At 66.3% G+C, this 57257-nt stretch carries 52 protein-coding genes and 1 tRNA gene (2 of these 53 only partly in view); 32 read left to right on the top strand and 21 right to left on the bottom strand.

From position 1 onward, the window contains the following. Window positions 1-335 carry the 5' end (the start) of a hypothetical protein gene (locus AAFM92_06785; protein ID MEL7300072.1) on the bottom strand. Its footprint begins 1180 nt before the window's first position, so the window shows 335 of its 1515 coding nt (coding positions 1-335); it begins with the start codon at window positions 333-335; the stop codon falls past the left edge of the window. Between the two features lie 71 nt (window positions 336-406). Next, window positions 407-1111, bottom strand: a complete 705-nt coding sequence (locus AAFM92_06780) for a B12-binding domain-containing protein (protein ID MEL7300071.1) — start codon at window positions 1109-1111, stop codon at window positions 407-409. 173 nt (window positions 1112-1284) lie between these two features. Here AAFM92_06780 and AAFM92_06775 point away from each other — a divergent pair, with 173 nt between their 5' ends. Then, window positions 1285-2367 carry a PA0069 family radical SAM protein gene (locus AAFM92_06775; protein ID MEL7300070.1) on the top strand — a complete coding sequence of 361 codons (1083 nt, stop codon included), beginning with the start codon at window positions 1285-1287 and terminating at the stop codon, window positions 2365-2367. 52 nt (window positions 2368-2419) lie between these two features. Here AAFM92_06775 and AAFM92_06770 read toward each other — a convergent pair whose 3' ends face one another. The 7 genes from AAFM92_06770 to purC form a co-directional block, all read right to left on the bottom strand. After that, window positions 2420-5047, bottom strand: coding sequence for an Rne/Rng family ribonuclease (locus AAFM92_06770; GenBank protein MEL7300069.1), 2628 nt, complete (start codon window positions 5045-5047; stop codon window positions 2420-2422). A gap of 436 nt (window positions 5048-5483) precedes the next feature. After that, on the bottom strand, window positions 5484-6152 hold the full coding sequence (locus AAFM92_06765) for an HAD family phosphatase (protein MEL7300068.1): 669 nt from the start codon (window positions 6150-6152) through the stop codon (window positions 5484-5486). Continuing rightward, window positions 6145-7479: a sigma-54 dependent transcriptional regulator gene (locus AAFM92_06760; protein MEL7300067.1), complete on the bottom strand. Its 1335-nt coding sequence runs from the start codon at window positions 7477-7479 to the stop codon at window positions 6145-6147. Before AAFM92_06760 ends, AAFM92_06765 begins: the two co-directional genes overlap by 8 nt. A 1-nt stretch (window position 7480) precedes the next feature. Continuing rightward, window positions 7481-9247: an ATP-binding protein gene (locus AAFM92_06755; protein MEL7300066.1), complete on the bottom strand. Its 1767-nt coding sequence runs from the start codon at window positions 9245-9247 to the stop codon at window positions 7481-7483. Window positions 9248-9256: 9 nt separating this feature from the next. Continuing rightward, window positions 9257-9925: a phosphoribosylformylglycinamidine synthase subunit PurQ gene (gene purQ / locus AAFM92_06750; GenBank protein ID MEL7300065.1), complete on the bottom strand. Its 669-nt coding sequence runs from the start codon at window positions 9923-9925 to the stop codon at window positions 9257-9259. Beyond that, complete coding sequence (purS, locus tag AAFM92_06745) at window positions 9922-10155, bottom strand: phosphoribosylformylglycinamidine synthase subunit PurS (GenBank protein MEL7300064.1); 234 nt, start codon at window positions 10153-10155, stop codon at window positions 9922-9924. The genes purQ and purS overlap by 4 nt, the downstream gene beginning before the upstream one ends. A 70-nt stretch (window positions 10156-10225) precedes the next feature. Beyond that, the gene (gene purC, locus AAFM92_06740) at window positions 10226-10987 is read right to left on the bottom strand and encodes a phosphoribosylaminoimidazolesuccinocarboxamide synthase (protein ID MEL7300063.1); all 762 of its coding nucleotides are present in this window, start codon (window positions 10985-10987) and stop codon (window positions 10226-10228) included. A gap of 151 nt (window positions 10988-11138) precedes the next feature. Between purC and AAFM92_06735 the strand changes: the two genes are divergently transcribed. Together AAFM92_06735 and bmt are read left to right on the top strand one after the other, a co-directional pair. Then, a complete protein-coding gene (locus tag AAFM92_06735) occupies window positions 11139-11453 on the top strand; it encodes a DUF1476 domain-containing protein (protein ID MEL7300062.1) in 315 nt (104 codons plus the stop codon). Window positions 11454-11558: 105 nt separating this feature from the next. Next, a complete protein-coding gene (bmt, locus tag AAFM92_06730) occupies window positions 11559-12590 on the top strand; it encodes a betaine--homocysteine S-methyltransferase (GenBank protein MEL7300061.1) in 1032 nt (343 codons plus the stop codon). Here the strand turns inward: bmt and AAFM92_06725 are convergent. Next, window positions 12577-12804: a sulfurtransferase TusA family protein gene (locus tag AAFM92_06725; protein ID MEL7300060.1), complete on the bottom strand. Its 228-nt coding sequence runs from the start codon at window positions 12802-12804 to the stop codon at window positions 12577-12579. The genes bmt and AAFM92_06725 overlap by 14 nt on opposite strands. Window positions 12805-12908: 104 nt before the next feature. Between AAFM92_06725 and AAFM92_06720 the strand changes: the two genes are divergently transcribed. The 3 genes from AAFM92_06720 (at window position 12909) to AAFM92_06710 (ending at window position 16264) form a co-directional block, all read left to right on the top strand. Continuing rightward, window positions 12909-13661: a cytochrome c biogenesis protein CcdA gene (locus AAFM92_06720; GenBank protein MEL7300059.1), complete on the top strand. Its 753-nt coding sequence runs from the start codon at window positions 12909-12911 to the stop codon at window positions 13659-13661. A gap of 63 nt (window positions 13662-13724) precedes the next feature. Then, window positions 13725-14921 (top strand): hypothetical protein, encoded by a 1197-nt coding sequence (locus tag AAFM92_06715; GenBank protein ID MEL7300058.1) that lies wholly within the window; start codon window positions 13725-13727, stop codon window positions 14919-14921. Beyond that, entirely contained in the window at window positions 14918-16264 is a 1347-nt protein-coding gene (locus tag AAFM92_06710) for a cytochrome P450 (GenBank protein ID MEL7300057.1), read from the top strand. The genes AAFM92_06715 and AAFM92_06710 overlap by 4 nt, the downstream gene beginning before the upstream one ends. Here AAFM92_06710 and AAFM92_06705 read toward each other — a convergent pair. The 3 genes from AAFM92_06705 to fumC form a co-directional block, all read right to left on the bottom strand. Further along, window positions 16256-16480, bottom strand: a complete 225-nt coding sequence (locus AAFM92_06705) for a ribbon-helix-helix domain-containing protein (protein ID MEL7300056.1) — start codon at window positions 16478-16480, stop codon at window positions 16256-16258. The two genes, AAFM92_06710 and AAFM92_06705, sit on opposite strands and share 9 nt — an antisense overlap. 157 nt (window positions 16481-16637) lie before the next feature. After that, window positions 16638-16823, bottom strand: a complete 186-nt coding sequence (locus AAFM92_06700) for a DUF4169 family protein (protein MEL7300055.1) — start codon at window positions 16821-16823, stop codon at window positions 16638-16640. Beyond that, entirely contained in the window at window positions 16820-18208 is a 1389-nt protein-coding gene (gene fumC / locus AAFM92_06695) for a class II fumarate hydratase (GenBank protein ID MEL7300054.1), read from the bottom strand. The genes AAFM92_06700 and fumC overlap by 4 nt, the downstream gene beginning before the upstream one ends. 118 nt (window positions 18209-18326) lie before the next feature. Between fumC and AAFM92_06690 the strand changes: the two genes are divergently transcribed. Next, a complete protein-coding gene (locus AAFM92_06690; GenBank protein ID MEL7300053.1) occupies window positions 18327-19241 on the top strand; it encodes a hypothetical protein in 915 nt (304 codons plus the stop codon). Here AAFM92_06690 and AAFM92_06685 read toward each other — a convergent pair. The 5 genes from AAFM92_06685 to AAFM92_06665 all read right to left on the bottom strand — a co-directional run bounded on the left by AAFM92_06685 (window position 19238) and on the right by AAFM92_06665 (window position 23549). Beyond that, a complete protein-coding gene (locus AAFM92_06685; GenBank protein MEL7300052.1) occupies window positions 19238-19732 on the bottom strand; it encodes a ClpXP protease specificity-enhancing factor SspB in 495 nt (164 codons plus the stop codon). The two genes, AAFM92_06690 and AAFM92_06685, sit on opposite strands and share 4 nt — an antisense overlap. Before the next feature lie 59 nt (window positions 19733-19791). After that, on the bottom strand, window positions 19792-21039 hold the full coding sequence (chrA, locus tag AAFM92_06680; protein MEL7300051.1) for a chromate efflux transporter: 1248 nt from the start codon (window positions 21037-21039) through the stop codon (window positions 19792-19794). A gap of 36 nt (window positions 21040-21075) precedes the next feature. Further along, the gene (locus tag AAFM92_06675) at window positions 21076-21486 is read right to left on the bottom strand and encodes a VOC family protein (GenBank protein MEL7300050.1); all 411 of its coding nucleotides are present in this window, start codon (window positions 21484-21486) and stop codon (window positions 21076-21078) included. A 476-nt stretch (window positions 21487-21962) separates the two neighbouring features. Further along, entirely contained in the window at window positions 21963-22316 is a 354-nt protein-coding gene (locus AAFM92_06670) for a DUF4345 family protein (GenBank protein ID MEL7300049.1), read from the bottom strand. A 186-nt stretch (window positions 22317-22502) separates the two neighbouring features. Next, window positions 22503-23549, bottom strand: coding sequence for an extracellular solute-binding protein (locus AAFM92_06665; protein MEL7300048.1), 1047 nt, complete (start codon window positions 23547-23549; stop codon window positions 22503-22505). A gap of 376 nt (window positions 23550-23925) precedes the next feature. Here AAFM92_06665 and AAFM92_06660 point away from each other — a divergent pair, with 376 nt between their 5' ends. The 11 genes from AAFM92_06660 to AAFM92_06610 all read left to right on the top strand — a co-directional run bounded on the left by AAFM92_06660 (window position 23926) and on the right by AAFM92_06610 (window position 35706). Then, window positions 23926-25026: a dimethylsulfoniopropionate demethylase gene (locus tag AAFM92_06660; protein ID MEL7300047.1), complete on the top strand. Its 1101-nt coding sequence runs from the start codon at window positions 23926-23928 to the stop codon at window positions 25024-25026. Window positions 25027-25045: 19 nt separating this feature from the next. Beyond that, on the top strand, window positions 25046-25303 hold the full coding sequence (locus tag AAFM92_06655; GenBank protein ID MEL7300046.1) for a hypothetical protein: 258 nt from the start codon (window positions 25046-25048) through the stop codon (window positions 25301-25303). 68 nt (window positions 25304-25371) lie between these two features. Next, window positions 25372-26355, top strand: a complete 984-nt coding sequence (gene acuI / locus AAFM92_06650) for an acryloyl-CoA reductase (GenBank protein ID MEL7300045.1) — start codon at window positions 25372-25374, stop codon at window positions 26353-26355. 129 nt (window positions 26356-26484) lie between these two features. Beyond that, on the top strand, window positions 26485-27720 hold the full coding sequence (locus AAFM92_06645) for an aminotransferase class V-fold PLP-dependent enzyme (protein ID MEL7300044.1): 1236 nt from the start codon (window positions 26485-26487) through the stop codon (window positions 27718-27720). Between the two features lie 37 nt (window positions 27721-27757). Next, a complete protein-coding gene (locus AAFM92_06640) occupies window positions 27758-29173 on the top strand; it encodes a deoxyribodipyrimidine photo-lyase (protein MEL7300043.1) in 1416 nt (471 codons plus the stop codon). A gap of 96 nt (window positions 29174-29269) precedes the next feature. Continuing rightward, window positions 29270-30493: a cyclopropane-fatty-acyl-phospholipid synthase family protein gene (locus tag AAFM92_06635; GenBank protein MEL7300042.1), complete on the top strand. Its 1224-nt coding sequence runs from the start codon at window positions 29270-29272 to the stop codon at window positions 30491-30493. Continuing rightward, a complete protein-coding gene (locus AAFM92_06630) occupies window positions 30493-30933 on the top strand; it encodes a TrgA family protein (GenBank protein MEL7300041.1) in 441 nt (146 codons plus the stop codon). Before AAFM92_06635 ends, AAFM92_06630 begins: the two co-directional genes overlap by 1 nt. Beyond that, window positions 30930-32036 (top strand): NUDIX domain-containing protein, encoded by a 1107-nt coding sequence (locus AAFM92_06625; protein ID MEL7300040.1) that lies wholly within the window; start codon window positions 30930-30932, stop codon window positions 32034-32036. Before AAFM92_06630 ends, AAFM92_06625 begins: the two co-directional genes overlap by 4 nt. A gap of 51 nt (window positions 32037-32087) precedes the next feature. Next, window positions 32088-33122, top strand: coding sequence for a cysteine synthase A (locus AAFM92_06620; protein MEL7300039.1), 1035 nt, complete (start codon window positions 32088-32090; stop codon window positions 33120-33122). Beyond that, the gene (locus AAFM92_06615; GenBank protein MEL7300038.1) at window positions 33122-35560 is read left to right on the top strand and encodes a DUF3772 domain-containing protein; all 2439 of its coding nucleotides are present in this window, start codon (window positions 33122-33124) and stop codon (window positions 35558-35560) included. Before AAFM92_06620 ends, AAFM92_06615 begins: the two co-directional genes overlap by 1 nt. Before the next feature lie 56 nt (window positions 35561-35616). Continuing rightward, window positions 35617-35706, top strand: a tRNA-Ser gene (locus tag AAFM92_06610). A gap of 100 nt (window positions 35707-35806) precedes the next feature. Here the strand turns inward: AAFM92_06610 and AAFM92_06605 are convergent. Continuing rightward, window positions 35807-36733, bottom strand: coding sequence for a LysR substrate-binding domain-containing protein (locus AAFM92_06605; GenBank protein MEL7300037.1), 927 nt, complete (start codon window positions 36731-36733; stop codon window positions 35807-35809). Between the two features lie 87 nt (window positions 36734-36820). Here AAFM92_06605 and AAFM92_06600 point away from each other — a divergent pair, with 87 nt between their 5' ends. Beyond that, window positions 36821-37816, top strand: coding sequence for a glutathione S-transferase C-terminal domain-containing protein (locus AAFM92_06600; protein ID MEL7300036.1), 996 nt, complete (start codon window positions 36821-36823; stop codon window positions 37814-37816). Further along, window positions 37809-38741 carry a DMT family transporter gene (locus AAFM92_06595; protein MEL7300035.1) on the top strand — a complete coding sequence of 311 codons (933 nt, stop codon included), beginning with the start codon at window positions 37809-37811 and terminating at the stop codon, window positions 38739-38741. Before AAFM92_06600 ends, AAFM92_06595 begins: the two co-directional genes overlap by 8 nt. A gap of 58 nt (window positions 38742-38799) precedes the next feature. Here AAFM92_06595 and AAFM92_06590 read toward each other — a convergent pair whose 3' ends face one another. After that, window positions 38800-39495, bottom strand: a complete 696-nt coding sequence (locus AAFM92_06590; protein MEL7300034.1) for a YafY family protein — start codon at window positions 39493-39495, stop codon at window positions 38800-38802. Between the two features lie 104 nt (window positions 39496-39599). On the opposite strand from AAFM92_06590, the gene AAFM92_06585 reads away from it, so the two are divergent. The 5 genes from AAFM92_06585 to AAFM92_06565 all read left to right on the top strand — a co-directional run bounded on the left by AAFM92_06585 (window position 39600) and on the right by AAFM92_06565 (window position 47428). Then, entirely contained in the window at window positions 39600-40031 is a 432-nt protein-coding gene (locus tag AAFM92_06585; protein MEL7300033.1) for a hypothetical protein, read from the top strand. 139 nt (window positions 40032-40170) lie between these two features. Next, a complete protein-coding gene (locus AAFM92_06580; GenBank protein MEL7300032.1) occupies window positions 40171-40995 on the top strand; it encodes a sulfurtransferase/chromate resistance protein in 825 nt (274 codons plus the stop codon). Next, window positions 40992-42284 carry a chromate efflux transporter gene (gene chrA, locus AAFM92_06575; protein MEL7300031.1) on the top strand — a complete coding sequence of 431 codons (1293 nt, stop codon included), beginning with the start codon at window positions 40992-40994 and terminating at the stop codon, window positions 42282-42284. Before AAFM92_06580 ends, chrA (AAFM92_06575) begins: the two co-directional genes overlap by 4 nt. A gap of 38 nt (window positions 42285-42322) precedes the next feature. Beyond that, window positions 42323-43273, top strand: a complete 951-nt coding sequence (locus tag AAFM92_06570; GenBank protein ID MEL7300030.1) for a Fe-Mn family superoxide dismutase — start codon at window positions 42323-42325, stop codon at window positions 43271-43273. Window positions 43274-43573: 300 nt separating this feature from the next. Beyond that, window positions 43574-47428 carry an endonuclease/exonuclease/phosphatase family protein gene (locus AAFM92_06565; GenBank protein ID MEL7300029.1) on the top strand — a complete coding sequence of 1285 codons (3855 nt, stop codon included), beginning with the start codon at window positions 43574-43576 and terminating at the stop codon, window positions 47426-47428. A gap of 135 nt (window positions 47429-47563) precedes the next feature. Here the strand turns inward: AAFM92_06565 and AAFM92_06560 are convergent, their stop codons facing one another. After that, window positions 47564-48256 (bottom strand): helix-turn-helix domain-containing protein, encoded by a 693-nt coding sequence (locus tag AAFM92_06560; protein MEL7300028.1) that lies wholly within the window; start codon window positions 48254-48256, stop codon window positions 47564-47566. Window positions 48257-48390: 134 nt separating this feature from the next. Here AAFM92_06560 and AAFM92_06555 point away from each other — a divergent pair, with 134 nt between their 5' ends. The 7 genes from AAFM92_06555 to AAFM92_06525 form a co-directional block, all read left to right on the top strand. Next, window positions 48391-49524, top strand: a complete 1134-nt coding sequence (locus AAFM92_06555) for an acyl-CoA dehydrogenase family protein (protein MEL7300027.1) — start codon at window positions 48391-48393, stop codon at window positions 49522-49524. Between the two features lie 326 nt (window positions 49525-49850). After that, on the top strand, window positions 49851-51581 hold the full coding sequence (locus AAFM92_06550; protein MEL7300026.1) for a NirA family protein: 1731 nt from the start codon (window positions 49851-49853) through the stop codon (window positions 51579-51581). Between the two features lie 11 nt (window positions 51582-51592). After that, entirely contained in the window at window positions 51593-53317 is a 1725-nt protein-coding gene (locus AAFM92_06545; GenBank protein MEL7300025.1) for a flavodoxin domain-containing protein, read from the top strand. A gap of 124 nt (window positions 53318-53441) precedes the next feature. Next, window positions 53442-54026, top strand: coding sequence for an ANTAR domain-containing protein (locus AAFM92_06540; protein ID MEL7300024.1), 585 nt, complete (start codon window positions 53442-53444; stop codon window positions 54024-54026). Further along, window positions 54023-55201 (top strand): CmpA/NrtA family ABC transporter substrate-binding protein, encoded by a 1179-nt coding sequence (locus tag AAFM92_06535; GenBank protein MEL7300023.1) that lies wholly within the window; start codon window positions 54023-54025, stop codon window positions 55199-55201. The genes AAFM92_06540 and AAFM92_06535 overlap by 4 nt, the downstream gene beginning before the upstream one ends. 287 nt (window positions 55202-55488) lie before the next feature. After that, window positions 55489-56862 (top strand): CmpA/NrtA family ABC transporter substrate-binding protein, encoded by a 1374-nt coding sequence (locus AAFM92_06530; GenBank protein MEL7300022.1) that lies wholly within the window; start codon window positions 55489-55491, stop codon window positions 56860-56862. A gap of 109 nt (window positions 56863-56971) precedes the next feature. Beyond that, window positions 56972-57257: the 5' portion of an ABC transporter permease gene (locus AAFM92_06525; GenBank protein MEL7300021.1), read on the top strand. The gene runs 794 nt beyond the window's last position; only the first 286 of its 1080 coding nucleotides appear in the window; the start codon lies at window positions 56972-56974; the stop codon falls past the right edge of the window.

The raw sequence follows: 57257 nt of genomic DNA, 5'->3' as shown, positions 1-57257 counted from the left end.
AGAATGGCATTCGCCGCGATGAGGTCGGTGTCTTTCGTGTCTCCGAGCGCCAGTTGCTGCGCCTCGCTCAGCACCGGCAGCGTGCTATCCGGCGCGAGAAAGCTGGCACCAATCGCTGCGACGAGCGGAAAGAGCGCCACGATGATCAGGACGTTGATGCTTCGGAACATACCGGCGAACGAGTTGCGGTCCGGTCGCGCGATGTTCTTGTGCAGCGTATGGAGCGCGTATTGCGCCCACTCTTTCTTGCTTAGTTCTCGGTCAAAGGCGTCTTGCGGGGACGCAGGCCAGGTCAATTTGAGGTGCTTGTCGTCAGGTTCGGAATTCGATGACATGAAAAAGCCCCCACGCAATGAAATGCGTGAAGGCTAAGACGAGCATCGGGCCTTTGCCAAGTCCGTGGCGCTCAGCTCGCCGCCATCTGGTTGTGCTTGCGCGCGACGAATTCCTTGGCCGTCTCCACCGCCACGGCAGCATCGCGGCAATAGGCGTCCGCCCCGATGGCCTTGCCGAATTCCTCGTTGAGGGGCGCACCACCCACGAGCACGATGTAATCATCGCGCACGCCGGTCTCGACCATCGTGTCGATCACGACCTTCATGTAGGGCATCGTCGTCGTCAGGAGCGCCGACATGCCGAGGATATCGGGCTCTTCTTCCTTCAGCGCGTCCATGTACTTTTCGACCGCGTTGTTGATGCCGAGATCCACCACCTCGAAGCCCGCGCCCTCCATCATCATGGAGACGAGGTTTTTGCCGATGTCGTGGATGTCGCCCTTCACGGTGCCGATCACCATCTTGCCCACGCGGGGCGCGCCGGTCTCCGCGAGAAGCGGCTTCAGGATGGCCATGCCGCCCTTCATGGCATTGGCCGCGAGCAGCACCTCGGGCACGAAGAGGATACCATCGCGGAAGTCATTGCCGACGATCGTCATGCCGCCCACGAGCGCCTCCGTCAGGATCCGGTAGGGCGCCCAGCCGCGTTCGAGGAGGATATTGACGCCCTCCTCGATCTCTTCCTTGAGACCGTCGTAGAGGTCATCGAACATCTGCGCGACAAGCTCTTTATCGTCGAGCTCGGCGAGGATGATATCGTCTTCTTCATCCGACATGGCACGCGCACCTTCCCAATGGCATCACAGCAAGTCTTTGATCCTGTATGATCTCCGGTCATATTGTCTTCTGACACAATAGCGACAAGCACGGGGCGCTGCGCGACGCGCCCAAAAGCGCCATATCAACATGAGCGCTTTTGCATGTTCCTATAATGTTCTATCCTTTCGGGATGCAGACTCGCCGTTCTCAGGATCGTTTGGGCCGCGCCGTGGGCCGCGGGGCAGGGAGCAACCCGGCCGGCCGTTTCCAGTCGCAGGAGGCCCATGCCGCCGATGATGGCTGGGGGTTCGAGGAGGGGCCTGTACTCCGCACGGAGATGCGGCGCGAGGCGGCGCGGAAGATCATCACGCGCAATACCTCGCCCGATGTCCGCTTCGACCGCTCCATCAATCCCTATCGCGGGTGCGAGCACGGCTGCATCTACTGCTTTGCCCGGCCGAGCCATGCCTTCCTCGACCTCTCGCCGGGTCTCGATTTCGAGACGAAGCTGAGCGTGAAACCCGCCGCGCCGGATCTGCTAGCAAAAGAGCTCTCCGCGCCGCGCTACCGGCCCGCGACGATTGCCATCGGCACGAACACCGATCCCTACCAGCCCGCGGAGCTGCGGGAGGGGGTCATGCGCCGCTGTCTCGAGGTGCTGTGGGAGTTTCGCCACCCGGTGATGATCACGACCAAGGGCGCGATCATCGAGCGCGACATCGACCTCCTCGAAAAGCTCGCGGGCGAAGGCCTCGTGAGCGTGGGCGTCTCGGTGACGACGCTTGACGCCAGGCTCGCGCGCCAGATGGAGCCGCGGGTGCCGGGCCCGGCGCGCCGGCTCAAGACAATCGAGCGGCTCTCTGCCGCGGGCGTGCCGGTGCGCGTCTGCGCCTCGCCCATGATCCCGGGGCTCACCGACCACGAGCTCGAGGGCATCCTCGAGGCGGGGCGCGAGGCCGGGGCGCGTGCTGCGAGCTGGGTGATGCTCCGGCTGCCCTACGAGGTGGCGGGGCTCTTTCGCGACTGGCTCGCGCGCGAGGTCCCGAACAAGGCGGCCAAGGTCATGGCGCGCGTGCGCGAGGCCCATGGCGGCAAGGATTACGATGCCCAGTGGCACAAGCGTCTGCGCGGGGAGGGGCTTTATGCCCAGATGCTCGCGCAGAGATACAAGCTCGCGATCAAGCGTCTCGGCCTCGCGGAAGAGATGCCGCCCCTGCGCACGGATCTCTTCCGTGTCCCCGAGCGTCCGGGAGATCAGCTCAGCCTGTTCTGAGGGGCGCGCCACGGCGACATGCGACATGCGTGTCGCCATGGCGCGTTCCGTGTCAGCGGCCGAGCGACCACCAGCCCTTGCGCTTGGGCTTGTCCTCGGAAGGCGCCTCCGCGCTGGCCGTGGCATCGGCCGGCACCGCGGCCTCGGCTGCGACGGTCTCGGCCTTGGCCTCCGGTGCAGCCTCCGTCTCCTCGAGCGCGGGCTCGGGCGCGGGCTTTGGCGCTGCCTTCTTGCGCGTCCGCCTGGGCTTTGCCGCGGGCTTCTTCGCCTCTTCTTCAGGCTGGGCCTCGCTAGCGGCCTCCGACGGCGCCTCGGCTTCGGGGGCTGCGTCCTTTGCGGGCTCGGCCTTGGCTTCGGCATCCGCCTTCTTGGTGGTGCGTGGCTTCCGCGTGCTGGAGCGCCGCGTCCGCTTTTTCGGCGCGTCTTCCGTCGCGGTGGCCTCTGCCGTCGCGTCGGCCTCGGCGTCTGCCTTTGCCTCTGCTGGCGCCTCTGCCGCCACGGGCTCGGCTTCTGCGGGCTCCGCCGGGGCGTCGGGCGCGGGTGCATCCTCCGCTTGCTGCGCTGCCGCGTCCTCGGTCGTTTCGGACTGCTGCTGCTCATCACCGTTCTGGCTGGAGCCGCTGCCGCCGCGACGCCGCCGCCGGCGGCGGCGCTTCTTCTTCGGCGGCTGCTCGCCCTCTTCGGGGGTGGGCGCTTCCACCTCGGCAGTGGCCTCTTCTTCGTCCCAGTCTTCCATCAACGACGCGTCGCCCGTGATGACCGGGGCCTCCGCCACCGCGCGGGTCGCCGTCTTGAACTTCTCCACCGCGTAGTCGGGGCTGACCATGTGCGGGTCGGCCTCGATACGCACTGACATCCCGTGCCGAGCCTCGATCTGGGCCACGTATTCACGCTTCTGGTTGATCAGGAAGTTGGCGATCTTCACAGGCGCCCGCACGAGCACTTCCTTCGTCCGGCGCCGCGTGCCCTCTTCCTCCAGCTGGCGCAGGATAGTGAGACCCATGCTGTCGTCCGAGCGGATGAGGCCCGTGCCGTGGCAATGCGGACAGGGCTGCGTGGAGGCCTCGAGCATCCCCGGGCGCAGGCGCTGGCGGCTCATTTCCATGAGGCCGAAGCCCGAGATGCGGCCCACCTGGATGCGCGCGCGGTCGGTCTTGAGCTTGTCCTTCATGACCTTCTCGACCTTCGCGTTGTTGCGGCGGTCTTCCATGTCGATGAAGTCGATGACGATGAGGCCCGCGAGATCGCGGAGCCGGAGCTGACGCGCGACCTCCTCGGCGGCCTCCATGTTGGTCTTGAGGGCCGTGTCCTCGATGGAGCCTTCCTTGGTGGCCTTGCCGGAGTTCACGTCGATCGCGACGAGCGCCTCCGTGATCCCGATGACGATGTAGCCGCCGGAGCGGAGCTGCACCGTCGGGTTGAACATCCCGTCGAGATAGCTTTCCACTTGGTGGCGCGCGAAGAGCGGCAGCCCGTCATGGTAGTGTTTCACGTTCTTGGCGTGGGACGGCATGATCATCTTCATGAAGTCCTTGGCCGTGCGGTAGCCGGCTTCGCCCTCCACGATGACCTCGTCGATCTCCTTGCCGTAGAGATCCCGGATGGAGCGCTTGATGAGGTCGCCTTCCTCGTAGATCTTGGCCGGTGCCGTCGATTGCAGCGTGAGCTCCCGGATCTGCTCCCAGAGGCGCTGCAGGTACTCGTAGTCCCGCTTGATCTCCGTCTTCGTGCGCTTTGCGCCCGCGGTGCGGACGATGAGGCCCGCGCCATCGGGGACCTCGATGGAAGTGGCGATCTCCTTGAGCTTCTTGCGGTCGGCGGCGTTGGTGATCTTGCGGCTGATGCCGCCGCCACGGGCGGTGTTGGGCATGAGCACGCAGTAGCGGCCAGCGAGCGAGAGGTACGTGGTGAGCGCCGCGCCCTTGTTGCCGCGCTCTTCCTTGACGACCTGCACCAGCAGGATCTGGCGGACCTTCACGACTTCCTGGATCTTGTAGCGGCGCGGGCGGGGCTTGCGCACCGGACGCACCTCTTCGGCATCGTCCTCCTGAGCCACGCTTTCGATGCTGTCGTCTTTTTCGGAGGCGTCCGCGGCCTCCGCATCGTCGCTCTCGTCGGACGTTTCATCCGCGTCGTCAGCGGCGCCACCATCCTCGTCTTCGTCGTCGCTGGCGGGCGTATCGACCGGTGTCTCTCCCACGAGCTCCATGGGCGAGGAGCCTTCTTCATCCTCGACGTCGATCGTCTCCATACCGGAGATATCGCCGCTTTCGGTCTCGGCCGTGGTGACGGCGTCCTCGTCGGCGGCCTCCGAGGCTTTCGGCTTGCGCCGCGAGCGGGTCCGGCGCTTCGGCTCTTCGGCCTCTTCATCCTTCTTGCGCTGCGCCTCGGCATAGGCGCGCTCTTCGGCGAGGAGCGCCTCCCGATCGGCGACCGGGATCTGGTAGTAATCCGGGTGGATTTCCGAGAAGGCGAGGAAGCCGTGGCGGTTGCCGCCGTAATCGACAAAGGCCGCCTGGAGCGAGGGCTCCACGCGGGTCACTTTGGCGAGGTAGATGTTACCGGCTAGCTGGCGCTTGTTCTGGCTTTCGAAGTCGAACTCGTCGACCTTGTTTCCGTCGACCACCACGACGCGGGTCTCTTCCGCGTGGGTGGCATCGATGAGCATTTTCTTTCCCATAGTGCCTTACTGCATCCGCGCGCGCCGGGGGGACCCGAAGCTCTCGTGTCGAGGGGTGGGGCCTGGTGGCCGCGGGAATGTCTGGTGGGAGCGATGGTACATGCCGCTTGGCGCCCCGAGGCCCTCGGGCCGGGGGGTGCTGCAAGCTGGGTCCGCCTGTTGGCGGTGTTTGGTTCGGCGCGAACCATCGCGTTTCGTCTCCGACGCCGCCTTGGGGATGGCGGCGCCCATTCATGACCGGGGCGCGTGGCCCCGGAGGTCTCGACCCCCGCCTGGGGCAGGGTCGTCTTGTGACCGGTGTCGCGTCCGGCCCGTTGGCCGTGACCTGCGTCGCCGGAAAATCCCTAGAGAGGCGCGATGCACGCACCCCTCGGACCAGCATATCGGTACCGGTCGTCCAATGGCAATCTTATTTCCGGCCCGCGCGCGCCGCGGCCTAGGCCGCGCGGACCGGCAGCAGGCCGAGAAGGGCCGCACCCTCTGCGAGCGTGCGCGCCGTGCGCTGCCCGAGGGCGGGCAGGGGGCGGTCGGGCGGACGAAGGTCTGGGATCTGCACGGCCTGGCAACCCGCGCCCATGGCCGCGGTGATGCCCACGTCACTGTCCTCGAACGCGCCGCAGTCCCGTGGATCCAGCCCGAGGCGCGCGGCGCCCGTCCGGTAGGGCTCCGGGTCGGGCTTCATCGCGGTGACGTCTTCGGCCGTCACGACACTCTGGAAGAACTGGCCGAGCCCCGTGGCCGCAAGGTTGTGCTCCGCGTGCCGGCGAATGGAGGAGGTCACAACGACGAGGGGGAAGCGCGCGTGAAGCGCGCTCACCGTGTCCCAGGCCGTGGGCCTGAGGGGCACGCCCTTGGCCACACGCGCCTCGAACGCGTCGACCCAGTCGCGGCGCACGACCTGCGGGTCGGCCTCCGGCAATTCGCGGGCCAGCGCGGCGTGGTTGGCTTCCGCATTGCCGCCGATCATGAAAAGAAACGCGTGCCGCGCCTTGGCCTCGGGGATGCCCATGGGCGCGGTCGCGTCCACGAAGGCGTCCTGCCCGAGGCGCTCTGTGTCGAGGAGGAGGCCGTCCATGTCGAACAGCACGCCTTTGATGTCAGCCAAGATAATCCGATCTCTGAAGGCCGTACTTGGCCATCTTCTCGTTCAGTGTCCGTCTCGGCAGACATAGCTCGTCCATCACCGAGGCAATGGAGCCCTTGTGGCGGCGCATGGTGTTGTCGATGAGCATGCGCTCGAAGGCTTCGACATATTCCTTGAGCGGCTTGCCCTCGGTCGTCATCACCGGGCGCTCCTGCTCGGCATCCGTCATCAGGAGCGACGCGATGGTGCCGGAGCCGCGGCGGTTTTGCAGGACGGCGCGCTCGGCCACGTTGATGAGCTGGCGCACATTGCCGGGCCATGGCGCCTGCAGGAGCTGCGCGGCCTCCTGCGCGGTGACCTCTGGCGCGTCGCATCCGTATTCCTCCGCGAAATCGTCGGAGAGGCGGGTGAAGAGCATGAGGATATCTTCGCCCCGCTGGCGCAGGGGGGGCACGGTGATCCGCAGCGCGGCGAGACGGTAAAAGAGATCCGCGCGCAGCACGTCCTCGCAGCTCTTACCCTGCTCCTGCAGGTTCGAGATGGCGATGATGCGGGTCTCCGCGGGCGTCCCTTGCGCGTCGATCGCGGCGAGGAGGCGGGTCTGCAGCGCGGGGCTCAGCGCCTCGATATCCTCCAGCACGAGTGTCCCGCCCCGGGCCGCCTCCATGAGCGGCTGCGCGCCCGCGTCGTCAGCCGGGCCAAAGAGCATCTTGGCCACTGTCTCCTCGTCCTGCGCGGCGCAGGATACGAGGATGAACTTCTTGGAGGCCCGGCTGCCCACGGCGTGAAGCGCATGGGCCACAAGCGTCTTGCCGGTGCCGGTCTCGCCGTCGATGAGGACATGCCCGTCGGCCTGGCCGAGATCGAGGATGTCCTCCTTGAGCCGCTCCATGACCGGGCTCGCGCCGATGAGCTTCTTCATGAGCGCGCCGCCATCTGAAAGCTCCTTGCGGAGCGCGCGGCTGTCGAGCGTCATGCGGCGCCTCTGGGTGGCGCGCTTGGCGAGTTCGGTCATCCGGTCGGGGTTGAATGGCTTCTCGAGGAAATCGAACGCCCCCACGCGCATGGCTTCCACCGCCATGGGCACATCCCCGTGGCCAGTGATCATGATCACCGGCAGCGCGCTGTCCACGCCCATGAGGCGCTTGAGGAACTGCATGCCGTCCATGCCCGGCATGCGGATATCGCTGACCACGACGCCGGGGTAGTCGGGGCCGAGCTTGCGGAGCGCATCCTCCGCCGTGGCGTAGGTCTCGGTGTCAAATCCGCTGAGCGCCAGCCACTGGCTGATCGACTGTCGCATGTCTTGTTCGTCGTCGACGATGGCGATCTTCATCGCTTGAGCCATCCTATTCCGCGGCCTCCGTGCTCTGCCTCGCGCTCACGGCGTCCTCGCGAAGGAGGGGGAGCGTGAGCATGAAGACGGCGCCGCCGGACTCTGCGTTCCGGGCAGTGAGCCGCCCGCCCAAGTCGTTGACGATGGATGACGAGATCGCAAGCCCCAGCCCCACGCCGTCGCCCGCGGCCTTGGTGGTGTAGAAGGGCTCGAAAAGGGCCTCGAGGTCCTCGATGCCCGAGCCGTTGTCGCGCACGGTGAGCACCACGTCCTCCCCTGCGGCGAGCAGGATATCGAGGGCGGGCTCGGAGGTGCCTTTCATGGCGTCGAGGGCGTTGCGGATGAGGTTGATGATGACCTGCTCGAGACGGATGCGATCGCCCAGAAGGTAGACCGCCTCGGTGGGCACGGTTTTCGTCACGCGCACGTTCTGACGGCGCAATTGCGGCTCCATCATCTCGAGCGCGGCGCTCACGGAAGCCTTTATTTCAATGGGCTCAAAGGCTTCGGAGCCCTTCCGCGCGTAGGACTTGAGCTGCCGCGTGATCGCGCCCATGCGCGTAATGAGATCGTCGATCCGCTGGAACGAACTCAGCGCCTCCTCGGGGCGCTTTCGCTGGAGGAGGAGCTTGGCTCCGGCGAGGTAGGTCTTCATGGCCGCGAGCGGCTGGTTCAGTTCGTGGCTGACGCTCGCCGACATCTCCCCCATGGCCGCGAGTTTTGAGCTCTGGGCGAGGGTTTGTTCGGCCACTTCGAGGCTCTTCTCCGCCTTCTGGCGCTCGGCGATTTCCCGCTGCAGCCGCTGGTTCAACTGGCGGAGTTCTGCCGCATCGCGCTGGAAGAAGCGCAGCCGGACCGTCGTGCGCCGGTTCAAGAAATAGAACGCCGCCGCGAGGAGGATCGCGAATCCCATGATCTCGAGGGCGAGCACCGTGTTCACCCGCTGCCGCACGCTCGCGTAGGTCGTGAAGCTCGTCATGCTCCATCCCTGGAACGGCACCCGGATTTCCTGCCGCATGACCGCGCGGCCGCGGATATAGGCGTCGATCGGGAGCGCGGTCCAATCGGAGGTGGCGCGCAGCGCCCGTTCGATGGAGGTGGGCACGTCGCGCACCTCGAGCGCCTCAGTCTCCGTGAGCCCGCGCCAGCTGTTGTCCGTCGTCAGGATGATCGTGCCTTCGTCGTTGGTGACGAGCACGGCGTCGGCGATGGCGGCCCAGGAGCGCTCGAACTTCCGCAGGTCCATTTCCACCACGATCACGCCGAGCGCCTCGGGACCGATGGAGATGCGCCGAGAATAGGTGAAGTCTATGGGCTCTCCCTCCGGGGCGTTGCCCGTGAAGACCGTGTCCTCGGCTTGCAGGCCCTCGGTGAAGAAGGGATAAGCACTCAAATCCTCGCCGAGGCGCCCGCGGTCGGAGGCGGCCACGACGCGGCCCTCGCTATCCAAAAGGAGGATCCCTCGGAGATTGGTCTCCTCGGCGAAGCTCAGGAGCCGCTGGGAGGTCTGCTGGAAGTCGCCTGAGTTGAGTGCGCCGATGAGCGCGGGGTCGCGCGCCAGGAATTGCGGCACGATCTGCGCGCGCTGGACCTCGCTTGTCAGGTTGCCGGAGTAAAGGGCGAGGCGCAGCTGGGCCCGCTGGCGGGTGCTCTCCGTGAATCGCTCGGTCAGCAGGATGTTGGTGACATAAATGACCGCCGCGGCAAGCAGCACGAGCACGCCGAGCGCGATGCGCATGTTCCAGTCGCGTTGACGCCTATGCGATAGCTCTTCGGCCATGGCGCAAAGCTACGCCGCCACGAGCGCCTCTGCCAGTGATTTAAAGAGCGCGGCACCGTCCGTGAGGCCGACGGCCGGGTCGGCGGCGCGTTCCGGATGGGGCATCATGCCGAGGACCCGCCGGTTCTCGCTGAGAACGCCCGCGATATCGTCGATGGCACCGTTGGGCGTCGCGGCGTAGCGAAACGCCACGCGAGCCTCCGTCTTGAGCGCGGCGAGGCCGGCCTCGTCGATCCGGTAATTGCCCTCGTGGTGCGCCACAGGGATGTCGATCTCCGCGCCCGCGCCATAGGCGGAGGTGAAGGCGCTCTCGGCGGTTTCCACCCGGAGCGTCACCGTCTTGCAGATGAACTTCGTGGTTGCGTTCTGCACGAGGGCGCCGGGCAGGATGCGCGTTTCCGTCAGGACCTGGAACCCGTTGCACACGCCGAGCGCATAGCCGCCCCGATCCACGTGGGCGCGGAGCTCGCGGCAAATGGGAGACTGGGCCGCGATCGCGCCGCAGCGCAGGTAATCGCCAAAGGAAAACCCGCCCGGCACAGCCACGAGATCGAGCCCGCCGGGCAGCGCGCTCTCCTTGTGCCAGACCATGGTGACATCTGCGCCCGCGGCACGCAGGGCCACGGCCATGTCGCGGTCGCAGTTCGATCCGGGGAAAACGAGGACCGCCGCTTTCAAGGCGCGATCTCGACGCGGTAGCTTTCGATGACCGTGTTGGCGAGAAGCTTCTCGCACATCTCGGTGACCTCTGCTTCGGTGGTCCCCTCGGCGAGATCGAGCTCGATCACCTTGCCCTGGCGCACGCCTTCCACCCCGGCGAACCCCATGGAGCCCAGAGCGGACTTGATCGCCTCGCCCTGCGGATCGAGCACCCCGGTCTTCAGTGAAACGGTTACAACGGCGCGCATGGCGTCCCCTTTTTGATCGTCGCGGGCCCCGGAAGGCCCTTGGAAGGCTCCCTGAAGGTCCTCGGAAGGCTCAGTTCACAAGCGTGGGCTTGGTCATCGGCATCGCGTTGGCCGGCAAGACGCCGAGCCGCTTGGCGACCTCGGTATAGGCGTCCGTGAGCGAGCCGAGATCGCGTCGGAAGACGTCCTTGTCGAGCTTTTCGCCGGTTTCCATGTCCCAGAGGCGGCAGCTGTCGGGGCTGATCTCGTCGGCCACGATGAGGCGCTGGAAATCACCTTCCCAGACCCGGCCGATCTCGATCTTGAAGTCCGCGAGGCGGATGCCCACGCCGTACATGACGCCGGACATGAAGTCGTTGACGCGGAGCGCGAGCGCGACCATGTCGTCGAGGTCCTGCTGGGAGGCCCAGCCGAAGGCAATGATGTGCTCCTCGGCCACGAGCGGATCGCCCAGCGCATCGTCCTTGAGGCAGAATTCGATGATCGGGCGGGGCAGGGCGCTGCCTTCCTCGAGCCCGAGCCGCTTGGAGAGACTGCCGGCCGCATAATTGCGGACAATCACTTCGAGCGGGATGATCTCTGCGGCGCGCACCATCTGCTCGCGCATGTTCAGGCGCTTCAGGAAATGCGTGGGCACGCCCACGCTGTTGAGCCCGGTCATGAAATACTCGCTGAGCCGGTTGTTGAGCACGCCCTTGCCCTCGATCACTGCTGATTTCTCGGCATTGAAGGCGGTGGCATCGTCCTTGAAGTACTGGACGATGGTGCCCGGTTCGGGGCCTTCGTAGAGGATCTTGGCCTTGCCTTCGTAGATCTTCTTCCGACGTGCCATGGGCCACTCCAACGGGTAATCAGCGCCCGGTGCGGCGCTTCAGGGGCTCATATGTCATGGGCTGGGTTGCGGCAAGGGCCGTCAAGGTCTTGGCAAAGCGCTCTCGAGCCTTGATATGTGGCAGAAAGGCAATCACGAGGAGGTCCGGCCGATGTCCAGCTTTGACGAGCGCGCCGATGCATTCGAAAACAAGTTCGCCCACGACGCGCAGATGCAATTCAAGGCCGAGGCGCGGCGCAACAAGCTCCTGGGGCTTTGGGCTGCAGAGCTCATGGGGAAATCCGGCGACGAGGCACAGGCCTACGCCATGGAAGTGGTGAAGTCCGACTTCGAGGAGGCCGGGGACGAGGACGTCTATCGCAAGGTCTCCGGTGATCTGGGCGAGAAGGCCGAGGAGACGGTGATCCGCGCCAAGATGGCCGAGCTTCTCGTGGAAGCGAAGGCACAGCTCGTGGCGGAACTGTAGGCCAGCTCATAATTTACATGACGGTTATGAATTTGCTTTGACTGCACGGTCAGGGCAGAGGGGAGGGGCTCGCATCCGCGGGCCCTTTTTTATGTCGGAGGCTCCATGACGCCCGGTTCGCGCAAACTCACCGATCTCATCGCGGCGCAGGGCTGGGTCCTGGCGGACGGCGCCACGGGTACGAACCTCTTCAACATGGGGCTCGAGAGCGGCGACGCGCCCGAGCTCTGGAACGAGACCGAGCCCGCGAAGATCACCGCGCTCTACCAGGGCGCCGTGCATGGCGGCTCCGACCTTTTCCTGACCAACAGCTTCGGCGGCAACGCGTCCCGCCTGAAGCTGCACGGCGCAGCCCACCGCGCCCGGGAGCTCTCGCGCATCTCGGCGGAGATCGCGCGGGAGGTGGCCGACCGGGCCGGGCGGCCTGTGATCGTGGCAGGCTCCGTGGGCCCCACCGGAGAGATCATGGCCCCCATGGGCAGCCTCACGCACGAGCTGGCTGCCGAGATGTTCCACGAACAGGCGGAAGGCCTGAAGGAGGGCGGGGCGGATGTGCTCTGGCTCGAGACGATCTCGGCGGCGGAGGAATTCAAGGCTGCCGCAGAAGGCTTTGCCCGGGCCGGGATGGCGTGGTGCGGCACGATGAGTTTCGACACCGCCGGCCGCACGATGATGGGCCTGACCGCGCCCGAGCTCGCGCGCCTCGTGGAGCGCCTCCCCAACCCGCCCATCGCTTTCGGTGCCAATTGCGGCGTGGGAGCCTCGGACCTGCTGCGCACCGTGCTCGGCTTTCGGAAGGACGCCAAGCGGCCGATCATCGCGAAGGGCAATGCGGGCATCCCGAAATACCACGATGGCCATATCCACTATGACGGAACGCCGGAGCTCATGGCGGATTACGCCGCTCTCGCGCGGGACGCAGGGGCGACGATCATCGGCGGGTGCTGTGGCACGACGCCTGAGCATCTGCGCCTGATGCGCGCAGCGCTTGAGAGCCGCCCCAAGGGCCCGGAGCCCGCGCTGGAGCAGATCACGGCGGCGCTCGGCGGCTTTTCGAGCGCGAGCGACGGCACCGAAGCCGGCAAGCGCCCCGAGCGTGTCCGCCGTGGGCGCCGCCGCAGCGCTACCCTTTCCTGACGTAGAAGGTCAGCACCGCGCCGTCTTCGGACTGCGCCAGAAGCTCGTGCCCCGCCTCCGTGCAAAAGTGAGGCACATCCACGAGCGCCGCCGGATCATCGGCCTGCACGCGCAGCACTTGCCCGGAGGACAGCGGCTCCAGACGCTTCCGCGCCTTCAGCACGGGCAGGGGGCAAATCAGGCCGATCGCGTCGAGGTCTGCATCGAAATCCATGCCGCGGAGGTAGGGGGCGCTGTTACAAAGGTCCACAGACATGTGAGACCCCGTATCGACGCACCCCCGTGACATTGGGGGCCGCGCAACTCTATGTCAGGGGCATGTTCGGCTTCGATCTCCTCGACGCGGCCCTTTTGCCTGCGCTCGCCATCGCGCTTTTCGGCGGGCTGATTTCGTTTGCCAGCCCCTGCGTGCTCCCCATCGTGCCGCCCTACATCGCCTATATGTCCGGCGTTTCCGTGGGCGATATGTCCGAGACGCGGGACGCGCGGCGCAAGGCACTTCTGGCGGCGGCTTTCTTCGTGCTGGGCCTGTCGACGGTCTTCCTGCTCCTCGGCTTCACGGCCTCGGCGCTGGGGCGGTTCTTCCTGCAGGGGCAGGACTGGTTTGTCGTTGGCGCAGGCGTCGTTGTCATGATCTTCGGCGCGCATTTCCTCGGGGTGATCCGCATCGGCTTTCTCGACAAGGAAATGCGCATGGACGCGGGCGACCGGGGCGGCTCCGCCTTCGGAGCCTACATCCTCGGGTTGGCCTTCGCCTTCGGCTGGACCCCGTGCCTCGGTCCGATCCTCGGCGCGATCCTGTCGCTTGCGGCGACCGAAGCCGATGCCACGCGGGGCACGGTCCTCCTCGGCGTCTACGCTCTGGGCCTCGGCGTGCCGTTCATCCTCGTGGCGGCATTCTTTCCGTCGATGACGGGCGTGATGGCGTGGATGAAGCGGCACATGGCGCGTATCGAGCGGACCATGGGGCTCCTCCTCTGGACAGTGGGCCTCATGATGGTCACCGGCCAGTTCACCGATTTCTCCTGGTGGCTTCTCGAGCAATTCCCGGCGCTCGGCGCCATCGGCTAGGGCCGGATCTACTTACTTTTGCCGTTTTCTGACGCTACGCTCCGCGCCGAGGAGGGTCAGGAGATGACGCGTCAGGTTTCACGTCGCCGGGTGTTCTACATCCCGGGCTATGACCCGATCCATCCGCGCCGCTACCGCGAGCTCTATCGCAAGGAAGGGGCCGAGCAGGCGCGGATCAGCGGCTACGAAATCTCGCTTGCGCCCAAGAAAGGCGACGGCGCCTATGGCTGGCACGTGGAGGGCGCCATCGAGGGCGGCCGGACCGCCGCCGATATCGACGTGCTCGTCTGGTCAGACATCGTGCGCGGCTCCATGGAGACGGGGATCGCGGGGACCTACCTGCAGCTCGTGCGGACGGCCTGGGTCTATATCGCCTCGGGCGCGTTGCGCCGGCTCATGTGGCTCCGCAAGGGGCCGGTGATCGCGGCGCTCTATCCCATCGTGATGCTGCTCGTGCAGCTCCTCGCCGCCTGTCTCCTCGCGCTTCTGGCGGGCCGGATCCTCGGCCTCATCCATCCTTGGCTGAGCACCCTGGCCATCGGCGTGATCCCGGCGGTACTCGTCTGGTTTCGCCGGAAGGACAACAAGATCTTCGCCTACTATCTCATGCATGACTACGCCTACTCGGCGCAGCATGGCGGGGCCAATCCGCCGCAGCTCGAGCAGAGGATGTCGGAGTTTGGCGATGTGATCGCCCGCGCGCTGACCGACGATGTCGACGAGGTCTTGGTCGTGGGCCATTCCTCTGGCGCGCATCTCGGCGTGTCGATCCTCGCCGATCTCATTCGGCAGGGCCGGGTGCCCGCGAATGGCCCGGCGCTCGGCTTTCTCACGCTGGGGCAGGTCGTCCCCATGGTCTCCTTCCTGCCCGGTGCGCACCGGCTGCGCGCCGATCTGCAATATCTGAGCGCGCGCGATGAACTGGCCTGGGTGGATGTCACCGCGCCCGGGGATGGCTGTGCCTTCGCGCTCTGCGATCCCGTGGCCGTGAGCGGCGTTGCCCCGGCCGACAAGAAATGGCCCCTCGTCTTCTCGGCGGCCTTCACGCAGACCCTGAGCCCGGAGCGCTGGGCCGCGTTGAAGCGGCGCTATTTCCGGCTGCATTTCCAATATCTCTGTGCCTTCGACCGGCCGAAGGACTACGACTATTTCAAGATCACCGCGGGCCCGCTCACGCTGGGCGCGCGCTATGCAGATCGGAAACCCTCTAAGAGCCGGATCGACGTGCCCGCCTCCAAGTTCACCTCCGTGGCGGCATGATCCCACCGAAGCCCGCCTCGCGCGAAGGGGATGTCTCGCTCCGCCGCTACGTGCGGCTCTTTCGCGAGGATATCCTGAGTGCGCAGCCCGCGCGGCTCTACCGGGCGTGGATGGCGGAATTTCGGACGCCGTTTTTCCGGAGCTTTCTCGTCAACCAGCCGGAGCTCGTGCGCCGAGTGCTGCGCGAGAGCCCGCGTGACTTCCCGAAATCGACCCGGGTGAGCGAGGGGCTCAGGCCGCTTCTCGGGAATTCCGTCTTCCTGACGAACGGCGCGGTATGGGAGCGGCAGCGCCGCATCATCGACCCGGCCTTCGAGGGCGGACGCCTGCGGGAGACCTATCCGGCCATGTGGGCGGCCTCAGAGGCCATGGTCGCCCGTCTCTCCCCGGGCAGGCTTGAGGTGGAGGAGATGGCGAGCTTCGCGGCGGCCGATGTCATCTTCCGCACGCTTTTCTCCCTGCCCATCGAGGATGAGATCGCCGCCCGGGTCTTTCAGGAATTCCGGGCCTACCAACGCACGCAGCCCGTGGTGAATGTCGCGGCCTTCGTGCCGCTGCCGCGCTGGATGCCACGGCTCTTCCGGCGGCGGACGCGGGCCTCGGCCAAGGCAATCCGGGCGCTTATCGGCACGCTCTGCGCGCGCCGCATGGCGGAAATCGAGGCCGGGACGGCGCCGGACGATCTCGCCACGAAGATCATGACGACGGAGGACCCGGAGACGGGGGAGCGCTTCTCCACCGCCGAGATGGTCGATCAGGTCGCGATCTTCTTTCTCGCCGGGCACGAGACCTCCGCCTCGGCCCTCGGATGGGCGCTCTATCTGCTGGCGACGCATCCGGACTGGCAGGAGCGCGTGGCCGTGGAGGCGCGAGAGGCGCTGAAGACCGGCGATTTCGCGGAGGTCTCGGATTTGCGCATCGCGCGCGATGTCTTTCGCGAGGCGCTGCGGCTCTATCCGCCCGTGCCCATGATGGTCCGCGAGGCATCCTGCCCGCACCGGTTCCGCGACCGGGCCGTGCCACGCGGCAGCCAGATCGTGCTGAGTCCCTGGCATCTCCACCGCCATGAGCGGCTCTGGGACAATCCGGACGGCTTCGACCCCGCGCGCTGGACGACCGAGAACGGGAAGACCTGCCAGCGGGACGCGTTCATCCCCTTTTCTGCCGGGCCGCGCGTCTGCACGGGGGCGGGCTTTGCCATGGTCGAGGGACCGCTCCTTCTCGCGCAGGCGGTGCGCGCCTACCGTTTCGAGCCGACCGACGAGGTGCCCGCACCCGTGGCGCATCTCACCGTTCGCGCGAAGGACGGGATCTGGCTCAAGGCGCGGCCGCGCTCAGGCTAGGCGCGCCTTGAGCGTCCGCAGCACGTAAAGCCGGATCGCGCAGGCCAGCCCCATCTCGAGACCGCGTTCCTCGTCGATCTCGGCCGCGAGGACGTTGATGGGCTTTCCTTCATCGGCGGCGATGGCGCGGAACTCGGCCCAGAATTCATCCTCCAGCGATACGCTCGTCCGGTGACCCCGCAGGGTGAGTGACCGTTTCTTGGGGCGTCCGGGCATCTGGCTCAAGCCCTCGCGCGGGGCGCGCGCGGAGAGCCCTGTCGGCTGTTCGGGTCGCCCCGGGTCAATGCTGCGATACTCATCTCGCGGTCCTCGTTACACATACGTACGAGCCGAGGAGTAAATCATCCGCGCGCGACTTCCTAGCTTCGGCTGCTCAACTCTTGGGCGGGTCCTCTCGCTTGACCCCATCGAGGCGGGCGATCTGCCGCGTGTTCTCGGCGCGCTCGGCGTCTATCTGCGCCTTCGTGCGTCCGAACTTCACCGCGTTCTCGTCGGCGGTCTGTCGCTTCCGAGCCTTGGCGCGCGCCTTCTTCGCCTTGTTGAAATTGACGACCGTCACTTGGGCCCGATCATCTTTTCGGGGCGCACGACCTCCTCGAAGCGCTCGGGCGTCACGAAGCCGAGGCCCACGGCCTCTTCCTTGAGCGTCGTGCCGTTCTTGTGCGCGGTCTTGGCGACGGTCGTGGCGTTGTCATAGCCGATCTCGGGGGCGAGCGCGGTCACGAGCATCAGGCTTTCCTGCATGATCTTGGCGATGCGCTGCTCGTTGGCCTTGATCCCCACCACGCAGTTGTCGGTGAAGGCCTGCGCCGCGTCGCCCAGAAGCTGCATGGATTGGAGCACGTTGTAGGCCATCATGGGCTTGTAGACGTTGAGCTCGAAATGGCCCTGGGAGCCTGCGAAGCCCACGGCGGCATCGTTGCCGATGACATGCGCGCAGACCTGCGTGAGCGCCTCGCATTGCGTCGGGTTCACCTTGCCCGGCATGATCGACGATCCCGGCTCGTTCTCCGGCAGCATGAGTTCACCGAGGCCACAGCGGGGGCCGGAGCCCAGAAGACGGATGTCGTTGGCGATCTTGAAGAGCGCGGAGGCCGCGGCCTTCAGCGCGCCGGACATGGCTACCATGGCGTCATGGCCCGCGAGCGCCTCGAACTTGTTCGGCGCCGTCACGAAGGGAAGCCCCGTGATATCTGCCATGTGGGAGGCGACCGTCTCGCCCCAGCCCGCCGGCGTATTGAGCCCCGTGCCCACGGCCGTGCCGCCCTGCGCGAGCTCGTAGATGTCAGGCAGCGCCGCCTCCACCCGCTCGATCGACTTGGCCACCTGGTGCGCGTAGCCGGAGAATTCCTGCGCGAGGGTGAGCGGCGTAGCATCCATCGTATGGGTGCGGCCGATCTTGATGATGCCCTCGAACTCCGCGACCTTCGCCGCGAGCGCGGCGTGGAGCGAGCGCAAGCCGGGCAGCGTCACATCCCGCGCCGTCATCGCCGTGGCGATATGCATGGCGGTGGGGAAGGTGTCGTTCGACGACTGCCCCATGTTGCAGTGATCGTTGGGGTGAACGGGGCTCTTCGAGCCGATCTCGCCGCCGAGGATCTCGATGGCGCGGTTCGAGATGACCTCGTTCGCGTTCATGTTCGACTGCGTGCCCGAGCCCGTCTGCCAGACAACGAGGGGAAAGTGATCGTCGAGCTTGCCGTCCACCACCTCGCGGGCGGCCTGCTGCATCGCCTCGCCGATCCCGTCGAGCTTGCCGGCTTCGGTATTGGCCCGCGCGCAGGCTTCCTTGATGACGCCGAGGGCGCGCACGATGGCCACCGGCTGCTTCTCCCAGCCGATGGGAAAGTTCATCAGCGAGCGCTGCGTCTGCGCGCCCCAGTAGCGCGTGGCATCGACCTCGAGGGGGCCAAAGCTGTCGGTCTCGGTGCGGGTCGTCGTCATGGAATGCGGTCCTTTCGTCTTGCCCCTCGGTTAATGGGGCGCAGGCAAGCGCGCAATACCGTTGGGCCGGAGGCGCAGATGGCGGTAAGCTCCCGTCATAGTTGAGAGGATACGCGCCATGAGCTTTTGGGACGATCTGAACGCCGTCGACGATCAATACATGGACCGCACCAAGTCGGAGAGCGACGACAAGGAGCGGGTCACCGCCTTCATCATCGGCGCTCTGGCGGTGTTCCTGGCCTTTGGCGTGGCCGGGCTCGACCGCTGGCTCGAGCCTGCCTGCCCGCGCTCATCCGTCAGCCATTACTTCCTGGAGCCCTTCGCCGGCACCTTCTTTGTCATGGCGCTCACCTTCGTAGGCGCGTTCATGATCGCCTATCGCGGCGAGAACAGGTGGGACGGGCACGCCGCCACCATCGGCGGGATCGGTGCACTCGTCTTGGCCTTCTCGCCCACGGACGGGCTGGGCTGCGCCACAGGCACGCTCATGGATCTGCGGCCCGCCGTCGTCATCGAGGTGCCCCCGGGCTTTGAGACGGGCGAGCTCGTGGAGGGAGAGCGCTTCCCGGACGCCGTCGCGCCCGCCGCGCTGCGTGCGGAGGACGGCGCGCTCGAGGGCGTGGAACTGCGCATCGGCACGGAGGGCACGCAGCGCTGGCACTTCGCCGGGGCCGGGGTGCTCTTTGTCGTGCTCCTCTATTTCGCGGGCGTGGCCTTCCCAAGGGTCAAGGACGAAGACACGGACGCCCAAGGCAGGAAGCTCCCCAGCAAGCGCATCCGCAACACGCTCTACTACCTCTTTCTCGCGCTCATGGTGGTGGGCTTTCTGATGATCGTCTTCTCGGAGACGATGCTTGCCCGCTCGCTCAGCTTGTGGCTCGCCGGTCTCATCGCCGCGCTGCCCTATGCCGTCCCCGAATTTGGCGATGTCGTCCGCCCCGTCTACCACGGAGAGCTTCTGGCATTCCTGGCGTTTGGCCTCGCCTGGCTTCTCAAGGGGCGCTTCTTGCTGCGCGTCCTGCTCGGGCCCTAGGACTTCCGGAAGCTGTCGAGGCTGACGACGTCGCCGCTCCTCGCGTCGTCACCCTCATCGCTCTCTTCATCGCCCGCAACGCCGGGCGGGATGGCTGCGCCGAGGCGGGGCTCCGGCGTCTGGTCCTCTTCGCCATCGGTGCTCTCGAAGCGCAGGCCGAACTCGACGGAGGGATCGACGAAGGTCTTGATCGCATCGAACGGAATGTAGAGCGGCTCCGGGCTGTCTCCGAAATTCAGCGTCACGGAGAATCCGTCCTCGGTCACCTCGAGGCCCGCATACCAATGCTGCATGACGACCGTCATCTCGCCGGGATAGCGGTCCGAGAGCCAGTCGGCGATTTCCACGTCCGGGTGCATCGTATCGAAGGTGATAAAGAAATGGTGCGCGCCCGGCAGGCTGCCGCGCCGCTCAACATCGGTCAGAACTTCCTGGATCAGGCCCCGCATGGCGCTGTGCATAAGGGCGCCGTATTCAATGCTGTCGGTCATGGCGACCCCGTCCTGAATAATGCCTGGACCATATCGGATTCTTGACCGAGCGAAAGCAGCTATGTTGCGAGCGCCACCGCGCAGGCGAGCCCGGCGACGAGAAGGAGGGTCGTCAGGATGCCCCGCCGCGCGCCGAGGATCAGGAGCGCGGCGAGGGCGGCATAGAGCAGCGCGAGGGGCTGGAAGCTCGCGAGGGCCGGCACCGGAAGCTCTCCCATCGCGAAGGGTAAGCCATTCACGTCGCTGAAGAAAACATGGAGCGCGAACCAGAGCGAGAGATTGGCGATGACGCCCACCACCGCCGCCGTGACCGCGCGGAGGGCGGCGGCGATGCGCGGCGCATGGGTGAGCTGCTCGATGTACGGCGCCCCGGCGAAGATCCAGAGAAAGCAGGGCAGGAACGTGACCCAGAGCGTCAGAAGCCCCGCGGCGATGGCCAGCGGCCAGCCGCCCACGGCATGGCCAGCGAGAATACCCACGAATTGCGTCACGAGGATGAGCGGGCCGGGTGTCGTCTCGGCCAGCCCGAGCGCTGCGATCATGTCCTCGGTCGCGATCCAGCCCTGCTCCTGCACGACAGTCTGCGTCATGTAGGCCAGAACCGCGTAGGCCCCGCCGAAGGTGACGACGGCAAGCTGCGAAAAGAAGAGCGCGATGGTGAAAAGAAACGTGGCACCAAGGCCCCACAGGGCCAGAACAGGCAGCCCCCAGAGCGCTGCGAGCGTCGCAAGGACGGGCCGGTTGGGCCGCTCAGAGACCTCGCTTGCAGGTGTCGTCCCAGCCGAGGCCGTGACATATCCGAAGACCCCCGCGACGAGAATAATGAGCGGGAAGGGAAGCCCCAGCGCAAAGATGGCGACGAAGGCCAACGCGGCCAGCACGATCCCTTGGCGCCCGTTCAGCGCCTTCGCCGCGAGCTTTCTCAGGGCCGCGACGACGATGATGATCACCGTTGCCTGCACGCCAAGAAACGTCTCCTGCACCAGCGGTTGCGCGCCGTAGCTGATGTAGAGCGCCGCCAGTGCGAAGATGACGAGCGCACCGGGCAACACGAAGAGCGACCCCGCCAGAAGGCCGCCCCAAATGCCGCGCAAGCGCCAACCGGCATAGGTGGCGAGCTGCATCGCCTCGGGGCCGGGCAGCAGCATGCAAAAGGACAGCGCGCGCAAGAATGCATCATGGCCAAGCCAGCCGCGGCGCGTGACCAGTTCCTCTTCCATCAGCGCGATCTGCGCGGCGGGGCCGCCGAAACTCAGGCAACCGATGCGGCCGAAGGTGCGGAAAAGGGCGTCGTAGCTGGGGGTCATACCGCGCCCTATCCCGTTCATGTGACAGGGAAAAGACTAGTCAGGCCGGTTCCAGAGCGCGGGCTCCGCGAACTCGATGGAATTGCCTGCCGGGTCCCGGCAGTAGATGGAGCGCGCGCCGGTGGGCCATTCGAAATCCGCTTCGATCTCGATCCCTTCTGACGTGAGGCGCACCACCCAGGTGTCGAGCTCGGCCCGCGGCACGCGAAGGCACAGGTGCCCGGGGCCGTCCGCGCCGTGGGTCGGCACAGGGAGGGGGCCCGTCATCTCCCGCGTGGCCTCGGCGATGAAAAGCAGCAGCATGCCCGGCCCGCAGCCATAGAAGCGGTGGCGGCCGGGGACGTGCAGCACCTCGTCGAGACCGAGCACGCCCGCGTAGAACGCGTGCGCGGTGTCGAGGTCGTCAACGTAGAGTGCTGTCTCGAGGATGGCGTGTGGTTTGAGCATGTACAAAACACTCCCGTGGGGCTCCGGGACTTGTACAAAACGGGACAAAAGCGCGGAAGGCGCGGCAGACGTTACTTTTGGGTTAAAGTGCAGGCTTCTGTTGCCAGGTGCCTGCGAACCCCGCCTAACGCGGCTAGGCGCTAGGGCTTAAGTTCGGTTCTACCCGGACCGCTTACGCGGCCAGAGCAACCGGAGCACGATTGTCGTTTGCAATTGTACTGTTTTCGCCGGTAACGGTGGCAGACAGCCGAGACAAAGCTAACCCCTTTAGACGTCCGTCGATCCTATTTCGGCCCCTAAACCCTCCAAACGAAAGGGATTTTGGTGGAGCCGCCGGGTACCGCCCCCGGGTCCGATCCGCTTATTACGAGCGCGTTTATGTCCATAGTCCTTGCGGACAGTCTCAATATATTCACGCCCGCGCGGGTTGCAACGGAAGTATGGCTTTGCTCGGTCTTTCTAAGACGATCCGGCGCTTAGAAGGCGCTCCAGTTGTTGGCGATGGCGGCGAGCGCGACGGCGGCTTCGATCAGAAAAAACCAGACCTTCTTGGAGGTCACGCCATCCATGGCAAGGCTGATCGCGCGGCCAGTGGCCCCGCCGCCCCAGACGAGGCCCGCCATGAGGTAAGCCTCTGGAGAACCTATCAAAATCGCGGCAAGCCCGGTGATGACGAAGACACCGCCCGAGGCGGCGCGGACTTCGGAGGTGCCCATGGAGGAGCCCCCGTCGGAGAGGTCGACAACCTTCATGGTGTAGCCCGGCGCGAGCCAGCCGAAGGCACCGAAGCCGATGGAGCTCAGGGCGATGAGGATATTGATGAGGTCCATGGGGTGGGCTCCGTCCGCGTCTTTCCCCTTTAACGTGGCGGAGCGTGTGTTGGACCAAAACAAGGGGATCCCGCCGCGGCATGGGCCGTAAAACCCTACGCGGTCAACGGTGCGGGAGCCGGCGGCGTTGGGTCGCTGGGGGGAGGCTCACCAACCGCGCGGCCGGTGAGCCCTGGGGCGCACTTTCTAGAAGCCCGCCTTGATCATCTCGAACTCGGCGATCTGGGCTTCGCGCAGCGCGTTGTCCATGGGCTGCTGCGCCAGGATCGGCACCTCCACGGTGCCAAGGCCTACTTCGACGAGCGTCTCCTCGGAGATGTTCATCATGTTCTCGGCATTGGCGTGGCCGTAGCCCCATTCATTGACGATGTACTCGGTCACCTGCGGCTGAAGCCACGCCTCGACGAAGTCGTGGGCTTTCTGTTCTGAGCCCGGACCGTCGACGAGGTTCACGTAGCCGCAGAACCACGAGGAGGAGCCTTCGGCGGCCTCGCGCTCGAAGCCCACATTCATGCCCTCGCCGGAGAGCTGCACGTAGGTCTCGTTCCAGGACCAGGCGATGAGGACCTCGCCGGTGCTCATGAGCTGCGCGAGCTCGGCGCCGTCGGCCCAGTAGGCGCGGGTATTGGCATGGGCTTCGCGGAGCCAGGCAGAGGCGGCCTCGAAATCGGCCTGGGTGGCTTGCGTCCAGTCGCTCACGCCGGTGGCGAGGTAGGCCAAGGCGTAGACGTCATCGACGTTGTCGGGCAGCGAGACGCGCCCTGCATAGGCGGGGTCCGTGAAGACCTGGAGCGTGGAGACGGCCTCTGCGGAGACCTCGTCGGCATTGTAGAGCGTGGCCGTGCGGCCGCTATCGGCGGGGATGAAGTAGACGCCCGTTTCATCTGCGAAGACCGGGTTCGAGCGGAAGGCCTCGTCGATGAGCTCGTAGGAGGGGATCTGGCTAAGGTCCCAGGGCTCGATGAGGCCCGCGTCGCGCCATTTCTGCACCGAATGGGGGCAGGGGTGGGAGACGTCGGCGCGAAAGCCGGAGCGCAGCTTTTGAAACGCCTCTTCCTCTTCGCCGAAGAAGGAGAAGCTCGGGGCCACGCCGTGCTCTTCGATATAGGCGCCGTAGAAGCCCTCTTCCTCGAATCCCGACCAATCCAGAACGAGAAGTTCCGGGTCTTCGGCGAAGGCGGTGGAAGCAAGGCCCACGAGCGCCGCGGAGCCGAGGTATTTTGCAACTTTCATTGGTGTCTCTCCCGTTGACAATTCGCGTGACGCTATGCGCGCGCCCGCGCTGGTGCAAGCAGATGCCGCGCGCGGGGCGCCCTCGCGGCGCAGAATTCGGCCGGGTGCCTATCGGGGCATCATCGGGGACGCAGGCGCAGGCAGGGGCGAGGGTGGTCGTTGGGTGGCTCTGTTTCTGCGCGCGCCGTGCGGCGTGCTCGAAAGGCGCCCGCCCACCGACCCAAGAACACGGACCCGGGCACATCAATCCCGCGCGGTCCGGTGACGAGATGTCGCTTCCAGACAAACGGTGACGGGTTTGGGTTTGCACCTGCCGGTCGGTGCTGTAGCCCCGCGGAGCGGCGCCGTGGGAGAGGCGGCCAATTGGGAGGTTGGGATGTCCGTGATTTCACCGTCGCGCCGGGTGCGCCGTACGCCTTTTTCCGATGGGGTCGAGGCCGCTGGGGTCAAAGGCTACACCGTCTACAACCGGATGCTGCTGCCCACATATTTCGAGAGCCCGGAGGCCGACTACCACCACCTCAAGCGCCACGTGCAGGTCTGGGACGTGGCCGTGGAGCGGCAGGTGGAGCTGCGCGGGCCCGATGCGGGCCGCCTGATGCAGATGCTCACGCCGCGGGACCTGCGGCCGATGCTGCCGGGCCAGTGCTACTACGTGCCCATGGTGGACGAGACCGGCGGCATGCTCAACGACCCCGTGGCGGTGAAGCTGTCGGAGGATCGCTACTGGGTGTCGATCGCCGACAGTGACCTCCTGCTCTGGATCAAGGGCATTGCCTATGGCTTTCGGCTCGACGTCGTCGTGTGGGAGCCCGATGTCTCGCCGCTGGCGGTTCAGGGGCCCAAGGCGGAAACGCTCATGGCGCGGGTTTTTGGGGAGGGCGTGCGCGATATCCGCTTCTTCCGCTACGGACTCTTCGATTTCGAAGGCGTCGAGATGGTCGTGGCGCGTTCGGGCTACTCCAAGCAGGGGGGCTTCGAGATATACGTGGACGGCACAGAGAACGGCATGCCGCTCTGGAATGCGCTCATGGCGGCGGGCGCGGATCTCGAGGTGCGCGCGGGCTGCCCCAATGCGATCGAGCGCATCGAGGGCGGGCTCCTGAGCTACGGCAATGACATGACCATCGAGAACACGCCCCACGAGGCGGGCCTCGGTCGCTTCTGCTCGACGCAGACGGCCATCGGCTGCGTGGGGCGCGACGCGCTCTTGCGCGTGGCCAAGGAGGGGCCGATCAAGCAGATCCGCCCGATCTCGATTACGGGCGAGCTGCCGCTCTGCGACAGGGCCTGGGCGCTGACGGCGGGCGGGACGAAGGTCGGACAGGTGACGAGCTCGGCCTTCTCGCCCGACCACCAGACCAATGTCGCCATCGGCATGGTGCGCATGACGCATTGGGACCCGGGCACCAAGCTTGAAGTCCAGACGCAGGACGGCACATTCAAGGCTAAGGTGCAGGAGCGCTTCTGGGCCTGAGGCAAGAGGGGAGCGCGGCATGGCAGTGCTCGTGGGCATCGCCATCCTGGCGGTGGTGATCTTCTTCATGAACCGGCGGGGCGGCGCGGGCATGGCGTCGGGCGGCGTCGGCGGCGGCGTGCTGGCGCGGCGCCGGAAGGCCGCGCCCTGCGCGTTCGAGCGGGTGAACCCCGAGGAGACGCGGATGCTCAAGGAATACCGTTGCGCGCGCTGCGGTGACGTGGCCTATGGCCGGGGAGACGCGCCTCCGGCGGAGCGCGGCTGCAAGGCCGGCTGAGGCCAGCCAGAGGACGAGGCCTCCCGCGCGGGGCCCGGCAACAGACGAAGCGCTAAGGGAGGCTCCCCATGTTCAAGGCACTGCTCGTGGAGAAGGATGCGGAGGGCCAAACCTCCGCCTCGGTCACGGAGCTCGAGGAGGACCGGCTGCCGCCGGGCGATGTCACCGTCGCGGTCGAATACTCTACGGTCAACTACAAGGACGGGCTCTGCATCGGGCCGGGCGGCGGGCTCGTGCGCACCTATCCCCACGTGCCCGGGATCGATTTCGCGGGGACCGTGGAACACTCCGAGGATGATCGCTACCAACCCGGCGACAAAGTCGTGCTAACGGGCTGGCGCGTGGGCGAGGTCCATTGGGGCGGCTATTCCGAGAAGGCGCGGGTGAAGGCTGACTGGCTCGTTCCGCTGCCCGAAGGGCTCACGACGCGACAGGCCATGGCCGTGGGCACCGCGGGTTTTACGGCCATGCTCGCCGTGCAGGCGCTCGAAGACCACGGGATCAAGGACGGTCCGGTGCTCGTGACCGGCGCGGCCGGTGGCGTGGGCTCCGTCGCCACGGCGATCCTCGCGGCGCGGGGGCACGCGGTGGCGGGTGTCACGGGGCGGCCTGAGACATCCGATTACCTGACCGCGCTCGGGGCGACTCAGATCGTGCCGCGCGAGGAGCTGGCGGAGACGGTCAAGCGCCCGCTCGAGACAGAGACTTGGGGCGGCTGCGTGGACGCCGTGGGCGGCGCGATGCTGGCCCGCGTGCTCGGCCAGATGCAGTACGGTGCCTCGGTGGCGGCCGTTGGTCTGGCGGGCGGGGCAGGGCTTCCAGCCACGGTCATTCCCTTCCTCCTGCGGGGGGTGAACCTCCTTGGGATCGACAGCGTCATGCAGCCCTTCGCCGCGCGCCAGCGGGCCTGGGCGGCCATCGCCGAGACGCTGCCCATGGAAAAGCTCGAGAGCATGATCGTGCCTGCGACGCTGGCCGATCTCCCGGCGCTCGGTGCCGACATCCTCAAGGGCCAGGTGAAGGGCCGCGTCGTGGTGGACGTCGCAGGCTAAATCATCAGGGTGCGCGGGTGCGGCTCACCGGGCTGTGCGCGCGCACCGAACATGCGGCTTTTTCACGCTTTGCGGGAAAAATGGGCGTGCGCGCTTGTGCGTTTCACGCCGCCGTGACACATCTTTCGCATGCAACTGGATACCGAGTTTGTCCGCGCTCAGTTTCCAGCTTTCGCGGAGCCCGCTTTGCGGGACCAGGCCTTCTTCGAGAATGCCGGCGGAAGCTATACGTGCCGCTATGTCATCTGGCGGCTCAACCGCTTCTATAAAGAGCGGAAGGTGCAGCCCTACGCGCCTTATACCGCTTCCTATCTCGGCGGGCAGGAGATGGACGAGGCGCGCGACCGCCTCGCGCGGGCGCTGGGCGTCCTGTCCGAGGAGCTGAGCTTCGGTCCCTCCACCACCGCCAACACGTATGTGCTCGCGCAGGCCTTCCGGCAATGGATGACGCGCGGCGTTCAGGGCGAGCGGCCCGGGGCGATCATCGTCACCAACCAGGATCACGAGGCCAATAGCGGCCCCTGGCGGCGGCTCGCAGAGGACGGGATCGAGATCCGCGAATGGCGGATGCGGGAGGACGGCGCGCTCCATACCGAGGACCTGCTGCCGCTACTCGAGGGCGCGCGGCTCCTGTGCTTTCCCCATGTCTCGAACGTCGTGGGCGAGATCAACGATGCGGCGCGGATCTGCCGTCTCGCGCGGGGGGCGGGGGTCTTCACCTGCGTGGACGGGGTGAGCTACGCGCCCCATGGCTTGCCCAACGTGCGCAAGCTCGGCGCCGATATCTATTTCTTCTCGGCCTACAAGACCTACGGACCGCATCAGGGGATCATGGTGCTGCGTCGCGCGCTCGGCATGGCGCTGCCCAACCAAGGGCACGAGTTCAACGGCCATGACCTGACGAAGCGCTTTACCCCCGCGGGCCCCGACCATGCGCAGGTGGCCGCCTCCGCGGGGATCGCGGACTACATCGACACACTCTACAAGCACCACATGCGCGCGGGCCGTGATGGCACCGGACGCACGGAGGTGGTGCACGATCTGATGCGCGACCACGAGGTGGCGCTCATGGAGCCGCTCCTCGATTTCCTCTCCACGAAGCAGCGCATCAGGCTCCTCGGGCCCAAGGAGGCCGCGGCGCGCGCGCCGACCCTCGCGCTCGATCTCGGACAGCCCGCGGCGCCCTTTGCCGCCCGGCTCGCGCGGCACGGCATCCTGTGCGGGGCGGGGGATTTCTATGCGGGCCGTGCGCTTTCCGCGTTGGGCGTGGCGCCCGAGCACGGCGTGCTGCGCGTCTCGTTCACGCACTACACCACCGAGGACGAGGTTGACCGGCTTATCACGGCCCTAGATCACAGCCTCTAGCCGGGCGCAAAGCCCGCGACCATACGGGCTCAAGACCATGGCACATCCCACCATCATGTGGTTTCGCCGCGACCTGCGGCTTTCCGACAATCGCGCGCTGAAGGCGGCCGTGGGCGGGGATGGCCCGGTGATTCCCGTCTTCATCTATGACGAGGTGGTGGAGACGCTGGGCACCGCGCCCGCCTGGCGGCTGGGCCTCGGCATCGAAAAGCTTGCCGAGACGCTGGAGGAGAAGGGGAGCCGCCTCATCCTCCGCAAGGGGACGGCGCGCGAGGTGCTCGAAAAGCTCGTGGAGGAGACGGGGGCCAAGGCGATCCACTGGAGCCGGGCCTACGACCCCACCAGCCAGGCGCGGGACAAGGCCGTGAAGGCCTGGGCCAAGGAGGCCGGGCTCGACGCTCAGAGCCACAAAGGCCACCTCCTCTTCGAGCCCTGGACAGTGCAGACGAAGACGGGCGGCTTCTACAAGGTGTACACGCCCATGTGGAAGGCGGTGCGCGGCAGCGACCTGCCGGAGCCCGAACGTGCGCCCGCCAAGATACCGGCACCCGACAGCTGGCCAGACAGCGATGATCTGGGCGAATGGGGCCTCGGCGCGGGCATGCGGCGCGGCGCGGAGATCGTGCGCCCCCATGTGCGGCTGGGCGAGGACGCGGCGCGCAACAGGCTGCACTACTTCACCGAAAACCTCGTGCAGCGCTACGACACGGCGCGCGACGAGGTCTGGAACGATGGCACCTCGAACCTCTCGGAAAACCTTTCGCTCGGCGAGATCAGCCCGCTGACCTGCTGGCACGCGGGGCTTCATGCCATGGAGGAGGGCAAGGGCGGTGCGGAGACCTTTCTCAAGGAGCTCGTCTGGCGCGAATTCGCCTACCACCTCCTGCACCACACGCCGCGCATCGAAACCGCGAACTGGCGCGAGGACTGGGACGCCTTCCCCTGGAACGAGGATGAGCGTGTCTCGGAGGTCATCGCGTGGAAACGGGGCCGCACGGGCATCCGCTTCGTCGATGCCTCCATGCGCGAGATGTACGTCACCGGGCGGATGCACAATCGGGGGCGCATGATCGTCGCCTCCTACCTCTGCAAGCATCTCCTGAGCCATTGGAAGATTGGCAAGGACTGGTTCGACAATCACCTCATCGACTGGGACCCGGCCTCCAACGCCATGGGCTGGCAATGGTCCGCGGGCTCCGGGCCCGACGCCACGCCCTACTTCCGCGTCTTCAACCCGGTCACCCAGCTCGACAAGTTCGACAAGGATCGGAAATACGCCTCGCGCTGGATCGCGGAGGGCTATTCCAATCCCCACGATGACGCGTTGAGCTACTTCGCGGCCATCCCGGAAAGCTGGGCCATGGCCGCGGACGACGATTACCCGTCTCCCATCGTTGCCGCCGAAGAGGGACGCAAGCGCGCGCTGAGCGCCTACGAGAACCGGGATTTCTAGGAAACGCTTGTGGGGACAAGCGCTTGGTGGCTAAAACTTTCGTGGAATGGGATGCGTGTCTGAGACGACAGACGCGTATCACGGGAGAGATGGGACATGATCCACACGAGCACGCGCGGGCAGCAGAACCTGCCGCGATACTTCAAGCAGGTCTTCGAGCTCGCGAAGGTGGCGCAGAACGGGCGGCTTGATGTGCGGCTTCCCGACGATCGCGTCTTTCGACACGACACGCGCCGCCCGGGGCCGGTGGCGGAGGTCATCATCCATGATCCGGATGTCTTCGCGCGCATGGTGCGCGAGGGGCAGCTCGGCTTCTGCGATGCATATCTCGAGGGGCAATGGTCCACCCCGGACCTGCAGGCCTTCATGGATTTCATCCACGCCGATAACGACGACATGTTCGACGGCTTCGCCGGGCAGCGCCTCGTGCAGCTCTACGAGAATTTCCGCTTCTGGCTGCAGCGCAACAACCGGAAGAACGCGCGCAAGAACATCGCCGCGCATTACGATCTGGGGAACGATTTCTACCGGCTTTGGCTCGATGACACGATGACCTATTCGAGCGCCATCTTCGAGACAGGGCAGGAGAGCCTCGAGGCGGCGCAGACGGCCAAGTACAAATCCATGGTCGACCAGATGGGCGCGCAGCCCGGCGACCACGTGCTCGAGATCGGCTGCGGCTGGGGCGGCTTTGCAGAATATGCCGCCAAGGAGCGCGGGCTGAAGCTCACCTGCCTCACGATCAGTCAGGAGCAGTTCAACTACGCCGTGGACCGCATTGAAAAGGCAGGGCTTTCCGACCAGGTCGAGTTCAAGCTGCAGGATTACCGCGACGAGCGCGGCAGCTATGACGGCATCGCTTCCATCGAGATGTTCGAAGCCGTAGGCGAAAAGTACTGGCCCGCCTACTTCAACGTCGTCCGCGAGCGGCTCAAGCCCGGAAAGCAGGCCACGCTGCAGGTCATCACCGTGCAGGAAAGCCGCTTTGAGATCTACCGGCAGTCCGTTGACTTCATTCAGAAATACATCTTCCCCGGTGGGATGCTTCCCTCGCCGGGCGTGCTGCGCAAGCAGGTCGAGCAGGCGGGCCTGAACGTCGTGCGCTCCATCGAGTTCGGGGAGAGCTATTCGCAGACCTGCCGCCGCTGGCACGAGACCTTCAACGAGACCTGGGAGCAGACCGTGAGCATGGGGTTCGACGACCGCTTCCGCCGGATGTGGAATTTCTACCTGACCTCCTGCGCCTCCACCTTCCATTTCGGGAATTGCGACGTGACCCAGATCACCATCGCGCGGCCGGCGCTGGCGGGGCCGGCCTGATGCCCACCTTCGCGCGCCTCGTGGCTGCGGCCCTTTTCGGCGCGCTGGCCTACTACGTGTCGACCTTCATCCCGCCGATCTTCGAGGATGAACGGCCGCTGCCCTCGCTGCCCTACTGGAACGCTTTCTTCGGCGTACTTCTCGGCTGGCGTCAGGCGGGGCGCGTGGCCGGGCGCGGCTTCGGCGCCTCGGTGAGCTCCGGCCTGACGACGAGCGTATCGCTCTTCGTCGTGTGCCTTTTCGCGCATTCCTTCGCTGAGATGATCGATCGCTCCATGCGCGGGCAGTATGGGGGCCCCGCGGAGGCTGTCGTGGCTGTCTTCAACCTGATGTACGAGTTCGGCGGGCGGATCTTCACCACCGAGGTCATCGTCACCACGATCGTGGGCGGCATCGTCGCGGCCATGGTCACGGAAATCTTCGCCAGGCGCTACGATTGAAGCCGATCTTTCTCTACGGCACGCTCCGGCACCTCCCGCTGCTCGAGATCGTGGCGGGGCGCGCGGATGCGGGGACGCCGGCAGAACTCGCCGACCATGCCGTCTTCCATGCGGGCGAGGCGCCTTTTCCGCGGCTCGAGCCCGCGCCAGGGCAGACGGCGCGGGGCCTCCTCGTGGAGGCCGGTGAGGCGCTGGAGCGGCTCGATTTCTACGAGGGCGGCTACGGCTACGGGCTCGTGCCCGTCACGGTGGAGACGGCCGCCGGCCCGAGGGAGGCGCGGGTCTACCGCGCCGGGGCCGGGGTCGCGGCACCCGGTGCGCCATGGTCGCTCGAGGCATGGATCGACCGCTTCGGGCCCATGACCTGCCATCTCGCACGGGAGGCGATGGGGTATCTCGGCCAGATTACCGCGGAGGAGCTCGCGGCGCGGATGCCGGCCATGGCCGTCCGCGCCCAGGCACGGCATCTCGCGGAGACCGGCGCGCGCCCCGCACCGCTCGCGCCGCTGCCGCCGGACGCGGTGGAGATGGTGGAGACGCGGCTGCCCTATAGCGGCTTTTTCTCGGTGGCCGAGGCCGACCTGCGCCACAGGCAATTCGACGGCTCCATGGGCCCCTTGGTGCGGCGGGCCTCGTTTCTTTCCGGGGACGCGGTCGTCGTGCTGCCCTATGATCCGGTCCGCGACAGGGTCCACCTCATCGAGCAGTACCGCATGGGGCCGCTTTTTCGCGGGGATCCTCACCGCTTTCTCATCGAGGCCATCGCGGGGCGCGTGGACCCGGGCGAGAGCCCGGAGGAGGCCGCCCATCGCGAGGCGATGGAGGAGGCGGCGCTGACGCTGGGCGCGCTCCATGAGGTCTCGCGCTCCTATCCCTCGCCCGGGGCAATGTCGGAATTCCTGCACATCTTCGTGGGGATCGCTGACCTGCCGGACGCGGCGCAAGGCCTCGGAGGCGCCGCGGCCGAAGATGAGGACATCCGCTCCACGCTCCTCGATTACGCCGATTTCGAGGCGCGCCTCGACGGGGGCGGGCTCAATGTGGGGCCGCTCATCATCGCGGGCCATTGGCTCGCCCGGAACCGGGAACGCCTGCGCAGCTGAGGCTTGTGGCCTCGCGCGGGTCCACGTACCTGTGGCTCAAAGGAGCCACGCATGCGCATCTACGACGACCTGCCCGACGCCATCGGCAACACGCCCCTCATCAAGCTCAGGCGCGCCAGCGAGGAGACGGGCTGCACCATCCTAGGCAAGGCGGAGTTCCTCAATCCGGGTCAAAGCGTCAAGGATCGCGCGGCCTTCTACATCATCAAGGACGCCATCGCGCGCGGCGCGCTGAAGCCGGGCGGCACGATCGTGGAGGGGACGGCGGGCAATACCGGCATCGGTCTCGCGCTCGTAGGCGCGGCCATGGGCTTCAAATGCGTTATCGTCATCCCCGAGACCCAGAGCCAAGAAAAGAAGGACATGCTGCGCCTGGCGGGCGCGGAGCTCGTGGAGGTCCCCGCCGCGCCCTACCGCAACCCAAACAACTACGTCCGCTATTCCGAGCGCCTGGCAAAGGCACTGGATGAGACGCTGCCGGGCGGCGCGATCTGGGCCAACCAATTCGACAATGTCGCCAACCGGCGCGCCCATGTGGAGACCACCGGCCCCGAGGTCTGGGAGCAGACCGGAGGCAAGGTGGACGGCTTCATCTGCGCGGCGGGCTCCGGCGGCACCGTGGCGGGCATGGCGGAATACCTCCAGCCCAAGGGTGTGAAGGTGGGGCTCGTCGATCCTTACGGAGCGGCGCTCTATGCCTGGTACACTGAGGGCGCGTTCAAATCCGAGGGGGACTCGATCTCCGAGGGCATCGGGCAGGGCCGCATCACGGCCAACCTCGAGGGCTTTACCCCTGATTTCGTCTGCCGTGTGTCCGACGAGGTGGCCATCCCGCTCGTCTTCGACCTTCTGGAGGAGGAAGGGCTCTGCATGGGCGGCTCCACCGGGATCAATATTGGCGGCGCTATGGAGATGGCGCGGGACATGGGGCCGGGCCATACCATCGTGACAATCCTTTGCGATTACGGCACGCGCTACGCCTCCAAGCTCTACAATCCCGATTTCCTGCGCGCGAAGGGCCTGCCCGTGCCGGCCTGGCTCGAGGCCGAGCCACGCGAGATGCCCAGCGTCTTCGAAGACGCGTGATGCGGCGGCGCCTCGCGTCTCGGGCTCTCGGGCTTGCCAGGGCGGCCATCGCCGCCACGTGGGCCGCGCTGGCCACGGCCGCGGCGGCGCAGGAGGTGCCGGATTACGAGGCCTGGGAGAGCGTGGCGAGCCGCGCGGAGGCCGCCGTGGAAGCGGGCCGTGCCTCCGACGAGGCCTTCGAGAGCCTGCGCGCCGAGGTCGACGCCTTCCGCGCGGAGTTCCTCGCCGCGCAAGGCATCAACGCCACGCGCCTCGAGACCCTCAGGGCGCAGCTCGACGCCCTCGGCCAGCCGCCGGAGGAGGGTGCGCCCGAGGCCGCCGAGATCGCCCAGCGGCGTGCGGAGCTGTCCGAGCAGATCACGGCGCTCGCCGCCCCGGGCATCGCCGCCGGCGAGGCCTTCAGCCGTGCAGACGGCATCATCGGTGAGATCGATACCATTCTCCGCGAGCGCCGCGCCGAAGCGCTTTTCTCCCGGGGGCCGCCTGTCTGGGATCTCGCGATCTGGGCCAGCGCCGCCAGCGACCTGAACGACAGCCTCTTTGACCTCGTCGACGGCATGGCCCGCGCCGCGGATGACGGCGTGGCCGCGCGCGAGATCGAGGAGAACCTGCCCGCAATCCTCGTGCTCTTGGCCGTCGCGCTCGTCTTCGTGCTGCGCGGACGGCGCTGGCTCGAGATCGTGGGCGAACGGCTTGAGCGGCGCGGCGGAGCAGAGGGCGCGGCGGGGCTCAGGCTCTCGGGGTTCCTCATCTCGCTCGGTCAGGTCATCGTGCCCTTTATCGGGCTCCTCGCGCTCAGTCTCGCTCTCAACAGGACAGGCCTCTTTTTCTTTTGGGGCGAGCGGCTCGTGGCTCATATCCCCGCCATCGGCACGGCGATCTTCATCTATCGCTGGCTCGGCGGGCGGCTTTTCCCGAGGATCGAGGGGGTCCATTCTCCGCTCAACATTCCGACCGACCTCTACCGCCGCGCGCGGTATCTCCTGCTCTTCCTTGGCCTGACGCTGGCGGTGGGCCTCTTCGTGGCCCGGCTGGCCGAAATCGACCGCTACAGCGAGGATACGCGCGCCGCCCTCGTCCTGCCGGTGGTGATCGGCACGGGCTACCTCCTCTTCCGGCTGGGCCGCCTCATGGGACGCCACGCGCCCGCGACGAACGAGGAGGGCGAGGTACAGCTCTCCGTCCTCGACCGTCTCGTCGGGCTTCTGTCGCGGTTGGCGCGGACTGTCGGCGTGGTGGGGCCGCTTCTCGCGCTCGTGGGCTATCTCAACGCCGCCGAGGCGCTGACCTTCCCGGCAGTCCAGACTCTCGCGCTCTTTGCCGTGCTCGCGCTCCTCGTGGACGTGATGCGTGACATCTACGTCGTGATCTCGCGCGGGCAGGCCTCGGCGGATGAAAGCCTTGTGCCGGTGCTCGCGAGCACCGCGCTCTTTATTTTCTCCGCCCCGGTGCTCGCGCTCATCTGGGGCGCCACGGTCAACGACCTCGGCGAGGTCTGGATCGCGGTGCAGGAGGGCGTGGTGCTGGGCGACACGCGCATCTCGCCCGGCGCGTTCTTCACCCTCGTGGCGGTGTTCGCGGTGGGCTATGCCGTCACCCGCTTCGTGCAATCGGCGCTCAGGACCTCGGTCCTGCCCAAGACGAAGCTCGACCAGGGCGGGCGCACGGCCGTTGTCAGCGGGCTGGGCTATATTGGCATCTTCCTCGCCGCGCTGGTGGCGATCTCGGCGGCGGGGATCGATCTCACGAGCCTCGCCTTCATCGCCGGCGCGCTCGGCGTGGGCATCGGCTTTGGCCTGCAGAACATCGTCTCAAACTTCATCTCCGGCATCATCCTCCTCGTCGAGCGCCCCATCAGCGAGGGCGACTGGATCGAAGTGGGGCCGAATATGGGCTTTGTCCGCGACATCTCGGTGCGCTCGACGCGGATCGAGACCTTCGACCGGACAGATGTCATCGTCCCCAATGCCGATCTCATCTCGGGCACGGTGACCAACTACACCCGCGGCAACACCGTGGGCCGCGTGATCGTGTCCGTCGGCGTGGCGTACGGGACCGATACGCGCCGGGTGGAGGCGCTTCTGAAGGAGATCGCTGAGGCGCACCCGATGGTGACGCTCAAGCCGCCGCCCTTCATCTACTTCAAGGGTTTCGGCGAGAGCAGTCTCGATTTCGAGATCCGCGCGATCCTGCGCGACGTGACCTGGGTGCTGGTGGTGCAAACAGAGATGAACCACGCCATCGCCGAACGTTTTGCCGAGGAGGGGATCGAGATCCCCTTCGCCCAGCGCGACCTGTGGCTCCGGAACCCGGAAGCGCTCCGCGGCGTGCCCAAGACGCCCGCGCCCGCCGCCGAGGTCGCACCGCGCCCGGGGCAAGCCAGCGAAACCGCACGCCCCGATTTCGAAGGTGGCGATGGCGGCGGCGACCACCACTGAAAGTCCCGCACATCAGCGCTTGCACTTCCCCCGCGCCTTGGGCTAGGCCCGCCCGCGGAGAGGTGGCCGAGTGGTCGAAGGCGCACGCCTGGAAAGTGTGTAGGCGGGAAACCGTCTCGAGGGTTCGAATCCCTTCCTCTCCGCCACTCCCAATCCCGGAAATTTGGTTCGGATGGCTGGGGGCCTCTCTCACGGGCCACATGGGGCTCTGGGTATCCCCGCCTGATGCGTCCTCCACCGCGATCATCACTGGCGCGGAGAGCCTGGAGTCGTCACTCCGGCGGCGGCCACAGCTTCCGCTTGCAGCCACGCCACCACGGTTTGCACCGCGCGTCGGCGGCCAGTGTCTGGATTGGCGAGCATCCAATAGTTGGTGCCGAGATCGAGCTGGGCGTTGCCCAAGGCGCGCATGAGCGACGCGTTTGCGAGGCTGTCCTCGGCCAGGCGGGCGCGCGCAAGCGCCACGCCCTGACCCTGCTCCGCGGCCCTGAGGATCAGGTCGGAAGATGTCAGGCGGCGGCCGCGCCGGACGTCCAACTCCTCTGGGCCGAAATGCCTGCGCCATGTGCCCCACGACGTCGAAGGATCGCGGTCGTGGAGCAGGGGCAGGCCGAGAAGCTCCGCGGGTTTCGACGGCCGTCCGCACCTCTCCCAGAGATCCGGGGCCATCACCGGGAAGACGCGTTCGTCCATCAACGGCAGGACGTCGAGGTCTTGTGCCGGCTGTGCTCCCATGCGGATGTTGAGGTCCGCGCCCGATGCGACGGGGCTCTTGCGGGCCTGATCGACGAGGATCGACACTTCGATCTTCGGGTGCGCCTCGGTCAAGGTCGGAAGGCGCGGCAGGAGCCATCGCATGGCGAAGGACGGCGTCGTGGCGATGGTCACGGAATTCGCGCTCGACCATTCGCGTGTGTTCAGGACGGCGCTTTCGAGGTCTTTCATGGCGGCCAGCGCGGCTTTGCCCAATGCTGCGCCTTCAGTGGAGAAGCTGAGGGCCCTTTGCCCGTCACGGGCCTCGAAGAGTGGCACCTCGAGCCACGCCTCGAGATCACGAAGCGCGCGGCTCACCGCGGAGTGCTGGATCCCGAGAAGACGCCCGGCGGGCCTGATCCCGCCGGTTTCGTACACTGCAGCGAGGGCGCGGAGGAGGGTGAGCGGCAGGTCACGCATGGTGACCTTGGTAGACCATAAAGCGTGTCCTTGTGAACGGACTGCGCCGGCCCTCCTCGCTACCATGATTGAGAAAGGGGACCGCCCATGGGCATGCTGATCGACGGAGTGTGGTGCGCGGATACCGACCGCTTCATGCAGGATGGCGCATTCATCCGCGAGGCGTCCACCCTTCCAGCCAACTCTGCGCAAAAGCTCGCAGCTCGATTGCGGGACACTGGAAGGGTCGTTCTCGTCGCCTCCTGGAGTTGCCCGTGGTCCCACAGGACGACGCTCGTGCGGGTCCTCAAGCGCCTCGAGGGCATTCCTGTGGCGCTGGCGGGCGGGCCTCGGGTGGAAGGCTATGCGGTGACCGGACTCGGAGCAGAGTGGCCAAGCGATATCCGACCTGTCCACGCGCTATACACGGCCACCTATCCCACCCATACGGGGCGGGCGACCGTGCCTGTGCTCTGGGACAAGGATGCAGGCAAGATCCTCTCCAATAGCTCGGCACACATCGCGCGGGCGCTCGACCGGGTCGGAGCAAGCTGGCGCCTGGCGCCTGATGCACAGGACCGAGAGATCGATGCCCTCAATGCGCGCATCACCCAAGGGCTCGCCAACGCCGTCTATCGCGCCGGGTTCGCCACCGCGCAGGCGGCCTATGACGCGGCCATCGGCGACGTCTTCGCGACGCTCGATTGGCTGGAGGCACATTTGGCCGACCATCGATGCCTCCTCGGACAGCAGATCACCGAGGCCGATCTCTTCCTCTTCGCGACACTCGTCCGGTTCGATGCGGTCTATGTCCCGCTCTTCCGGTGCACGCGGCGGCGGCTCGTGTCGTACCCGGCCGTGTGGGCCTATGCGAGAGACATCTACTCCTGGCCCGGCATCGCGGACACCTGCGACTTCGAGGCCAACCTCAGGGGCTATTTCCTGAACGACACGGAGAACAATCCGCACGGGATCGTGCCCGAGGTGCCGGAAGATGACTGGGCCGCGCCCCATGACCGCGACCGCCTCGGGCCTCTGACGGTGTGGCGGGACGGCGGCATCGTCCCCTTTGACGACAGGATGGAAAGTGCCTGCGATGACTGAAGCGCGCCGGGATCTGCGGGCGGGCCTAATGGCCTGGCTCATCGCCGTGACCGTCGGTGCGGGCTGGCAGCTCGCCACGCGCTTCGGTGTCACCACGACGCTGGCGCCGATCGATCTCGCGCTGCTGCGCTACGTGATCCCGGCGATTGCCCTCTGCCCTGTGCTGATGCGGCAGGGCTTTTGGGCCGGCGATCGGCCCGGCTGGATGCTTTCGCCGATCGTCATGGGCGGCGGCTTGCCCTTTGGACTTTTGGGCATGGCGGGCGCGCAATTTGCGCCCGCGAGCCACATGGGCGCGCTTCTGCCCGGGTCCATGCCGGTGTTCGTCGCCCTTCTGAGCGCGGTTTTTCTCGGCGAACGCTTCGGGCGGGGCCGTGTCGCGGGCCTTTGCATCATCGTGTGCGGGGTTGCCTGCGTGGTGGGCGCGACGCTCTTCAGCGCGAAGGCTGACGCGACTGTGCTTCTCGGCGATGCGTTGTTCCTCTCGGCCGGGGTGTTCTGGGCGATCTACACGGTTGCCTTTCGCCTGAGTGGGCTCGACCCCTGGCACGGGGCTGCCTTGATCTGTTTCTGGTCGTCCGTCCTCGTGGTGCCGATCTGGGTGATTTCGCCCGGAGCGGCCTTGCTGGACGCGCCGTGGCCTGACATCGCGCTGCAGGTCGTCGCGCAGGGCATCCTCGCGGGGCTCATCGGGCTTGCCGCCTATGGCGCGGCCATTCGTCATCTCGGGGCGAGCCTGGCCGCTGTCAGTGGCGCGGTCGTGCCGGCCCTGACCGCGCTGGGAGGCTATGTGCTCCTTGGCGAGGCGCTCTCCGGGTGGACAGCCATCGGTGTGGTCGGGGTGGCGATTGGCATCTGGGCCTATGCGGGAGCCCCGGGTGTGTCGCGGATCTCAAGGGGTAGGGTGGACCGCGAGGAACGATGAGGGGCGGCACGGCGGCCATGGCCACGGAGGCACACCGATCCAGCAGCATTGCGAGACATCAATCCGCGATGTGAATGGGGCGCGCATCGACCGAATCGTGTTTCTGTGTTTCTTCCCACTCCGAAAGAATGGAAGCTGCGGCCCCGGTGAAACGATCCTCGAGCTGTGTCAGCGACAAGATGCGATCAATCCGGAAATGCCGGATGGCTTGTCTTAATTCACACCAACCGACGCACACTTCGCTATCCGCGTAGTAGATGAGCGCGATGGGCCAGACCGTGCGGGTCGTCACCTGGCCGTTGACGTCCTTGTAGGCTATGCCGAGCTTTCGCTCGTCCCTGAGAGCGTGGCGCACATGCGAGGTATCGACGACATCGGAGGATGTCGCGCCCCACGCGGTCGTAATCAGATGGCGGACGCCCGGGGCAACGGCGTGCAGCTTCCGCGCAGCGCTCTTCGCGGATTTCCAGAGGCCCCGATCGCCGGTCCGGGCGATCATGGAGAGACCGAGATAGACGGCTTCCGCTTCGTCCTCATTGAAGCGGACGGCCGGGAGATCGTAGCCGCGGCGCATGACGTAGCCGATGCCGGTTTCGCCGTGGATCGGGGTATTGCGCGACTGTAAGTACGCGATATCGCGGTAGATCGTTCGGACGGACACCTCGAGGGCCTCGGCCAATTCCGCCGCGAGAACGGGCCGGTCGGCCGCGCGCAGGATCTGGATGATCTCGAAATATCTTGCAGTGCGCGACATGAATGACCCCGACAAAATCCCGGGCTGCCATACATTACTGACACGCATGTGTCAGTAAGGGGGTGCTATCCTAGCCTCGATTTTCACTTGCATCGGGGCGGAAAATGGACGCGCTCACTTCTCTGAATTCCTCTCTTTCGACGTGCAGCTTCATCGAAACCTGGCTCGTCTGGGTCGAATTGGCCGATCGGGATGATGCGCGCATTCGCGAAGCGGTCACGGCGGCGATCGGCCTCGACTACGGCCCCTATGAGGGCGTCGCCTTCGAAAGCGGTCCGGGATTCCAGTTCTTCAAGCCAAAGGACGGCTCGCAGCTCGGCGCGTCGGCCGACACGGTCCAAATGCCAGCGCGCGTTTTGACGTTCACGGTGGCTGGCGATGAAAAGATGCTCGCTAAAGCGATCGAAGCCGTCCGCCACGCGCATTCCTACGAAGAGCCGGTGATCCTCGTCCTCAGGGGCTTTGCGAGCCGGGCGGACTACAGCGAGGATCGCGACAATCCCAATCGCTGGTGGAACCGCGGCTATGAGGTGTGAGCGTCGGTTATCTGCGGCGCGGTAAATTTGACAGACGCGGGGCGGGCAGCTACCCACAAGGTCTGGGGTGCGCAAGAACCCCGTGAGGCGCCAGCCCAATCTTGCATCCTTCGAATTCACTTTGTGGAGGGTGCTTCTATTGGCGTCATACAATGAAATCCCCGTCTCAACGCTCGCCCGCCTCGTCGGCACTCCTGACTGCCCCGTCCTGTTGGATGTGCGCCTGGATGAAGACTTCGAGGCGGACTCGTACTTGATCCCCGGTGCCACGCGTCATGCGTGGCAAGACGCCCCCGATCTCGCCGGGCATGTCGCGGGCCGATCCGTGGTCGTCTACTGCCAGAAAGGATTGAAGATCAGCCAGGGCGTCGCCGTGCATCTGCGCGCGTCAGGCGTGGAGGCCGAGCTCCTCGAAGGTGGGCAGTTTGCCTGGAGGGATGCGGGCCTTCCCATGGTGCACGCGCACCGCTTGCCGCCCCGGGATGCCAAGGGGTGCACGATCTGGGTGACGCGGCATCGACCGAAGATCGACAGGATCGCCTGCCCGTGGCTCCTCAGGCGCTTCGTGGATCCGCATGCGAGATTTCTCTTTGTCGCGCCGTCGCAGGTCAGGAGCGTCGCCGAGCGGTTCAACGCGACGCCCTTCGACATCGAGGACGTCTTCTGGAGCCATCGCGGCGACAGGTGCACGTTCGACACCATGATCGAGGAATTCGGTCTCGGGCACGAGGCGCTCGAGAGGCTGGCGGTCATCGTGCGCGGAGCGGATACGAACCGGCACGGACTGGCGCCCGAGGCCGCCGGTCTCCTCGCCGCCTCACTTGGCCTTTCCCGCATGTACCGTGACGATCTCGAACAGCTCGCCGCGGGCATGGTCCTCTACGACGCGTTCTATCGCTGGGCGCGTGATGCCACCGATGAAGGGCATGACTGGCTTGCCGCATCGAAGAGGGCAGGCGGATGACCGGCGCAAGCGACGCCGCAGCGGAAAACCGTCCTTCTCTCGCCGAGGCCGCGCCGGTGTGGTGGAGGATCGGCATCCTGTCCTTCGGAGGACCTGCCGCACAGATCGCGCTCATGCACAGGGAGATCGTCGAGGAGCGGGCATGGCTCTCGGAGCAGCAATTCCTCAACGCCCTGAGCTTTTGCATGCTGCTGCCGGGACCGGAGGCCATGCAGCTGGCCACCTATGCGGGCTGGAGGCTCCACGGGGCGCTGGGCGGGTTGATCGCCGGGCTTTTCTTCGTGCTGCCCGGCGCCGCCGTCATCATGGTGCTGGCGAGCCTTTATGGCCACTACGGTGACGTGGGGCTGATGGAGGCGCTGCTTTACGGCATCAAGGCCGCGGTTCTCGTGATCGTGGTGGAGGCCCTGTTGCGCGTCGCGAAGAAGGCCCTTTCGCGGTGGGCGCATTGGGTCATCGCGGCAAGCGCGTTTGTGGGGATTTTCTTTCTCTCGGTTCCCTATCCGTTGATCGTTATCGCAGCAGCGCTTGTTGGCTGGGCTGCCGGGGTAGAGCGTGAGGGCCAGTTTCCTGCCCAACGCGTGGCGGTCACCGTCCGGCAGACGCTTGGGACGACCCTGCTTTGGCTCGTGATCTGGCTGGCGCCACTCTTCTTCCTCTGGTGGCTCGGTGCCCCGGAGATCCTCGTGGAGGCCGCCACGTTCTTCTCGACGCTGGCGGTCGTCACGTTCGGCGGCGCCTACGCCGTCCTCGCCTACATGGCGCAGGATGTCGTGGTGCAGTACAGCTGGCTCACCGCGGATGAAATGATCGATGCGCTCGGGCTGGCCGAAACGACACCCGGCCCGCTCATCCTCGTCACGCAGTTCGTCGGGTTTCTGGCCGGGTTCAAGGAGGGCGGGATCGGCCTCGGGCTCGGGGCGGCTTTGGTGGTGCTCTGGGTCACGTTTGCCCCCTGTTTCCTCTGGATCTTCGTGGGCGCTCCGTACATCGATTGGATCTCCGGGCAGCCACGCCTGCGCGGTGCCCTGAAGGCCATCACGGCGGCCGTCGTGGGCGTCATTCTGAACCTCTCCCTCTGGTTCGCGCTGCACGTGCTTTTCGGACGCGTCATGCGGGACACCATCGGCCCGGTCACGCTGTGGCGCCCCGATCTCGCGACCATCGAGTGGCTCGCGGTGGGACTGTTCCTGCTTTGCTCCCTCCTCGCATTTCGCCTGCATTGGGGCGTCGTCAGGATCCTTCTCGTGGCGGCGGTCCTCGGTGCAGCGGGGCGGATGATCCTCTGAACACTCTCAACCCAAAAAACTTGGCGAAAGGAAAGGACATGGAAAGAGGCATCGCAGCTCCCCCGGGGGCGCACTCAAAACACTTCGTGACGGGCCTCCCGTTCAAGGCGCACAAGATCGAAGGCTTCTCGCCGGAGATGCTCGAGCACTACTACGAGGAGATCTACGGCGGTGCCGTCCGGCGCCTGAACGTGATCGAGGCGGGCCTCGCGTCGGATCCGTTAAACCCGGAGCTCCGCAAGGACCTGCTCCGTGTCTCGAATGCCATCATTCTCCACGAGATCTACCTCGCGTCGCTGGCAGAGGACGGTGGAGCGCCATTGAATGACGATCGTTTAAGACGCGCCGTTGAGGAGAGCTTTGGTACCCTCGAGAATTGGCGTTCGGACTTCGTGGCGCTCGTGCAGACCGCGCCGGGGGGATGGGGGGTGTTGGCGTGGTCAAACCGGTTCCATCGTCTCATGAACCTTGTTCTCGAGGACGCGGCGCAGGCCGCTCTGGACGCGGTGCCGCTCTTGGCGGTCGATCTGGACGCGCGGGCCTATGGGGCTGATTTCGGCGAGGATCGTGCAGGCTTCCTCGCGGCGTTCCTGAGGAGCATTCATTGGGGCCGGATTGCGGATCGGTTCCGCTTGCTAGGCGCGGCGGATCCCGTGGAGGCGTGCGATGGGACGCAGATCTCGGTCGTGGAGCTCTCGGACAGGCTTGAAAGCGGGGAAGACATACTCGTCCTTGACGTGCGCCACGAGGACGACCGGGAGCGCTACACGCGCCGCATCATGACGACGGACTGGCGGGACTCGTTCGATGTCGCGAGGTGGGCGGCTGAGATGCCGAAGGACAGGCCCGTGGTCGTCTACTGCATGTACGGTTTCTGGGTGAGCCAGAAGGCCGCCAAGCAGCTTCGAGAGCACGGGGTGGATGCGCGGAGCCTCGCGGGAGGCATCACAGCCTGGCGGGCCATGGGGCTCCCCTCAACGCCGATCTAGAGACGACGCGAGCGGCCGGCCTCGACGCTCACCTGGGCACAGGGGCGTGCTCGCAGCGAGGTGCACTAGCGCTGCGCGCGACGGTCTTTCGGCGACGCGCTCTTCCTGAGAGCAGGGGCTTCGTCCGCATGACCGTATGACCAGGTTCAAGCACCTTGAAATGACGGGAAGACATGCCGCTTCTTAAAAGAGTTGCATTGGACAGCTACTGAATCGCGTGACCATCGGGGATGCGCGCCGATTAGCGCTCACCACGACTCATGCTGAGCCCTTGCGGCGCCACTCAGACGGGAGACTCTCATGCCGACGACGCTTTTCGCGGGCGATATCGCCTTCACCGGCTTCAACTTCGACAACCCGGACGAGTTCTCGTTTGTCCTCCTGACCGATATCACCGCAGGGACCGAGATCAGCTTTACCGATAACGGGTGGCTGTCGCTTGGTGCGTTCCGCGATACCGAGGGGACCTTCACCTGGGCCGCGCCGGGCGATCTTTCCGCCGGCACGGTCGTCATCCCGGCCGTCAGCGGCGTCGCCTTCTCGGCATTGGGCGACCAGATCCACGCCTACCAGGGCGACGCCACGAGCCCGTCCTTCATCGCCTCGATCCATTCCAATGGCAGCATCTACGAGGAGGACGCGACCTCTTCCAACACCTCGGCGCTGCCGACAGGGCTTGTCCTCGGGCAGAGCGCGGTGGCGATCCCGGAGGTCGACAACGCCGTCTATGTCGGGATTACGAGCGGAACGCGCGAGGAACTGCAGGCTGCCATCAATGACCCGTCGAATTGGTCCGGATCGAACAGCACCCGCGTCGTGCAGCCCACCGGGCCTTTCACCGTGGGAGATCCTGAGCCGGAACTCATTGCCTTCGACCTGCGCAACAGCGCCGACCAGAACCTCCTGAGCTTCACGAATTTCGCGCCCGCCTTCGCCAGCGCTGGGGACGCGTTCGGCGTCCTTCAGCGCCCGGACGGGCCGTTCGCCGTCTACGATGACTCTGCCTCGATTTTCACAGGCGACACCCAGGGGATCATCGACGAGAGCAATGTCGATACGTTCTTCGGCATCGTGGACATCGACAATGGTGACAATCCCTCGGGCGAGGCGCGCGCTGAATGGGAATTTGACGTATCGGGCTTCACGGCGCTCACCTTCTCCGTCGATATCGGTGCGATGGGCGATTTCGAAGCGTCCGGGGGGAGCCCCGACGGCTTCCGCATCCTGGCCAGCCTCGATGGCGCGCCCGAGGTGGAACTCTTCGCGTCGAATGTCGATGAGGGCGCCACCCAGACCTATACCCTCGAGAGCGGTACGGAGGTGACGCTGGACGATCCGCTCCTCGTCGATGGCACGGCCCTGAGCAATGTGCTCCAGACCTTCAGCGCGGGCATCGCGGGGGCGGGCAGCGTTTTGACCATCGCGCTCGAAGCCTCGGGCGATGGCGGGACCGAGGCGGTCGCCCTGCAGAACCTCGAGATCACGGGCGTCGCCGATGGCTCCGGACCGCAGCCGGCGGTCTTGCTGTCCGACCTGAGCCTCGTGGCCGACGAGGGCGATCCCCTGGGGGATGCCTACGAGGTGACGCTGGCCACGGCCCCGTCCGCCCCGGTGACGATCGAGATCAGCACCGGCCCGGATCTCGACGTGGTCCCTGCAACGCTGACCTTCGACGCCGAAAATTTCGCCACGCCGCAGGTCGTGTCCGTGACGGCGGTCGATGATGACCTGCCTGAACTGGCTGAAATCGTGGACATCGATCACACCGTCTCCTCCGACGATGCCGATTATGACGGCCTCGCCGTGCCGGTTGTCGAGGTAGCAGTCTCTGCGAGCGACATCGAATTCGTCTCGATCTACGAGATCCAGGGCGCCGGCCATGTGTCGGAGTTCGTGCTCGGCGACGGGCAGTCTGTGCAGGATTTCTTCGCCACGCTGCCCGAAGACACGCTTAACATCCTGGGCGAGTTCGTCACGACGGAGGGCGTGGTCACGGCCACGGATTCCAACGGCTTCTACCTGCAGGACGCCACGGGCGACGGCGACGATGCCACCTCCGATGCGATCTTCGTTTTCACCGGCGCGCGCCCCTCGGTGGCCGAAGGTGACGCGATCACGATCACCGCTCAGGTGGCGGAATTCTTCCCCGGCGATACGGACTCCCGCAACCTGCCGACGACGCAGCTCACCAACGTCTCCGAAATCACGGTGGAGTCGACGGGCAACGCGCTGCCCACGGCGGTGCGGCTTGGAGAGGATCCGGGGGAGCGGTCCGTGCCGAACACGTCGATCGATGACGATGCCTTCACTGCCTACGAGCCCGGCGAGGACGGCATAGACTTCTTTGAAAGCCTCGAGGGCATGCTCGTCACCGCCACCGATCTCGTGGCGGTGTCCGGGACGAACCGGTTCGGCGAAATCTACGCCGTGGCCGATGGCGGCGCGGGGGCAACGGGCCTTTCCGACCGCGGCACGCTCAACATCTCGCCCGACGACTTCAACCCCGAGAAAATCCAGATCGACGAGGACAGCGGCATCTTCGACTTCGACCTCCCCGAGGTGAATGCGGGCGACGCGCTGGGAGATATGACCGGGGTCGTGAATTACAGCTTCGGCTATTTCGAGATCCTGCCCACGATGGATTTCACCGCGACCGTGGAGCCCGGGCCGCTCACGGCCGAAACGACCGAGCTCACCGGAAGCGCGAACGAGCTGACCGTGGCCACCTACAATGTCCTGAACCTCGATCCCAATGACGGCGACGGGGATACAGATGTGGCCGATGGCCGTTTCGATGCGATTGCCGCGCAGATCGTTGGAAATCTGGGAAGCCCCGACATCGTCGGCCTGCAGGAGGTGCAGGACAATAACGGCTCCTCCAATGACGGCACCACGTCGGCCTCCGAGACGCTCGCCTTGCTCGCCGCCGCCATCGAGGCCGCCGGGGGGCCGTCCTACGCGGTGATCGACAATACCTTCATCACCGACAATGCATCGGGCGGACAGCCCGGCGGCAACATCCGCACCGCCTTCCTCTACAATCCAGACCGGGTGGACCTCGTGGAAGGCTCGGTCCAGACCATCGGCGGGCAGGGAGAGGGCGAGGCCTTCGAGGGCGCGCGCCTGCCGCTCGTGGCGGAGTTTGCCTTCAACGGTGAGACGGTGACCGTGGTCAACAACCATTTCTCGTCCAAGGGCGGCTCCGCGCCGATCCTCGGCATCGAGCAGGATTTCACGGCCCGACAGGAGGATGTCAGCGTCAATGGCAGCCTCGACGAGCGCCAGGCTCAGAGCCGCGCGGTGCAGGACTTCGTCGAAGGGCTCGCCCCCGGGGCCAACGTGGCGGTGCTCGGTGACTTCAACGAGTTCGAGTTCGTGTCTCCGGTCCTCGAGCTCGAAACCAATTCGGGCCTGAACAACCTCACCAACGACATCGACGAGGATGAGCGCTACAGCTTCATCTTCCAGGGCAACAGCCAGTCGCTCGATCACATCCTTGTCTCCGACAGCCTCGACGAGACGGCGGAGGTCGACATTGTCCACGTGAATTCCGAGTTCGCGGCCACGGCGTCGCGGGCCTCCGACCACGATCCGATCGTCGCGCGCTTCTTCCTGCCGGGTACGGAGACGCTGGCGGTGGAGCTCGAGAGCAAGGGGTTCTTCCGCTCGGTCGCGAGTGAACTCATCGACGGCGTCGTGGTCGACACCGACCGCATCGGGGCCCTGCGCAACGAGTTGAGGTTTACCGATGTCGGGATCGACGTGAACGCCATCGACCCGACCGACCCGGAGCTCCTGACCATCCTCAAGGGGCAGATCGGCATCCGCTCCCTCGACGACGGGTTCTTCGGCCGCGACACGCGCGCCGTGGACGGCGATGAGGCGCTCAGCTTCTCCCTGCGCGACAGCGCCCGGGAGGCGGTGGAGTTCGAGTTCAGCTTCGGGAGCAAGACCCGTGAAGCCCTCGTGGAGGTGGCCTTCTTCGACGAAGGCGCGCTCGTGGGCACGCTCGCGGCAGACGCTGCCGATGGTGACTTTTCCGGAGACCTCGGCCGGAGCACCTTTGACGAGGTCCGCCTCTCCGCGCTGGACGGCACGGAGTTCACGGTCGACAGCTTTGTCTTCACCGTGGTCGAGGACGAGATCTTCGTCTGAGTCCGGGTCCACTTCGCGCGCCAGCGTGCCCTGCCGCCCCGGCGTCCATGCCGGGGCGTGGGGGCGCCAGACGTCATGGATGAGTTTCCGTCGTCCTGACCGGGCAGGAGAACCCGGATCGGGGGCCTCTCGCGGCTAGGTGACCATGCGTTCCTGGGGCGCGAAGACGCTGTATTTGAGCCAGGATTTCAGGCTCGCCTCCAGCGTGGGCGTCGCGTCGATCGTCACGGCGCCGGCGTCCATCTCATCGGTGAGCGTGGAGATGCCCATCCACACGGACGTGAAGGCGCGGAGGTCCGAGGTCACGAGGATATCGACCTCGAAGCCCGGGTCGGTGCGGCAGAGATCTGTCCCCTCCGCATCCACGAGGAGCCACCAGTCGCGCAGCAGTTCCGGCAATTCGGGATACAGAAACTGAATCGTGCACCGGCGATCCGGTCGCGGGTCGGGGGTGAAATTGCGGCGGATATCCCACATGAGGAGCGACGGATCGAGATTGCGCAGCGACAGCCGCGACTCCACCCAGCGCTGGCCCCAATTGCCGATCCCGATGACGAGCGGGCGCAGTTCTTCGCCTGCCTGCGTGAGATGGTATTCCGGCGCGCCACCCTTGCCCTTGGCCGTCCGCACCACGCCCGCACGCTCAAGCTCCTTGAGGCGCTTCGACAGGAGGCTGGGCGACATCTTGGGGACACCCTTGCGGATGTCGTTGAACCGCACCGACCCGCACAGGAGCTCGCGCATCACGAGCGGGGTCCAGCGGGTGCAGATCACCTCCGAGGCCATCGCGACCGGGCAGAACTGACTGTAAAGATTGGTAATCTCCATGGTTTCCTCCTTCCAGAGCGCGGGTCACCTGCGAGATTCACTTACTGGACTATCACGGAAGCGCAGATTCGGACGAGCCTGAGGACATAGACGGCACAGGATCCAGGGAGGATGACATGGCCCAGACTGACCTCATGGACCGCACGGCGAACCGAGATTTCGTCGCGGTTGCACGCACGCTCGCAGCGAAATGCGCCAAGGAGGCGCGCGCCCGGGACGACGATGACAGCTTCGTCGCCGAGAGCTACGCCATGGCCCGGGATGCGGGACTGCTCGATGCGGGCGTGCCTGCCGAGCTCGGCGGGGGCGGGGCGGATGTCCGCACGCTCTGCGCGATGCTGCGGGAGCTCGCCCATGGCTGCTCGTCGACGGCGCTCGCGCTCTCGATGCATACCCACCAGGTCGCCTTTCCGGCCTGGCGTTGGCATCACCAGACCGAGACCCGCGACAAGACGGAGCCGCTCCTCCGGCGGATCGTGGATGAAAAGCTCGTCCTGCTCTCCTCGGGGGGCGGGGACTGGATCGGCGGCTCCGGCAAGGCGGAGAAGGTCGATGGCGGCTACAGGATCACGGCGCGCAAGCTCTTCGTGTCCGGCGCGCCGGCGGGCGATCTCTTGATGACCAGCGCGGTGACGCCGGAGGAGGGCGGCACGATCATCCATTTCGCCTGCCCGATGTCGGCGCCGGAGGTCAGCATCCTCGACACGTGGCACACGCTCGGGATGCGCGGCACAGGGAGCCACGACGTCATGATCGACGGCTTCTTTTTGCCTGACGACAAGGTGGCGGCGCGGCGTCCGCAGGGGGTCTGGCACCCGATCTTCTTCATGCTGGGCAACATTGCCTTCCCGCTCATCTATGCGGTCTATCTCGGCGTGGCCGAGCGGGCGCGCGACATCGCGGTCGAAATCGCCGCGAAGCGTCCGCCCTCCGCGCTCCTGCGGGACCGGGCCGGACGCATGGAGACCGCGCTCACGGCCGCGCGGCTCGCCCACGAGCACATGATCGCCACTTGCGAACGCAACGCGCCGAGCGCCGAGACGGTGGGGCAGGCGATGACCGGGCGCAGGCTGGTCGAGGAGAATGCGATCCGGGCCGTCGAGCTGGCGCTGGAGCTGGCAGGCGGGGTGGGCTTTTACCGCAAGGCGGAGCTGGAGCGTCTCTTCCGCGACATCCAGGCGGCGCGGTACCATCCGCTGCAAAAGGAAATCCAGGCGGAGTATGCAGGCGCGCTGGCGCTCGGGCAGCCCACCGAGACGATCTTCTGATCTGCACTCGCCTCGCACTGGCAGCCTCCGGAGATACCGCTCGAGACGGGCCTGTGGCTCCGGGGAGCCCATGCGAAGAGTGACCAAAAACCGGGCAACGGCGCGCAAGTCTGGCCAGACGCGCGCCGTTTTCCTCGCGCTGTGGCTGACCGGGCGCGTGGCGTGCGCGCCACCCTTGCGATCATCGTGCACGCGTGGCAGCACCATCGCTGACAGTGCTGTCATCCCGGCCCCGTGGCCGTGTTTGCCTGAAGCCCACTGACGAGCTTCGCCATCTCAGACCTTCTGGCCCCGCATTGATGGGCCGCGCAGGGGCGACTGTCGTTATGTCCAACCAAGGCTTTACCCGTGAGCAGCAGGAGTATCTCGCCCGTGTCCTCATGGGCCTGAACCTGCACAAGGCCTTTGCGCCCGCCGGGGCCGGAGGCGGGGCTGCTGCCGTGGAAGAGAGCGTCTACGGCACGCCACTCGAGGATCTTTGCAAGGAAGAGGTGGCCAAGCACAAGGAGCACCCGCTCGATATCTGGGCGCGCCTCGAGGCGTGGACGAAAGAGGATGTCATGGCCGAGGGGCTCGATCAGTTCCTTCTGCGCCATCTTGGCTTTTTCAACGTGGAGCCTGCGAGCCAGGGCTACATGATGCGGCTACGCGCGCCCGCCTGCGTGCTGCGCGCCGATCAGATGGAGGCGCTGGCCGCCTGCGCGGAGGAGTTCGGCGGCGGCTATGCCCACGTCACCACGCGGGGTTCGATCCAGATCCGGGAGATCAAACCGCGGCACGTCATTGCCTTCATCCAGGCGCTGGAGGCCGCGGGCCTGACAGCCCAGGGCACCGGCGCCGACAGCGCGCGCAACCTCACCGTGACGCCCACGGCGGGCTTCGATCAAGAGGAGCTCTGCGACATGACCGCGGAGGCCAAGCGGCTCTCCACCCGCATCCTGAAGACGCGCGAGCTGCAGGGCATCCCGCGGAAGTTCAACATCAGCTTCGACAATGCGGGTCGCGTCTCCTGCCTGTCGGACACCAACGACATCGCCTTCACCGCCACGATCATCGAAGAGGGCGCGCCGGTGGAGGCCGGGCTCTGGTGCCGGATCGCGCTGGGCGGGATCACTGGCCACAAGGATTTCGCACGTGACACCGGGCTTCTCTGCCGTCCCGCGGAGACGGTGGACGTCTCCGAGGCGATGCTGCGCGTTTTCGTTGAGCAAGGGGATCGCACGAACCGGAAGAAAGCGCGCCTGAAGTACCTCCTCGAGAAAGAGGGCGTCGAATGGTTTATCGAGCGCACGCAGGAAAAGCTCGATGCGCGCGGCATCACGCTCGCACGCGTAGACCGCTCCCATGACCGCCCGCGCACGCCCGTCGATCGGCAGGCCCATATCGGGGTTCACCCGCAAAAGCAGCTGGGGCTGAGCTATGTCGGCGTGGCGCTGGAGCTCGGTCGCCTGAGCCCGGACCAGATGCGCACGCTGGCCGCAGTCTCGCGCACCTTTGGCGAGGGCGATATCCGGCTCACCGTCTGGCAGAACCCGATCCTGCCCTGGATCCCATCCACCGACACCAAAGAGGTCGTCGAGATCCTCGAGGCCTCCGGCATGCCCTGCCGCGCCTCGGCCTTTGCAGCGGGTGTCGTTGCCTGCACGGGCAAGTGGGCCTGCAAGATGGCCTCCGCTTACACCAAGGAAGACGCCCTCGCGCTCACCCGGCACCTCGAGGCGCGCTTCACGCTCGATCAGCCCATCAACATCCACCTCACCGGCTGCGCAAACAGCTGCGCACAGCACTACGTGGGCGATATCGGGCTCGTCGGCGCATCGGCGCCGGGCGGAGGCGAGGGCTACAACATCGTCATCGGCGGTGGCTCGGACCTCGACCAGGGGCTCGCGCGGCCGCTCGTGGGGCCCGTCGCCGCCGCCGACATCCTGCCAATCGTCGAACACGTCGTCGGCAGCTATCTGGCACGCCGTGCGCCTGGCGAGAGCTTCCTCGCCTTTGTCCGCGGCCTTCCGGATGCCAAGCTTTCCACCCTTCTGCCCGCGGCCAAGGCCGCCTGAGGAATGATGCCATGAACGCCCCCTTGATCCAGCAATCGCTCGAACTGGCCATGAAGGCCGATGCGCCGCAGGTGGAGCTCGTCGGCCCCGACGCGCCCTTCGATGACGCCCAACGCCAGTGGCTCAATGGACTCCTCACTGGCCTTTCGGCCATCGCCGCCGCGGCGAAAGGCGAGGGGGAGGAGACCCCGCTTACCGAGATGCACATCCTCTACGGCTCCCAATCGGGCAATTGCGAGGTGCTCGCGAAGGACCTGAAGAAATTCGCGGCCACACAAGGCTTCGGTGCCGAGATCCGCGCGCTCAACGGAGTGTCGATGGAGGAGCTGGCGGGCCTGCACCACGTCACCATCATCGTCTCCACCTTCGGCGAGGGCGAGCCGCCCGACAACGCCGCGAAGTTTCACGGGGCGCTCATGGCCGCCGACACGCTGCCGCCCAGCTTGAACTTCTCGGTCTGCGGGTTGGGCGACACTTCCTATGCCGGTTTCAACCAATGCGCGGTGGAGATCGACGCGCAGCTTGGTGCGCTCGGGGCCACGCGGGTCGCCGATCTCGTGAAATGCGACGTGGATTTCGACGACGACTACGCGGCGTGGAAGGCAGAGGTCTTCGCCACGGAAGCCTTCAGTGCCGCCGCCGGCGCTGCGTCTGCGGCGCCCGTGATCGATGCGACGGTCGCGCCGGCCTACGACAAGTCCCGCCCGTTCCCGGCCACGCTGCTGGCGTGCGAAACACTCTCGAAGGAGGGCAGCGCGAAATGCGTGAACCATATCGAGATCTCCCTCGCCGGGGGTGGGGCCGATCTCGACTATGCGGCCGGAGATGCGCTGGGTGTCGTCCCAGTGAATTGCCCGAGCGAGGTGCAGAAGGTGCTCGACGCAGCAGGGCTCACGGGCAAGGAGAGCGTAGTGCTCAAATCCGGGCCCGCGCGGCTGCGCGCGGCCCTCGCCACACAGCTCGACATCGTGACCGTGACGCCGAAGACCTTCGAGGCGCTGGGGACCGATCCCAAGGAGGGCGTTCAACTCCTCGATATCTTGGGCCCGTGCCATGCGCAGACGCTCGTCTCGGCCCTGCGCCCGCTCCAGGCGCGGCTCTATTCGATCTCGTCGAGCCCGAAGGCCCATCCCGGCGAGGTCCATCTCACCGTTGGCGAGGTGGCATACGAGCTCAATGATCGCGCGTGCAAGGGCGTGGCCTCCACCTTCCTTGGTCAGCGGCTCGCGGAAGGGGGCATGGTCGGGGTCTACGTCCAGAAAAGCGCGCATTTCCATCCGCCCGCCGATGACGCGACGCCCCTCATCATGATCGGGCCGGGCACGGGCATCGCCCCCTTCCGCGCCTTTCTCGAGGAGCGGGCCGCGCGCGGGGCGACGGGGCGGAACTGGCTCTTCTTCGGCGACCAGCACGAGGCGACGGATTTCCTCTACCGAGATCAACTCGAGGCCTGGGCCGGGCAGGGCCTCTGCGAGCTTTCCCTCGCGTGGTCCCGCGACGGGGCGGAAAAGGTCTATGTCCAGACCCGGCTCGAAGAGCGCGGGGACGAGGTCTTTCAGTGGCTCGAAGAGGGCGCCGCCGTCTATGTCTGTGGTGACGCCTCCCGGATGGCCGTCGACGTGGAAAAAGCGCTTCTGCGCATCATCGCCAGGGGCCTTGGCGGCGATGAGGACACCGCGCGCGGCTACCTCGATACCATGGCCGCAAGCCACCGCTACCAACGTGACGTGTATTGATCCTGCGCATCTCAGCGTCGCCGCGCCCAATAATGCGGCATGTCTGGTCGTGACGCCGGGGCATGGATCGATGCGACCCATGTCTTGCTACACTGCCATCGGGCGCAGCCCTACGCCTAGCCAAGTGACTGACGAACTTTCCATAATTGTCGTTGAAGCGGACCGGGAGCGGGCGCTCGAGATCGTCGATAGCCTGCAGGATGCGGGCTATGACCGCATTCAGGTCATCGCCGAGGCCTCCTCCCTGCGCCGCCAGATCCAGCAATTCTCGCCGGACCTCGTCCTCATCGACATGACGCATCCTTCCCGCGACATGCTGGAGGAGCTGGCCATCGCCTCGGCGCCCATGGAGCGTCCCGTGGCGATGTTCGTGGATCGCTCGGATGATGCGCTGACGCAGGCGGCCATCGAGGCGGGCGTGTCGGCCTATGTCGTGGACGGGATGCGGCCCGACCGGGTGAAGCCCGTCATGGACGCGGCCATCGCGCGGTTTCGCATGTTCCAGAGGATGCGCACCGAGCTTGCCGAGACGAAGCGCGCGCTCGAGGAGCGCAAGGTGATCGACCGGGCCAAGGGCCTCATCATGAAGGCCCGCGGCGTGGAAGAGGAAGAGGCCTACGCCCTCTTGCGCAAGGCGGCCATGGACCAGGGCAAGCGCATGGCGGACGTGGCCTCCGCCCTGGTGAACTCGGCGAGCCTCCTGTCATGAAGCTCGATGCGCTCAAGATCGGGTTCATCCCGCTGGTTGATGCCGCCCCGCTCATCGTGGCCGCCGAGATGGGGCTCGCGGAAGAAGAGGGGCTCAAGCTCACGTTGGAGAAAGCCGGGACATGGTCGCTCCTGCGCGACAGGCTCTGTTTCGGACATGTGGACGCCGCGCACATGCTCTCCCCGGTCCCCGTGGCCTCCGCGCTGGGGCTCGGCGGGGCAGGGGCACCGCTCCATGCCCTCTCGGTCCTGTCGGTCAATGGCAATGTCATCGGCGTGAGCCGCGCGCTGGCCACCGCCATGCGCGAGGGCGGGCACGGCTTCGATTTCGCCGATGCGCACGCCGCGGGCACCGCGCTTATACGTGCAAAGCCGAGGGGGCTGCGCATCGGCGTCCCGTTCCCGTTTTCCATGCATGCGGAGCTCGTCTTCTACTGGTTGACGGCGCTGGGCCTTCCAGCGCCCCAGTCGGTGGACATCCGCACCGTTCCACCACCCCTAATGAAAGATGCGCTGGAGGCGGGCGAAATCGATGCGTTCTGCGTGGGCGAGCCCTGGGGATCGCGCTCCGTGGAGGCCGGCGTGGGCGAACTTCTTCTTCCGGGCGCGGCGATCTGGGCCTTCGCGCCCGAAAAGGTCATCGCGGTGCGCGCTGACTGGATCGCGCCTCAGCAGGACGTCGCGCGCCGTCTCATCCGGGCCACCTGGCGGGCCGCGCGCTGGCTGGCGCAGCCGGGCTCCCGCGCGCTCGCGACCGAGCTCTTGAGCCAAGAGGCCTATCTTCACCTCGCACCCGAACTGCTCGAGCCCGCGCTGAGCGGGCAGTTTGGCATCAATCCCGCGGGAGAGAGGCGTCTCGCGCCGGGGTTCCTCGAGTTCTTCGACGGTGCGGCCGGCTTCCCGTGGAAAAGCCAGGCGGAGTGGATCGCGCGCCAGCTGGCCGAGCGCGCCAAGCTACCGCCGGAGAGCGCGGCGGAGGCGGGGCGGAGCACCTTCCGCTCCGATATCTACCGGCAGGCGCTGTCGGGCGTGGCCCATGATCTGCCCTCCGCATCGGCCAAGCTCGAGGGGGCCATGGTGGAACCGACGGCGGTGGGCTCCATGGGCGGGCGGCTGATTCTCTCCCGGGACACGTTCTTCGACGGGCGCATTTTCGAGCCGTCCGGGACGCATTGAACAAGATTTGAGCAACGGGACACCGGCGCATGCTGCAACCGCAGAAAAAGCGCCCCGATCTGGAACTTTCAATTCTTCTGCGCCCCTCTCCGGGCCATAACGAAGCCCAGGGCAAGGATGCCCGCTCTCATACCGCCCGGATGCTCGGGCACTCTCCGAAGCGAAGCCGCTTGTGACCACGGTCTCTCCCTCCCGTGGATTACAGGCGGCTTTTGTCATTTTGGGCCCCCGGGCCCGGCACATTACCCGGCGCGTCCTCCCGCGCCCCATGGAAAGGATCGACATCCATGATCGCCAGGAAACTCTTTGCAGCCGCGGCCATGACCGCCGCGCTGACGAGCCCAGCCGCTGCTGAACTGCTGGAGCTCGAAAAGGACGAGCTGACCTTCGGCTTCATCAAGCTCACCGACATGGCGCCGCTCGCGGTGGCCTACGAGAACGGCTACTTCCTCGACGAGGGGCTCTTCGTGACCCTCGAGGCGCAGGCGAACTGGAAGGTGCTGCTCGACGGGGTCATCGACGGCACGCTCGACGGGGCGCACATGCTGGCTGGCCAGCCGCTCGCGGCGACCATTGGCTATGGCACCGAAGCCCATATCATCACCCCCTTCTCCATGGACCTGAACGGCAACGGCATCACCGTGTCGAACGAGGTCTGGGAGATGATGCGGCCCAATATCCCCTCCATGGATGACGGGCGCCCGGTGCATCCGATCTCCGCCTCCGCGCTGACGCCGGTGGTCGAGGAATTCGCGAACCGCGGCGAGCCTTTCAACATGGGCATGGTCTTCCCGGTCTCCACGCACAATTACGAGCTGCGCTACTGGCTGGCCGCGGGCGGGCTCGAGCCCGGCTATTACTCGCCCGATAACATCTCCGGCCAGATCGGCGCGGACGTCTTCCTCTCCGTGACGCCGCCGCCGCAGATGCCGGCGACGCTCGAGGCGGGCACGATCCATGGCTATTGCGTGGGCGAGCCGTGGAACCAGCAGGCGGTGTTTAAGGGCATCGGCGTGCCAGTCATCACCGATTACCAGATGTGGAAGAACAACCCCGAGAAGGTCTTCGGCATCACCAAGGAGTTCGCCGACGAGAACCCCAACACGACGAAGGCCATCGTGAAGGCGCTCATCCGCGCCGCGATCTGGCTCGACGAGAATGACAACGCCAACCGCCTCGAGGCCGTCGAGATGCTTTCGCGCCCCGAATACGTGGGTGCCGATGCCGAGGTCATCGCCAACTCGATGACCGGATTCTTCGAGTTCGAGAAAGGCGACCGCCGCGACATCCCGGATTTCAACGTCTTTTTCCGCTACAACGCGACCTATCCCTACTATTCCGACGCCATCTGGTACCTGACGCAGATGCGCCGCTGGGGGCAGATTGCCGAGACGAAGGATGACCAGTGGTACTTCGAGGTGGCTGAAAGCGTTTACCGGCCGGACATCTATCTCGAAGCGGCACGCCTGCTCGTGGACGATGGCCTCGCCAACGAAGCAGATTTCCCCTGGGAGAGCGACGGCTTCAAGGCACCAACGCCTGCCGCCGACATCATCGATGGCATCGCCTATGACGGCCGCGCGCCCAATGCGTACCTCGAAAGCCTGCCCATCGGGCTGAAGACGGGCCAGACCGTCGTCGGCAACGAAGTGCAAGGCTGATCCGGAACGGCGAGTCTCCGGGTCTCGGCCCGGGGCCTCGCCACGCTTCCTCCCCGGCCCGGGCACGACCCGCGGCCCCCATTCAAGATTTTCCCCCGAGGACGTCGCCATGACCGCCATCGACCCCGACAGCCTGAGCCCCGAGGAAGCGCGCGAGGCGCGCAAAGTCCGGCTCTTCACCCGCATCAACGCCGCCGACAAGTGGTTCCAGGTGCTGGGCCTTTCCTGGCTCACACCGGTCCTGAAGGCCGCGGCGGGGGACAACCCGAAAGCTCAGGGCGCCGAGATCTGGCGTCTTCTCGGGGTGCCGATCCTCGCCATCATCGCGTTCCTGACGCTCTGGGGCACGCTCGCGCCAACGGTGCAGACCTCGCTCGGCGCGATCCCCGGGCCCG

Source organism: Pseudomonadota bacterium, from assembly GCA_038533575.1.
GTDB lineage: Bacteria > Pseudomonadota > Alphaproteobacteria > Rhodobacterales > Rhodobacteraceae > Shimia_B.
The sequence above is the reverse complement of the archived record's forward strand: the minus strand, read 5'-3'. Positions and strand labels throughout refer to the sequence as shown.

Coding starts and splice junctions, on each gene's coding strand:
- AAFM92_06780 (MEL7300071.1), bottom strand. CDS start 1,111: ATGTCGGATGAAGAAGACGATATCATCCTCGCCGAGCTCGACGATAAA.
- AAFM92_06775 (MEL7300070.1), top strand. CDS start 1,285: ATGCAGACTCGCCGTTCTCAGGATCGTTTGGGCCGCGCCGTGGGCCGC.
- AAFM92_06770 (MEL7300069.1), bottom strand. CDS start 5,047: ATGGGAAAGAAAATGCTCATCGATGCCACCCACGCGGAAGAGACCCGC.
- AAFM92_06760 (MEL7300067.1), bottom strand. CDS start 7,479: ATGGCTCAAGCGATGAAGATCGCCATCGTCGACGACGAACAAGACATG.
- AAFM92_06755 (MEL7300066.1), bottom strand. CDS start 9,247: ATGGCCGAAGAGCTATCGCATAGGCGTCAACGCGACTGGAACATGCGC.
- purS (MEL7300064.1), bottom strand. CDS start 10,155: ATGCGCGCCGTTGTAACCGTTTCACTGAAGACCGGGGTGCTCGATCCG.
- purC (MEL7300063.1), bottom strand. CDS start 10,987: ATGGCACGTCGGAAGAAGATCTACGAAGGCAAGGCCAAGATCCTCTAC.
- AAFM92_06735 (MEL7300062.1), top strand. CDS start 11,139: ATGTCCAGCTTTGACGAGCGCGCCGATGCATTCGAAAACAAGTTCGCC.
- bmt (MEL7300061.1), top strand. CDS start 11,559: ATGACGCCCGGTTCGCGCAAACTCACCGATCTCATCGCGGCGCAGGGC.
- AAFM92_06725 (MEL7300060.1), bottom strand. CDS start 12,804: ATGGATTTCGATGCAGACCTCGACGCGATCGGCCTGATTTGCCCCCTG.
- AAFM92_06720 (MEL7300059.1), top strand. CDS start 12,909: ATGTTCGGCTTCGATCTCCTCGACGCGGCCCTTTTGCCTGCGCTCGCC.
- AAFM92_06715 (MEL7300058.1), top strand. CDS start 13,725: ATGACGCGTCAGGTTTCACGTCGCCGGGTGTTCTACATCCCGGGCTAT.
- AAFM92_06710 (MEL7300057.1), top strand. CDS start 14,918: ATGATCCCACCGAAGCCCGCCTCGCGCGAAGGGGATGTCTCGCTCCGC.
- AAFM92_06705 (MEL7300056.1), bottom strand. CDS start 16,480: ATGCCCGGACGCCCCAAGAAACGGTCACTCACCCTGCGGGGTCACCGG.
- fumC (MEL7300054.1), bottom strand. CDS start 18,208: ATGACGACGACCCGCACCGAGACCGACAGCTTTGGCCCCCTCGAGGTC.
- AAFM92_06690 (MEL7300053.1), top strand. CDS start 18,327: ATGAGCTTTTGGGACGATCTGAACGCCGTCGACGATCAATACATGGAC.
- AAFM92_06685 (MEL7300052.1), bottom strand. CDS start 19,732: ATGACCGACAGCATTGAATACGGCGCCCTTATGCACAGCGCCATGCGG.
- chrA (MEL7300051.1), bottom strand. CDS start 21,039: ATGACCCCCAGCTACGACGCCCTTTTCCGCACCTTCGGCCGCATCGGT.
- AAFM92_06675 (MEL7300050.1), bottom strand. CDS start 21,486: ATGCTCAAACCACACGCCATCCTCGAGACAGCACTCTACGTTGACGAC.
- AAFM92_06670 (MEL7300049.1), bottom strand. CDS start 22,316: ATGGACCTCATCAATATCCTCATCGCCCTGAGCTCCATCGGCTTCGGT.
- AAFM92_06665 (MEL7300048.1), bottom strand. CDS start 23,549: ATGAAAGTTGCAAAATACCTCGGCTCCGCGGCGCTCGTGGGCCTTGCT.
- AAFM92_06660 (MEL7300047.1), top strand. CDS start 23,926: ATGTCCGTGATTTCACCGTCGCGCCGGGTGCGCCGTACGCCTTTTTCC.
- AAFM92_06655 (MEL7300046.1), top strand. CDS start 25,046: ATGGCAGTGCTCGTGGGCATCGCCATCCTGGCGGTGGTGATCTTCTTC.
- acuI (MEL7300045.1), top strand. CDS start 25,372: ATGTTCAAGGCACTGCTCGTGGAGAAGGATGCGGAGGGCCAAACCTCC.
- AAFM92_06645 (MEL7300044.1), top strand. CDS start 26,485: ATGCAACTGGATACCGAGTTTGTCCGCGCTCAGTTTCCAGCTTTCGCG.
- AAFM92_06640 (MEL7300043.1), top strand. CDS start 27,758: ATGGCACATCCCACCATCATGTGGTTTCGCCGCGACCTGCGGCTTTCC.
- AAFM92_06635 (MEL7300042.1), top strand. CDS start 29,270: ATGATCCACACGAGCACGCGCGGGCAGCAGAACCTGCCGCGATACTTC.
- AAFM92_06630 (MEL7300041.1), top strand. CDS start 30,493: ATGCCCACCTTCGCGCGCCTCGTGGCTGCGGCCCTTTTCGGCGCGCTG.
- AAFM92_06620 (MEL7300039.1), top strand. CDS start 32,088: ATGCGCATCTACGACGACCTGCCCGACGCCATCGGCAACACGCCCCTC.
- AAFM92_06615 (MEL7300038.1), top strand. CDS start 33,122: ATGCGGCGGCGCCTCGCGTCTCGGGCTCTCGGGCTTGCCAGGGCGGCC.
- AAFM92_06605 (MEL7300037.1), bottom strand. CDS start 36,733: ATGCGTGACCTGCCGCTCACCCTCCTCCGCGCCCTCGCTGCAGTGTAC.
- AAFM92_06600 (MEL7300036.1), top strand. CDS start 36,821: ATGGGCATGCTGATCGACGGAGTGTGGTGCGCGGATACCGACCGCTTC.
- AAFM92_06595 (MEL7300035.1), top strand. CDS start 37,809: ATGACTGAAGCGCGCCGGGATCTGCGGGCGGGCCTAATGGCCTGGCTC.
- AAFM92_06590 (MEL7300034.1), bottom strand. CDS start 39,495: ATGTCGCGCACTGCAAGATATTTCGAGATCATCCAGATCCTGCGCGCG.
- AAFM92_06585 (MEL7300033.1), top strand. CDS start 39,600: ATGGACGCGCTCACTTCTCTGAATTCCTCTCTTTCGACGTGCAGCTTC.
- chrA (MEL7300031.1), top strand. CDS start 40,992: ATGACCGGCGCAAGCGACGCCGCAGCGGAAAACCGTCCTTCTCTCGCC.
- AAFM92_06570 (MEL7300030.1), top strand. CDS start 42,323: ATGGAAAGAGGCATCGCAGCTCCCCCGGGGGCGCACTCAAAACACTTC.
- AAFM92_06565 (MEL7300029.1), top strand. CDS start 43,574: ATGCCGACGACGCTTTTCGCGGGCGATATCGCCTTCACCGGCTTCAAC.
- AAFM92_06560 (MEL7300028.1), bottom strand. CDS start 48,256: ATGGAGATTACCAATCTTTACAGTCAGTTCTGCCCGGTCGCGATGGCC.
- AAFM92_06555 (MEL7300027.1), top strand. CDS start 48,391: ATGGACCGCACGGCGAACCGAGATTTCGTCGCGGTTGCACGCACGCTC.
- AAFM92_06550 (MEL7300026.1), top strand. CDS start 49,851: ATGTCCAACCAAGGCTTTACCCGTGAGCAGCAGGAGTATCTCGCCCGT.
- AAFM92_06545 (MEL7300025.1), top strand. CDS start 51,593: ATGAACGCCCCCTTGATCCAGCAATCGCTCGAACTGGCCATGAAGGCC.
- AAFM92_06535 (MEL7300023.1), top strand. CDS start 54,023: ATGAAGCTCGATGCGCTCAAGATCGGGTTCATCCCGCTGGTTGATGCC.
- AAFM92_06530 (MEL7300022.1), top strand. CDS start 55,489: ATGATCGCCAGGAAACTCTTTGCAGCCGCGGCCATGACCGCCGCGCTG.